This is a genomic window from Cohnella soli, assembly GCF_042655525.1.
Taxonomy (GTDB): Bacteria; Bacillota; Bacilli; order Paenibacillales; family Paenibacillaceae; genus Cohnella; species Cohnella soli.
Map to the genome: position 1 here is coordinate 1 of NZ_JBHSMI010000009.1, position 57,671 is coordinate 57,671.

The window sequence follows — 57,671 nt, forward strand, 5'->3', positions numbered from 1 at the left end:
CAGCTATGCCGAAGCGCTCTGGTGAGAGGCTTCGGCACCACTTAAAAAAGTGACATTTTCTCGGACGAGTTAGGGTGACATTTTCTCAGAAGTTTGACAGGGAGCTCGCGACACGAGCACGACACCCCCTTGCACACATCAATGCCGCAAGAGCCCGAGCACGCGAAAACCGAATCCTTTGCTGCAGCCATTTCGGCGAGAAGTACTGCGTGCCACAATGCGAATATTCGACTCGCCGCCAAAGGAGACAAGCGGTATCATGACCGGTCGATAGAACAACGGACACCATTCATCGAACGGATCGTATTCCCGGAAAGGTTCGCCGTTTACCGAATACTCAAATATCCCCGTGTCTGGACCGCATAAGAGCAACAGTCCCGCTCCGCGTCCTTTCGTTTCGAACGCAATTGTCCCACCTTCGCCATCTGCCGCCCAATGACCCGCGGAATAGCGCCAGTTCACGGTATCGGCCGGCCTTCCGCTCCAGTCCATCCCTACCGTCATGGATGCTTCGATGGCGCTTAGCATACTCGCTCTGTCGTAGTTGTCTTCCCGCAGAGGGGCGGGAAGGACACGAGACCGTCCACCCCACTTCACAGTCGTCTCCCCCTCCAAGGGCCGCTCCTCCACTGCTCCCAACGCCAGATCAAGAAATTCACACAGCAGCGCAGCATAGAAAGCGTAGCCCGAGTCATTCGGGTGGACGCCGTCCGGTGCGAGCGACTCCCATGCGCCACCCTTCTCCATCCATTCGCGAACGCCCCCGACGAAAGAAACGGACGGAAGTCCGTAGTGCGACGCCACCTTCTCATGCGCCGCGATGAAAAACGGTTCGCTTTCGGCCATATTGTCCGCATCCGCCGAATAAAGCAGGACGATATCCGCCGAAGGTGATAGTGTTCGACATTGCCGAACGATGCCTTCCATGCCGCGAATCGTCTCGGCTGCCCCTTCCGGCGAGCGAAGCCGCTTCTGCCCATCGTTAACGGCGAACTCGACAAACAACAAATCAACGGCGCCGTCAAGGAAAACGTGCCGACGCAGCCGGTGGGCGCCGAACGATGAATTCGTCCCTCCGACGCCCGCGTTGACAAAACTCCACAGCATGTCAGGGTGCTTTTCCATGAAATATCGTTCCGTCAGGGCGCGCCAGCTCGTCTTGTCCGGATCTGAAGCGCCATATCCTTCGGTAATCGAACCTCCGAGAAACGCAACGGTCACGAGTTCTTTTCGCATGAGCTTCTCCATCAGCCTTGGCAATCCCTCACGCGGATGTATGTGTTGTTTGCTTAAGCGTTTTTCCATTCGCTTTCCTCCGGAAAGAGTCAGGCCCTCCGTAGCGGAGAGCCTGACCCTTCGATTATGGCGTCACTCTAAGCGCGTCCAGTAAAATATACGTTCCCGTTTTTTTGACGACTTTGATCGTATGCGTTCCCGACGAAAGCCCCTGAGCCGCATATACGGTCTGCTGCGTTTGCCGCGTCGGACTGTACGTATTAACCGTTGCTTTGAGCACGTTATCTATAAAAATATTGATTTCTCCTTGAGAAGCTTCCTTCTCGGTGATCACTTCTATTCCCGTCCCGGTAAAAGAATATTGGAACATCGGCGGATTCAAGGAAATGCCCGTCTGGTAGTGCACGTCGTCCTGGAAGTCGCCGAGGCCTCTCCCTGAGCTAAGCTGCCAGCCGCTAGAATAAACAATGCCGGAATTCGTATCATTGACGGTCGTCCTTGCAGGAACGGTATATCGCGCTTTGTCCGCGAGCATTGCGCTGCCCGATTTTTTCACGGCTTTGAGCACATGAGCGGTGTTGCCGAGTCCGCCAATGCTATACAGCGTCTGATCGGTTAGACGGTTTGCCGCGTAAGCGTTCACCGTCGTTTTGAAGACGCCATCCACGTAAATGTCTACATTGCCCATATCGGGACTTTTCGGACCGATCAAGTCGACACCCGTTCCTTTGAATTTGAATTCGAAGCTGTCTCCGTTTGTTGTCGTCGCATGAACGTCGTCCTTGTAATCGCCGCGGAGGTTAAAGGTCAAGTAAGTCGTACCGAGCGGTTTTGCCGCCAAATAGGCTTTCTTGATCGTCACCGTGTTGCCGGATAACGTATAGTCCGTTCCTGCCGTCAGAGTTGCAGCCCCGTCGCGAATACCGATCAGGTTGCTTGCGTCAACCGTCAGCGCAATAGAGATATCCGCTCGAGCCGACTTGTCGAAGCTCGCGCTATCCGGTACAATCGCGTCGGCGATCCGCACGTTCAGCCGGTCGAGCAGCATGTACGAGCCCGATTTTTTGACGACTTTGAGCGTATGAGCGCCCGAAGTCAATCCGGCAGCCTTGTACACGAGCTGTTGGGTCTGCCGTCCATTGCGGTACGTGCCGATTGTTTGCTTCAAGACGCCGTCGACATAAACGTCGATATCGCCCTGCGAATCGTCCTTTTCCGTAATCAGCTCGATTCCGGTGCCATTGAAGGCGTACTCGAAATACGCATTATTATTTTCGGTATAGTGGACATCGTCCTTATAATCCCCGAGTCCTCTGCCCGTCGAATGCCCCCAGACACCCGAATAAACAATCCCGACGTCGCTATCGTTCAACGAAAGGTAACGGCCGCGGTTCGAATCCGTCACAGCGACGACAAGCGTCTGCGTGGCACCTTCCGAGAAGGAAACGGTCAAACCCGCCGTCCCTTCCGGCAAGCCGGCCAGATATTCTTTCTTCACGCTCAGCGTATTGCCGGAAATCGTGTAGTCGTCGCCCTCGACAAGCGGCGTTCCTCCGTTCGTGATGCCGGCAATTGTGTTGCCGTTTAACGTCAAACTTGTTTGAACGTCGACTTGCGACGACTTATCAAAGCTGGCCGACATCGGAGTGATTACGCTGTTCCCAGTTGCCGTAGCGACCGTCGCTTTCAGCACATCGAGCAGCATATACGAGCCCGATTTTTTGACCGCTTTCAGCGTATGCGCCGCGTCGGGCAGTCCCGATACGCTGAACACGCTTTGCTGGACGAGACGTGACGCGTTGTACGTGCTTACCGTCTGTTGGAACACGCCGTCGATGTAAATATCCACGTCGCCTTGCGAAGAATCTTTTTCCGTAATGAGCTCGACTCCCGTTCCGGTGAACGCGTACTCGAAATAATCGTTGTTATTTTGCGTGTAGTGTACATCGTCTCCGTAGTCTCCCAGCCCTCTGTTCCAGCTGTAGCCCCAAGAGCCGGTATACACGATGCCCGCATCGGCGTCGTTAACCGACAGCGTCCGAACGGACGTGTCCGCGACATCGATGACGAGCGTTTGCGTCGCGCCGCCGGAGAAAGCGAACGTCAGACGCGTCGTTCCGACCGGTTGAGCGGCCAAGTAAGTTTTCTTAATCGCGACCGTATCTCCCGTTAACGTGTAGTCGTTGCCTGACACTAGCGCCGTACCGCCGTTCGAGATACCGACGAAGCTCGGACTTCCAGGCGTAATCGTCGTCTTGACGTCGGTTTGCGCCGATGTTTTCTTATCGAAGCTCGCGCGTGCAGGAATGATGAGGTCTGGAACCGTGTACATCAAACGGTCAAGCAGCATAAATGTCCCCGATTTTTTGACCGCCTTGAGCGTATGCACGCCTTCCGCGAGTCCGGAAACGTTGAACACGCTTTGTTGAACGAGACGAGACGAGTTGTATGTGCTTACCGTTTGCTTGAATACACCGTCGATGTAGACGTCAATGTCGCCTTGCGAGGTGTCTTTTTCTGTAATCAACTCAATACCCGTTCCTGTAAAAGAAAATTCGAAGCTGTCGTTATTGTTCTCGGTATAATGCACGTCGTCGCCGTAATCCCCGAGTCCGCGGCTCCAGCTTCGCTGCCAAGCTCCGGTATAGGCAATGCCGAAATCATCGTCGTTCGCCGAATAGAAGACACCGTTCGTCGTATCGATGATCGCGACCGATAAAGTCCGAGTCGTTCCCCCGCTGAAAGAGAAGACGAGATTCGTCGTGCCGACAGGCTGCGCGGCCAAATACGCTTTCTTGATCGTTGCAACGCTGCCGGATATCGTATAATCGGTGCCGGAAACAAGCGCCGTGCCGCCGTTCGAGATACCAACAAGCGTATTCCCGTTTAGCGTCAGTGTCGTAGCAACATCCGTCTGAGCGGACGTCTTCTTGTTGAATGAAGCTTGCTTCGGCTCGATCGAGCTGTTATGCGTGCTCGAGTCCCCGACTGCGACAACCAGATTTTGCGATGCTGCCGCCAGCTCGCGTCCGCCGTTGCGCGTCCAATCGCCGGTGTATTTGAAGCTTTGGTCGTCGTCGTTGGCGGTTACCGTTCCGCCTTGAGAGACGACTTTCAGCAATCTGGAACCGTGTGACGGCAAATTCGTCGAAGTATAGCCGGAGCTAAACGTGCCGAGATCGGTATGCGTCCACAGATCGCGCACCGTCGCGGAACCGCTCAGTCCGATGTCGCTCCAGTTAACCGTCACGTCGGCCGCGGTGCTTCCGAGATTAAACAATCCGACCGTGAACGAGCCGTCTCCGTTGTTCGTATACCAGACTTGCCGGTTCGTATCGGTCGATACCGGATGAGCCGGCCTTCCCGCCTGGTTAACGGCGATGACTTCGTCGTTCGTCAGCAGCCCGATGCCGAAGCTGTCCAAATTCGTCATGTCATTGCCGATGTAGAGCTGTGCGGACGACATCGCCCACAACGTCATCGCTGTCCGGCGTTCTTCCTGCGTCAAGCCGTCCATCGCGCCGTTGCCGACGTTTAGCGAATCGAAGTCGTTCCAGCCGCCGGGACCCGCGTCGCGCCACCAGAGGGCGGCGTCGGGGAACAGGCGGGCGATGTTGTTCCATTCGGTCAGCTTAACGCCGGGCTGGTAAGCTTCGACGTCCCAATCTACGCGCCAGCCGTTCGCATACTTCTTCCACGTGTCGGCATAGTTGTGGTCAAGAGCCCAGCTCAGCTCGAACCAGATGCCGTGAGGGGCAAGCGCCTGCGACCACGCGGCTACGTCGCCTCTGGCGTCGATTGTCGTGTCGTTGTGCCCGGAGCCCGGCGTTACGCTATCGAACTTCAAGAAGTCGATGCCCCATGAACCGAACAGATCGGCAATCGAATTAATATATTTCTGTGCGCACGAATTGGAGAAGTCGATTTTGTAGCCGAGATTCCAGTAGTCCGCCGTTGTGAGCGGCTGTACGGCGATATCCTGCATCGAACAGCCTGGCGCGCCGTATATCGGGAGATCCGCGTTGTACGCTTGAGGAGCCAAGCCGGGAATCATGTACAAGCCGATTTTCTGGCCGTTGGCATGAACGTAATTGATCACTTCCTGCAAACCGTTCGGATAAAGCGTCGTGCTCGGCACTGGCCGACCGTAACCGTCGATGCCGCCGTTCCAGCCGGCGTCGATATTGATGTACTCGTAACCGTGCGATTGCAACGTAGCGTGCATTGCGTCAGACTGCGCTTTGATCTGCGCGGCGTTGATCCAGGCCGAGTTGTTCGAGTACACTTGCATGCTGTAGCTGCTCCAGCCCATGTAAGGCTTCGCTCCGAGGCCGTTATTCGCCGCGTTCGCAACGTTCGTCGCAGGCGCCCAGCCCCCGAATTGCGTCAGAAGCAACGCGATAGCCGCCAGCAAAAGCTTCCCTTTACCGAACATGCTTCTCCGAACCGTGAACACATCATTCAGCTCCTTTGGCAGTGAAATGGAAAACAGGCGCCTTATGCATCGATAAAGCGCCCGCTTCTTCAATCTGAGCTTATTTCTTGAACGTGGATCCGTCGTACGCTTTTTGCAGAATTTCGAGGTAACGGTCGAGCTTCAAATCTTTCAAACCTTTCACATAGCCGTCCCAATCCTTGTCGAGGCTCTTGTTTCCAGTGATGAATTGCAGCGCGTTCTCGTCAATGTAAGTGCGGATGTTCGTTTGCAGCATACTCGCTTCATCCGTTTCTGCCGGATCGAGCCAGATTGCCCATAGCGGGAACAGCTCTTTCGGCTCATGGCCTTGGTACAGCAGCGTCGCTTGGTACAAGCGGCGCTCATAGTTCGCCGAATCGTAAATGTCGGTACCTTGAACGAAGCTGTCGCGGTATTCCTTCGGCATGTAGAAGTGACCCATGCCGCTCCATCCGGCATTGCGCGGCGCCTCGCCTTCGACCGCCGGAATCGTCGCCACTTGCGGCGTTACGCCTTCTCCGAGGGCAACTTCGCCGTCCTTCGGCTTTCTCCAATCGATGCCTTCCATTCCGGATGCGGCATTCGTCTGACCTTCCGACGTGAACATGTAGTCTACAAGCTTAATAAGAGCAATTTGCGCTTCTTTGCTTGCTTTGTTCGTTATCGCGAATTTCGCGCCCGGAGATACGCCGCCGCCGTCGTGCGTCGCGAGGGATACGCCGTTAGGTCCCGTCAATGGCGTTACCGGATTGTAGTCTTTGGAGTTTTTGTTGCCGACGTCGATGTTGACAAAGATAGCCGGGTGCATACCTGCGCCTGCTCCAAGAATTTGCGCGTCGCCGTTTTCGCCGATTTTCTTGAACGCTTCCGCGTTCTGCGTGAACGCGCCCGGGTCGATGAGACCTTCGTCATACAGCGATTTAATGTAAGTTAATCCTTGTTTCCACTCATCCGTGACCGCGGCGGAGCCTACTTTGCCATCTTTCAGCAGCAGATGGTTGCGATCGTCATCATAGACAAATGCGTTCATGAAGAACGGAACGATCCGTACGCCGAAATCTTCCGTCGAGCCGCTGAGCGGAACTTCGTCTTTCGCGCCGTTCCCGTTCGGATCGCCGTTTTTAAACGCTTCCAAAACTTTTTTGAAATCTTCCGTCGTCTTCGGCATATCGAGCTTCAGCTTCTCAAGCCACTTCGTGTTGATCCACATTTTGTTCGGATACGAGCAATGGAAACATTGAGTGTACGCAGGCAAACCGTAAATGTTGCCGTCCGGCGCGACGCTGAACGCTTTGAAGTCCGCGTTTTTCTCGAGTGCGGCCTTGATATTCGGCGCATATTGGTCGATGAGGTCATTTAGAGGGATGAGAACGCCTTGTTTGCCATACTTCAGCAAGTCTGCCTGAGAGAATTGGTCGATATAGGCCGTTAGCATATAAGCGTCCGGGTAGTCGCCGCTTGCCAGGGAAATTTGGCGTTTCTCCTTCGCACCGTCCGAAGGAACGGTTTCGAAATTGAACTTGATATTGAATTTCTCTTCCGCGAATAACGTGAATTTGTTCGTCTTCAAGTCGATGTTCGGCTCTTGCACCGCGAACAATTTGACGTTAACCGGCGCGGCAGGCGTCTCGGACGCCGACGCGGTTGACGAGCCGGATGACGCGGGCGCGGACGAGGAGGCGTTGCTACCGTTGTTGTTTTTGGAACAGGCAGTCATCACCATGCTTACCGCCAAAACGATAGCTAACAGGCTTGCGATTCTCTTTTTCGACACTTGCATTCGCTCCCTTTTCTCCATGTCATTTGGTTGATGCTCGTTCATTAAGCGCTTGCATTTCGTGCGTTCCGCTCGAGACGTGCCGACGGCGCGCTACATGCGCATCCCCCCTTTCAATGGAAGTCGGACAACCCTGGCCGAATCAGCCTTTAACAGAACCGACGAGCATCCCTTGAACGAAATGGCGTTGCACGAACGGATAAATAATAAGCACGGGCAGCGTGGCGACGACGATGAGCGAATACTTGAGCAACTCGGCAAGCTGCTGGCGCTCGACCTGCTTCATCGCGTCCATGACGGAGTTGCCGCTGTTGTTCTGGATGATGATGCTGCGCAGAATGAGCTGCAACGGATACTTGTCCGCGCTCTTCAAGTAGATCAAAGCGTCGAAGTAGGCGTTCCATTGGCCGACTGCATACATGAGAACGAGTACGGCAAGAATCGGCTTGGATAACGGCAGAACGACGCTTCTCATGAAGCGAAGGTCGCTGCATCCGTCCATCTCGCTCGCCTCGACGAGTTCGTCCGGAATCGACGATTGGAAGAACGACCGGGCGATAATCGCCTGCCATACCCAAACCGCGTTCGGAATGAGCAGCGCCCAGCGCGTGTCGATCATGCCGAGCGACTTGACAACCATGTACGTCGGGATCAAGCCGCCGCTGAACAGCATCGTGAACGTGACGATCATCATAATGGCGTTGCGTCCGTAAAACGTCTTGCGAGACAGCGGATAAGCGAGCATGACGGTCAAGGTGACGCTGATGAGCGTTCCGGCCCCTGTATAGAATAGCGAGTTGCCGTAACCGGTAAGCACTTGCGGATTTTTGAACAGCGTCTCGTAGCCTCTGAGCGAAACGTCTACGGGCCAAAGCCATACTTGGCCGGACGACACAGCGGTCGGGCTGCTAAACGAGCTGCTGACGATGTAGACGAGCGGATACAGCACGACGACGAGAACAATGCACAGGACAGCGTAGATCGCTAAGAGAAACGCCCGATCGGCATTGGATTCTTTAATTCTGGATACTGCAGATGCCATAAAATCACCCTCTCGATTACCAGATGCTTGTATTGGAAAAACGTTTGGCCAGCGCGTTCACCGTGAACAGCAGAACGAGGTTAATGAGCGAGTTGAACAAGCCGACCGCGGTCGCGAAGCTGTAATTGGCATTGAGCAAACCGATCCGGTACACGTACGTGGCGATAATTTCCGAATTTGCGATGTTCAGGTTGTTCTGGAGCAAATAAACTTTTTCGAATCCAATAGCCATGACGCTGCCCACGTTCAGGATCAAAATAATCGTGATCGTCGGCAGGATGCCCGGCAGATCAACGTTCCATATTTTCTGAAAGCGAGACGCTCCGTCCACTTTCGCCGCCTCGTACAGCGTCGGGTCTACCGCAGACAATGCTGCGAGGTAGATGACTGCGGAGTAGCCCGCAGTCTGCCAAATGTCCGACCAGACGTAGATGGACGAGAACATACCTGGGTTACCGAGAAAGTTGATCGAATCCAATCCGAGATGATTCAGGAACACGTTCGCGAAGCCAAGACGCGGTGCGAGAAACAGCATTATGATCGATACCATGACGACGGTCGAAATGAAATATGGCGCGAAGGTGACCATTTGTACAAGACGTTTGAACTTGCGGCTGCGTATTTCGTTCAGCATGAGCGCAAGCAGAATCGGAATCGGAAAACCCGCGAGCAGCAAATAGAAGCTGATGAACAGCGTGTTCTTGACGAGCTTCCAAAACACTGGGTTCTCAAAAAAGAGCTCGAAGTTTTTGAAGCCGACCCACGGACTTCCCCAGATCCCTTTCGTGACGTAATAGTCTTTGAAAGCGAGAACCGCGTTGAGCATCGGATAATATTTGAAAATCAAAAAGAATAATAGCGGCGGCGCGACGACGAGATACAATTGCCAATGTCTTGCAATACTTTTTACCGGGCCGAGTCGTTTGCCGACGGCTTCCATGTGGATCCCTCCCCTAGACGAGACGTGATGTGCTTTGATTCGAAGCGACTTTGACAGCGCTTTCTATAAGACCGATCATAGGGGAAATTCAGGGGCTCGAGGTAGGTACAATTGCGTCTTTCGACGTACAGATCTCCTGTTTTCGGGGGGACATTTCCTCGTTCTACGGCCATTTTGGGGTTTTCGGGCGCGGATTGGCGCTTCCGGGGTTGTCAACCATGTTGCCAAAGTTAGCCTGGAGGTCCGGTAGCTTTCGCTTGCACACAAGTTGCTGGAGAACGCAGCGACAGACTGGAAGCAAAAAGCCGTCCTCAGTAATTTATGGCTTGTGGATTAGCCTCAGCTCGGGTGAGGTTTCGTACGAGGAGTTGCTCGAAAATATCGAACATCTCGCTTTCGGACGGGCTCGCAGAGGGCAATTACTCGAAAAAATCGAACATCTCGTTCTCGGGCGGGGCTCGCAGAGGGCAATTACTCGAAAAAATCGAACATCTCGTTTTCGGGCGGGGCTCGCAGAGGGCAGTTACTCGAAAAATTCGAACATCTCGATCTCGGGCGGGGCTCGCAGGGGGCAATTACTCGAAAAAATCGAACATCTCGTTCTCGGGCGGGGCTCGCAGAGGGCAATTACTCGAAAAAATCGAACATCTCGTTCGCGGACAGGGCTCGCAGGGGACAGGTACTCGAAAAAACTGAACATCTCGTTCTCGGGCAGGGCTCGCAGGGGGCAATTACTCGAAAAAATCGAACATCTCGTTTTCGGGCGGGGCTCGCAGAGGGCAATTACTCGAAAAAATCGAGCATCTCGTTCTCGGGCAGGGCTCGCAGGGGACAGTTACTCGAAAAAATCGAACATCTCGTTCTCGGGCGGGGCTCGCAGAGGGCAATTACTCGAAAAAATCGAACACCTCGTTCGCGGACAGGGCTCGCAGGGGACAGGTACTCGAAAAAACTGAACATCTCGTTCTCGGGCGGGGCTCGCAGGGGGCAATTACTCGAAAAAATCGAACATCTCGTTCTCGGGCGGGGCTCGCAGAGGGCAATTACTCGAAAAAATCGAACATCTCGTTCCCGAGCGGTGCTCGCTGGGGACAGTTACTCGAAAAAATCGAACATCTCGTTCTCGGGCAGGGCTCGCAGGGGACAGTTACTCGAAAATATCGAACATCTCGTTCTCGGGCGGGGCTCGCAGGGGACAGGTACTCGAAAAAATCGACCTAATATTCCAAAGCGTATTTACAAATACTTGGAATTACATTAACCTTATTACAAATAATAGCTTTGTATTGAGCGTGAAGCACACGCCGCTGATCCCTTATGGGCTTGGCGGCGTTTTTTATTTTCCAAGGAGGCGATAATTACATGTTCGAAGCAGAATTTGATGCAATGTTAAAGAAACAAACGAAAGAAGCGCGAGGTCAACGCACGGAAATGCTCGAGCGCGATTTGGCAGGCACAAAATTAATGCTGGAGGTGCTCTATCCAGTACTGGGGACGCTAGAAGGAATCATACTTGAATATGAGATGACAGCATTATCCGGAGTGAAAATGTATAGCGACGTATACATAAAACGACTAAGAACTGTACTCGAAGAAGAACATTTTATAACGCATGCCGAGACGATTACCAGAAAGAGATTTTCTTTTGAGCGGGCTCGAGCTAGAACTATTGCCGTACATGGATATTCCTATTTCCCATACGGAAGGGATGAACTCGAAAAACAACCCGATCAATGTCGAAAAGATTTTCAAAGCTTAATTGACGCAAAGGCAAACACAGACAGATTGGGGGTCATGACTTTGCCAGTCTACGAGAGAGAAATATTGAGATCTGCATTATGGAGAGCGAATGAGTTTCAACTATCGGATGTCAGTTCGTGGCTGGGGCTTAAAAAAGAAACGGCACGAAAAGTTCTACGATCGCTCGAAGAGAAACAATTGATCCGCTTAATAGGCGGTGGGGATAGTAGATGTCACAAATTCTGTATTACGGAAAAAGCCGTAGCTCTTTTCCGTTAATACTTTGCTATTTCGAAAAAATCGAGCAATTAGCACTCGGGCAGGGCTCGCAGGGGGCAGTTGCTCGAGAAAATCGAACATCTCGCTCTCGAGTAAGGCTCGCAGGGGGCAGTTGCTCGAAAAAATCGGGCAATTAGCACTCGGGCAGGGCTCGCAGGGGGCAGTTGCTCGAAAAAATCGAACATCTCGCTCTCGAGTAGGGCTCGCAGGGGACACTTACTCGAAAAAATCGAACATCTCGCTCTCGAGTAGGGCTCGCAGGGGACACTTGCTCGAAAAAATCGAACACCTCGTTCGCGGACAGGGCTCGCAGGGGACAGGTACTCGAAAAAACTGAACATCTCGTTCTCGGGCGGGGCTCGCAGGGGACAGGTACTCGAAAAAACTGAACATCTCGTTCTCGGGCGGGGCTCGCAGGGGGCAATTACTCAAAAAAATCGAACATCTCGCTTAGATGGAGCTTTACGGAAGAAAGGCTGTCTCACAAGTCAATTCATGAATGATGAGACAGCCGCTTATTCATTTCGAAGCTTTGTTTTCTTTCGCCCATACATCGTAAGCTTGCTGCATAATTTCCACGTAACGTTCGGAGCCGAGCGCACGGAGGCTTTGGACGTAACCCGCCCAGCCTTCATCCAGATCTTTTTCCCCGGTGATGAATTGAATGGCATTTTGCTCGATTTCGTTTTTGACGTTCGCTTGGAGCATGCTGACTTCGTCGGCAACCGCGGGATCCAGCCAGACGGACCAGGCAGGATACGTCTCCGAAGGCTGATGGCCTTGGTAAAGCTTCGTTGCCTCATACAATCTCCTTTCGTAGCCGTCCGGATTGTATATGTTTATGTCCGCAACCCAGCTGTCCCGGTAAGCTTTCGGCATGTAGAAGTGCCCCATGCCGGCCCAGCCGGAGTTGCGGGGAGCCTCGCCTTCCTTCACCGGAATGCGCGCGTATTCCGCCTCGCTATCCGGGCCGAGCGCACGTTCGCCTGGCAACGGCTTGCGCCAATCGATGCCTTCTTTGCCGACTTCCGCGTTTGCTTGCCCGATCGGCGTGTACAAGTAATCCGCGATCCGAATGAGAGCGATGCGCGCTTCCTGGCTGGCCTTGTCCGTAATAACGAACTTCGCGCCTGGGGAAATGCCGGACTGGTAATAGACAGAATACGAGGCATGCGGGCCTCGTAGCGGAGGCACGGGATCGTAGTCGCTGCCTCTATCGTTGCCTGGCCCCGTATCCACGAAAATCGCCGGATGCATCGCGGCCCCCGCGCCAAGAATTTCCGCTTCCGCGTTCTCTCCGAGCCGTTTGAAAGCTTCCGCATTTTGCGTAAACGCGCCAGGGTCGATCAAGCCTTCGTCATACAACGATTTGACGTAAGCAAGTCCTTCCTTCCATTGAGGCGTATCCGCCGCGAGACCGACTTTGCCGTTAGTCATCGTCAAGTATGTCCTGTCGTCATCATAGACGAACCCGTTCATCAAATATGGCAGCACCCGCACGCCGAAATCTTCGGTCGAGCCGCTCAGCGGCACTTCGTCAGCAAGTCCGTTGCCGTTCGGGTCCCCGTTCTTGAAGGCGCGAAGTACGTTCCTCAGTTGCTCGGTCGTTGTCGGCATGTCCAGCCCCAGCTTTTTCAACCACGAGGAATTCATCCACAGCTTGTTTGGATACGAACAATGAAAACAATCGCTGAAAGCCGCTAGTCCGTAAATGTTGCCATCCGGTGCCGTACTTAGCGTTTTCAACCCCGGTTCCTTCGCGAGTGCCTCCTTAATATGGGGAGCATACTGGTCAATCAGATCGTTGAGCGGATAAAACACCCCTTGTTTGCCGTACCGAAGCAGATCAGCCTGCGAAAACTGGTCGATATACGCGGTAAGGATATAGGCATCCGGATAATTGCCGCTCGAGAGCGAAATTTGCCTTTTCTCCTTGGCGCCCTCGAACGGAACCGTTCGCCAATCGAACGAAACGTTAAACTTCTCCTCCAACAGCCTGGAAAATTCATTCGTTTTCAGGTCAAACGTCGCATCTTGCTGCGCGTAGACGCTGATCGCGATCGGACTTCCGCGTTGTTCCCGCTGCTCCGAATCGCTCGAGCCCGCGCAGGCGGGGAGCGCCGCGGCCATCGCGAGCAGCGAAATGGCCGTCGCAATCAATCTGATCCATCTATTCATAGCGCCCCTCCTTTCATTCGGCGGACTGCCGGTATGAGCTTGGCGATACGCCCGTTACGCGCTTGAACGCGCGTCGGAACGAATGTGAGCTGTTATAGCCGACACGGGAAGAGATTTCATCCACGGTGTAGCGCCCTTCCAACAGCAGCTTAACCGCGTGGTCCATTCGCACGGTTTCCAAGTAATCGGACAAGTTCGAACCCGTTACTTCTTTGAACAATTGAGAAATATATTTCTCCGGTCTTTCCACTTGTTCGGCAATTCGGTACAACGTCAGCTCCGCATCGGAATAACGTTCGCCGACGAACGCTTTAATCTGCTCGACCGTCCGCGTGTGGCTATCGTTCTTGCGACCGACGACGACGGCGCACATCGAGGCGGCGATGTCTTCGATCTCCGCTTGAAGCGTCCGCTTGTCCGAAGCTTGAACAGCGATAATACGGTCTTTCAACACATCGAACCTGCCGGATTCCAGAAACGTTTTCTGGTCGAGCAGCTTCAGCAGCGTGCCCTTCAGCTCACCTACGAGTTGATGCCACATCTCGACGGACAGTTCGCGCTGCTCCGTGTTCATCGTTGCGACATGCGCCAGGATGCGGCGCGCCTCCTCCTCCTCGCCTGCACGAATTGTGCCGATGAGACGAAGCTCCAGCTCTAGCGGATAATAATACGTCGCACTTTCCATGCGGGTCTCGTCGTACCAGACAATGCCGCTGCGATCCGAATGATGCGCATGCTCAAGCGTTTGCTTAGCTTGTTCATAGGACGCGTTCACACCCGTCTCTGATTCGAATCGATCCCCGACCGCCGCCGTGAACGTAATTCGATATTCTTCGAACGCACGACGAGCCAATTGCTCAAGGAGCCCTGCGATGGCTTCCCGGCCGAGCTCCGACCCAGTTTCCGCTTCGCGGGACGCGAACACAATAACAATACGGTCGGATCCCCAATCGGTCGTCAACGTGAAGCCCGCGAGATCTGTCAACGTTTGCTTCAATATTAACCTTGCCGCGTTGAGTTCGTTCAGGATTTCAACGCTGTCCATACCGGAATACCCCTGAATTTGTATGATGCACACATAACCCGCGTGTCCGTAGATGCCAGTGTTCGCTTGCGAAGCTGCGGCGAAAATTTCTTCGCGAGACTGCAGTTCCCCTGAGATCAACCGCTTCAGGAAGGCGTCGCGAATAAGCGGAACTTGCCTGTGCAGTTCGGATTCCAGACGATTGCTGTTGCGGATCATCTCCGCGATGTTCCCATGCAGGAAGTCGTATTCGTTGCGTCCGGACGTTCCCTCCGCCGTACCGAAGACGGATACGAGACGGTGGATCGGCGCGCTGTTGCGGTAAGCGAGCGCGAGCCCAACGACTAGGCCGACCGCCAGGGCAATTCCGGTCACCGTCCATGTCATGAATTTGATCTGATTGGCGTTCTCGAGCAGGCGCTCTCTCGGAATACCCGCGCGGTACACCCAGCCGTTCGTCGCGGACACCGTCGTGATGACGAGATCGTCGGCTACGTATTGGCTGACTTCGGAAGGGTCCAACCCGCCCTGCCCCCCGAGCTTCGCCAAGTCCGGCATGCCAACACCTTGCGAAGCGATGGTCTGGCCGGCAGCATCGCTGATTAAGGTCCAACCGCCATATCGGTCGGTAATGCCTGCGAGCAAGTTGGCAATCGTCTTCTCGTCGATGATGACGACGGCCATCGCCGGCGATGATCCGCTGAAGCTGTCTAGCGGGAACGACTGCATATAAGTGACAACGGTCGTTTTCGTTCCTTTGTTGATGAACGGCCTGAGAGGCAGAAATTCGCTCCGGTGCGTCTTGCCAAGAATCGACTGTTTCCATTCCGAGAATGTCTGATCTTCATAACGGAAATTTGCAAAATAATGTTCCGGGCGGAAATACGCTGAGCCCGGTGTCAGAATGACGTTATAATTGCTTAAATACACGTAAAACTGCTGCAGAAAATCGTTCGTTTGCCCGAACGTCATGACGTTACGAAGCATTTTCCATATGCCGTACACGTTAGCTTGATCGCCCGCGTTTCTTTCGTTCATGAGCACGTTCAAATCCGGGTTAATCGCGAGCTGCCTCGTGAACCCTTCGACCTCGGCCATTCGTCTCTCCAATAATTCCTTCGTTTTCTGCAACTGGGTGAAGCTGTTCTCGATCGACGCTTTGGTCGTGACAGAGATCGAAGTCCGGTAGGACATGTATCCCGCGATGCTCGGAATAATCAATATGATCACATAAGAAATCAAGAAATTTCTGAACACGTTGGAAAACTTCCTCATTCGTGTCCCCCTTCTCTTTAGATCGCGTCAACGTGACTGCGCCTGTTATTCCTATTATCATACATTCGGCGAGTCGCCGCACTTTATTCGAATAAAGCAAAGCAACCGCAAGGAATCCCCCGCAGTCGCTCGACAATACCCACGATCTATTTCAACGCATTTAACGCCCCATCGAAAGACCGGAATTCTCCCGGCGCCATGTCGATCTCAACGTCCGTCTCCCCGTAACGAAGCTTCGTCCTGAGCGAATCGCTCGCCTTGATCGTCGCCGAAATCAGCCGTCCTTCCTTCCACTCTGCTCCGATCTCCGCACCTCCCCTTGCCTTCAATCCGGAGTAGCTTCCTTCCGGCCAGCTTGAAGGAATGGCAGGCAGCAGATGAATTTCGCCCGCGTGGCTTTGCAGCAGCATCTCCGCAAAAGCGGCGGCGCCTCCGAAATTGCCGTCCGCAATGAAAATATACGTTTCCGCCCCCGCGATGCCGGGCTTGGAGAACGTGAGCAAATTCGGAAAACAAAGCTCCCCGATCAAATACGCGAGATGTTCTCGGGCTTTATCCCCGTCCCTCAACCTAGCTCTCCCCGCAGCGAACAGTGCAAGCGTGAACTCCACGTCTTCGAGCGTCGATTCGCGCTGTCGGTTATCGAGCGTCACTTTCGCGGCATTGGCAAGCGGCGGCGTGCCGTCCGGCGTAATCTCGTTGCCCGGGTAAACGCCGTATAGATGGGACAGGTGCCGATGATCCGGCTGCGCTTCTTCGTAATCCTCCAGCCATTCCTGGAGCTGGCCTGCCCTCCCGATCATCGGCGGCGCGAGCAACGGGAGCGCCCGCTCCAGCTTTTCTCGAAGTGCCTCGTCCTTGCCTAAACGGCGGGAAGCATCGATGCAGAAGGTGAAAAGCTCGCGGACGAGCATCGTATCCATGGTCGGCCCCATCGACATCGACCGCGAGCCTTCAGAAGCGCCTTCCGGATAAAAGCTGTTTTCCGGGGAATTCGACGGTCCCGTGACGAGATAACCGTTCGCCGGATGAACCGTCATATAATCGAGGTAAAACTCGGCCGCGCTTTTCGATACCGGGTAGCCCACTTCCGCCAAAAATACGTCTCCTCCGCCGAAAGCGTCGTGTTCCTGCAATTGCGCCGCCAGCCAAAGTCCGCCGGTGACGTTCATTCCCCAGGAGTAATGCCAGCCAGGCGCAGTGAATCCCCAAGCGTTCGTAAACACGTGCGCGACCCAGCCTTCGCAACCGTAGAAATCGCGGGCAGCGTCTTTGCCTGCTTCCGACAGTCTTTCTGTGAAATGAAGCAAAGGCAAATGGCACTCTGCGAGATTGCCCGTCTCGGCGGGATAATAATTCATTTGCGTATTAACGTCGAGATGATAGTCGCAGCTCCACGCCATGCGACTAGCTTCACCATCGTTCCAAATGCCTTGCAGATGCATCGGCAATTTGGAATCTTCCCGCGAGCCGGAAATCATCAAGTACCGTCCGTACTGGTAAAACAAAGCGAACAATCCAGGATCGTCTGCGCGGCCTTCGCGAAGCGCCGTCGTTCTTTCATCCGTCGGCAGCATCTCTTCGGCTTCCGCCGCTTCCATGCCCGCCTCATCTCCGCCGAGCTTAATCGTTACTCTCGCGTACAACGCGCGATAGTCGGCAACATGATCCTGCCTGAGCCGGTCGAAGCCTTTGGCTGCCGCCAGCTCGACCCGGTGTTCCGGCTCGTGCTTCCAATCTTCGTCGCGTGTTCCGTAATCCGTTGAGGCGGCGAAGATAACGACCGCCTCATCCGCGCCTTCGATCATAAGCTTATCTCGTTCGTGACGGACAGTTCCTCCGCTCAGAATGACTTTCGCCGCTCCCGCGCCGCGAACTCCGCATCGGCCATCGCTATGTACGCTTTCGGTCGCCTGGCACCGGAAAAGAAGCCTATCGCTGTCTCCACTTTGTACCGCTTCCAAATCGTCCGTACGGCCTGAGATTTCAAGTGAGAAAGTAACTCTGCCCGGCGTATGGCTCCTTATACGGCTCGCCACAATACCGTCGGCATGCGAGGCGAACGTCTCGCGTTCGAAGCGGATACGATTGAATTCGTAAGCGATTCGGACGATCGCAGTCTCCAAATCCAATTCCCTGACGAAACGCGCTTCCGAATGCCCATACCGGAACTGGACGTCGCACATCGCCACGTTCGTGCCGAAATTCCCCTTCTCCGGCATGAGCAGCTCTTCCACAAGCTTCTCTCCGCCCTCGTAGTCTCCGGCGAAAAACCGTTCCCGAACGCGCGCCAAGTCCGCTTTGCCGTTCGAGCGGCTCGGCGTCCGCTCAGGCTTACCCGACCAAAACGTCGATTCCGTCACATACCATGTCTCGGCGTCGCCGCCTCCGGCGATGACCGCGCCGATAGCGCCGTTGCCGATCGGCAATCCTTCCGTCCAGCCTGCCGCCGGACCGTTATAACGCATTTTCATCCAATTCCCTCTCCCATTTTAATTGCATAATCATCCGTAATTCAACAATCAGCTATTTCACAATCCATGCATTTATCGTATCATTTATCATAATTTCCGTATTTGTTACCGCATCCATAAAGTTGACGATTCATCCGCTAATCGAAATGTTTTCGATGCTGCCGACGGAGGGGAACGATGAAAAGATTATCCGAAATGACGCCGTTCGTCGGCGATTATATGCCCTACACTTACGACGGCAGTTCGAACGAAGGGCTGCGCACATCCAACGTATACGCCATTCATCTGTTTCCCGAAGGACCAGGCGAGATGGAAATCGACGGCAAACGATATCCGATAGGGAGAAGAACGCTAGTATTTCTTAGGCCCGGTCAACCGCACGCGTTCCATATTTCGCCCAACCGACCTTTGTCGTCGTACAACTTGTATTTCGACCTGTGGGAGAACAATCAGCCCCGGTCGCTGAACCGGATCTTCTTCCGCTATCCCGAAAGCTACGATCCGAGCACGGGTACGCCCGCTCCGTCTTGCGACGAATTGGACGGACTGCCCGGCGTCTTCTCCCTGCAGGCGCATGCGCCGCTGTTCGACTTGTTCCACACGCTCGCAAAGCTGTTCGAAAACTTAAATCACTACCGAATCGAAACGGTGAACGCCCTGTTCTATTCTTGGATGCTCGCTTGGTTCAACGCTGTCCATACTCGACAACCGAGTGACTACAGGATTGTTCGCCTGCTTACAGAGCTCGACAATCATCCGGAAAGGCGGCAACCGGTAGCGGACTGGTGGAGGTCATGTGGATTGAAACGCACGTATTTTCACGAGCTATTCCTGCGGGAAACGGGGATGACGCCTAAGGCGTACCAGCACAAGCAATTGATGAGGAGGGCTTCTCAATTGCTTCAGGAAAGCGATCTAAGCGTTACGGCAATCGCGGAAAAACTCGGTTATACGTCGATACATCCGTTCACCCGCCATTTCGGCGCTTTTTATGGCAACAGTCCGAGGCAATACCGGGCGAACCCGAGAGCGATGCGTTAAAAAAGAAAATAACCTGCCGGAAGCCGGCAGGCTCAGTGGTTATATTGAAAAAGGGGGTCGTTATTAGAGTAGTCGAAATGTTTTAAGCAAGTATGAAGATCAGATTACAGTTTGTTTACAAAAAAGAAAGCGCTAACGAAATAACGTCCCCTCTCTTCCAGCAATTCGTATTCCAATCCCGCGAAATAAAACTAATTATTTTGACAATAAGTGTCGAAATAATTCGTAGTATGTTAGAAAGAATCCGGTCGGAAGAAGGGGTCGTCCATGAAAATTCGCAGCAAACTGTTTCTGTCCTTCGCGTTATTGATCGTCATTCTTTTTTCGCTCGGGCTCTATGCCTTCAATCAAGCTAAGCATATGCGTTCCGCCAATGAAGAGATGCGTCAAGACGGCGAACTCCGGTACACGCTTAAGTCCGTCCAATACGTGCTCGCAGGAATGTCGAACGACGAGCGTGCCTACCTGCTTAACGGGGATACCGAATTCTCGGCTGGACTGGAGCAGAAACAGAAGCAATTCACCGATCTGATCGCAGCGTTAAAAACCAACCCTTCGACCGATGAAGCCGATCTGAAAGCGATCGCGCAGATCGAGGATCGTTACGCTGCCTACGAACAAGCCAGCAAACAAGTGATTGCTCTTATGGGACAAGGAAAAGCCAAGCAAGCCGAACAGATTCATTTCGATGAAGAACGCTCGACGCGCAAGGAATTGAACGTCAAGGTCGACGCTATGGTCGACAAACTGATGAAAGAATTGAGCCAGGACGTCATCGATCGCAAGCAGGAAAACGACCGCCAAAGCGTCATTATGCTCGTCATCGTCGCCGCAAGTATTCTCGTGGCCGTGGCGATCGGTTTCTTCTTAAGCCGATCGATCACCAAACCCTTGCAGCAGATGGATACGCAAATGAAAGGCATCGCCGATGGAGACGGAGATTTGAGCAAAGAAATCGTTCTTCGATCCAAAGACGAACTTGCAGCGCTAGCCGATACGTTTAACCGGATGGTCCGCAATTTGCGCAACATCTTGTCCCGGGCGCAGGAAACCGCCATCATGGTCGCCGCGTCCTCCGAGCAGCTGACGGCAAGCGCGGAACAGACGACACGCGCCACCGAGCAGATCGTCGAGGCGACGACCGCAATCGCAGCTTCCGCGGAGAAAGAACAAACGTATGTCTCCGAGACGGTGGAAGCGATGCAGCAAATGTCGAACGGCATCCAGGAAGTGGCGGCCGCAAATGGGGAAATCGCCCGACTGGCCAGCGTCGCGTCCGAAGCATCCGGTGAAGGCAAAAGAGCCGTAGCGGACGTATGGTCCGAGATGAAAGAGCTTGACGGCTCCGTAAGCGCGGCGGAGCGCGCCATTCAGGCGCTTGGCGGCCGCTCCCAACAAATTAACGGCATCTCGAGCCTCATTACCGATCTCGCGAACCGGACGAACTTGCTTTCCTTAAACGCCGGCATCGAGGCCGCCCGTGCAGGGGAACACGGCAAAGGTTTCGCCGTCGTCGCGGTCGAAATCCGCAAGCTGGCGGAACAGTCCAAATCTTCCGCAGAGCAAATTACCGAACTGATCGGAGAAATCGTCGCCGATACGACCCGCGCGGTGGAAGCGATGACTTACGGCGCCGAGAAAGTCGCGATCGGGCTCACGAAAGCCGAATCGGTAAACCGGGTCTTCGCGGAGATCGAGTCCAACGTAACTTCAGTCGGTTCCCAAGTCGAACGTACATCCGGTACTTCGCTACAGCTCGCGGCTTCCAGCCGGCAAATCGTTACGATGGTCGAAGGTGTCTCCGAAGCCAGCCACGAAGTCGTCTCTTCCTGCCAGAACAATGCCGCTTCTACGGAAGAGCAGCTCGCCACAATGGAGGAAATCTCGTCCTCGTCCCAGTCGCTGTCCAAGCTCGCCGAAGAATTGAATGGCATGCTTGTCCGGTTTAAACTAAGGTAAGCCTCTCCGCTTACTGCCGCCAAGCAGCCAATACGCGAAAAAAGCTCCCAAGGCGACATCTTAGTCGTCCTCGGGAGCTTTTTGCATAACCGAATCTGATGCTAGCCGCGCCCACCCGGAGGCTGTTTCCTGCCGTGAGCACCGCCGACCGGCGCCGCTCCCATTCCGAGGTCGGCGCCGAATTCCTCTCGCATCTGCGCCGAGTAGGCCATCGCTTCTCTGCGCTCAGGCATTAACCCTTCCCGCAGCATTCCTTGCAAATTCGTTTCCTTGCGCGATTGTCTCATGCCGCCGTCCTCCGTAACAAGAAGAGTTTGACATGTAGTGTTGCCGATTCGCGCCGGAATTAACCGTTTTTGCTGTCGACGATCAGGGTAACCGGACCGTCATTGACGAGGGAAACGTCCATCATCGCGCCGAACTTGCCCGTCTCAACTTGCAAGCCCCGTGAACGAAGCAAGCCGTTGAACTTATCGTACATTTCCTCCGCGATTTCCGGCCGGGCCGCGCCCATGAAGTTCGGGCGTTTGCCTTTGCGGCAATCGCCGAATAGCGTAAACTGCGACACCGACAAAATCGCACCATGCCTATCTTCTACCGACAGATTCATTTTGCCCGAGTCGTCTTCGAAAATGCGCAATCCCGCCAGCTTGTCCGCCATCCAGACCAAATCCTGTTCCTCGTCCTCCTGCCCGATGCCGACCAACAGCAGAAGCCCGTGGCCAATTTCGCCAACGACTTGATCATCCACTTCGACTTTCGCTTGTTTGACGCGTTGCAATACGACTTTCATTCGTGTATCCTCCGACGACAATTTCTATAATGTTCTTTATTGCATCATCCGCTGCACGGAAAAAATATCTTTAACTCTCTTGATCTTGTCGACGACCGATTGCAGATGTTCCTTATTGCGAATCAATATCGTCATGTGCATGATCGCCATCTTGTTCTTATCGGAACGGCCGGACACCGCAGATATGTTTGTTTTGCTCTCGGATACCGCCTGAAGCACTTCGTTAAGCAATCCCCGCCGATCGTGTCCGAGAATCTCGATCTCGACGCTGTAATTGGATTCCACCGCGTCTTCCCAATCGACTTCGATTACGCGAGCCGCTTCTTCCCCGTCATCGCCGGCGGGAATGTTCGGGCAATCCGTCCGGTGGACGGAGACGCCGCGCCCTCTCGTAATATAGCCGATGATTTCGTCTCCCGGCACGGGATTGCAGCAACGGGCGAACCGAACGAGCAAATTGTCGACGCCTTTGACGCTGACGCCCTGGTTTGCTCTCTTCCGCTGGGAACCGGCTGCGGAAGCAGACGCCTTCATTTCCTTCACTTCCGAGGTGAGCTGGATTTGCTGCGCTTCTTCCGCTTCCTTGCGCATCTTCTCCGTCAGCTTCGTGCACACTTGCGGCGCCGTGATGCCGCCAAAGCCGATCGCCGACATCATATCCTCGACATCGTTAAACGTGAACTTCCTCGCCGCTTCTTGGAGCTTCTCTTCGGTCATGAACTCATGCGGCTCGAGGCCAAGTCTTCTCAGCTCTCGATCGAGAAGCTCGCGCCCTTTCTCGACGCTTTCCTCACGTTGCTCCTTCTTGAACCATTGACGGATTTTGCTTCTTGCGTGGGAAGACTGTGCGATTTTTAGCCAGTCCTGGCTTGGTCCGTACGAATGTTTGGATGTCAAAATCTCGACGATATCGCCCGTCTTCAGCTTATGATCGAGCGGCACAATGCGGCCATTTACTTTCGCGCCGATCGTCCGGTTGCCAACTTCCGTATGGATGCGGTAAGCGAAGTCGAGCGGTACGGCGCCAGCCGGCAGCTCGAACACTTCCCCTTTCGGCGTAAAAACAAATACAAGGTCGGTAAAAAAGTCCATTTTGAGCGATTCCATGAACTCCGCCGCGTCGCGAGTCTCACTCTGCAGCTCGATGATCTCGCGGAACCAGTTCATTTTCTCGCCGAAACTGTTCTGGACGACACCGGACGTATTGCCGTCCTTGTAGGCCCAGTGGGCCGCGATCCCGATCTCGCTCGTACGATGCATATCCCATGTGCGAATCTGGACTTCGGTCGGCTCCCCCGTCGAACCGACAATCGTCGTATGAAGCGACTGATACATATTCGCCTTCGGCATGGCAATGTAATCTTTGAATCTTCCCGGCATCGGCTTCCACAATGTATGAATGATGCCAAGCGTCGCATAGCAGTCTTTCACGTTCTCGACGAGAATACGAATGGCGAGCAAATCGTAAATTTCGTTGAATTGCTTGTTACGGCTCGACATTTTCTTATACACGCTATAGATATGTTTCGGACGTCCGGAAATATCGCCCTGGATGCCCATCTCGTCGAGTTTCTCGCGAATGCGCTCGATCACTTCCTCAATGTGTTGCTCCCGCTCCGTCCGCTTCATCTTCATCAGATGGGCAATTCGGTAATATTGCTGGGGATTCAGGAACCGCAGAGCGATGTCCTCCATCTCCCACTTGATGGAGCTAATCCCGAGCCGATGCGCGATCGGGCAGAAAATATCAAGCGTCTCCTGCGCGATTCTCCGCTGGCTTTCCTCCGATTGATACTTAAGCGTCCTCATATTATGAAGACGGTCGGCCAATTTGATTAGAATAACGCGGATATCGTTAGCCATAGCCACGAACATTTTGCGATAGTTCTCGTTCTGCTGCTCTTCCTTCGACTGGAACTGGATGCGCTCCAGCTTCGTCAGACCGTCGACAAGCCCCGCGATGACGTCTCCGAACTTCTCGCGAATATCGTCAATCGTCACGTTTGTGTCTTCGACGACATCATGAAGCAAAGCCGCCATCACTGTCGTGACGTCCATCTGCATGTTCATGCAAATTTCCGCGACAGCGATCGGATGCAAAATGTAAGGTTCCCCGGATTTACGGACTTGCCCCCGATGCGCTTCTTCGGCGAAATCGTAGGCTTCGCGGATTTTGCGCAAGTCCTGATCTTTCATATATGTGGCCGCTTTCTCGAGAAGCGTGTCCATGCCTGTGCCCATGCCTATGCCGCGTTCCTTTCCGCCGGCGCCAGGCGCCGATAAGTTTCCCCTGAAAGTGATTGCTACCATTATGCCTCTTCGCCGCGTAAAACGTCAACCTTAGCGCACACGGAGCAAAGATGATAAAAAGACATCCGACCACCGTCTCCGGCGCGGATGTCTTCGGTTCATACTCTTATTCGTAGGTGATGAGCGAGGAAACGTCGATGCCTTGCAGCTTGTCGCGTCCTGCCAAGTAACCGAGCTCGATCAGGAAAGTCGCGCCGATCACTTCGCCCCCAAGCTGTTCGATCAGCTTGATCGAAGTGGCGATCGTGCCTCCCGTCGCGAGCAAGTCGTCCGCGATAAGCACCTTCTGTCCTGGCGAGATCGAGTCGCTGTGAATAGCCAGCTTGTCTTTGCCATATTCGAGGTCGTAATTCGCTTCGACGGTGTTACCCGGTAGCTTGCCGCTTTTGCGTATCGGCACGAACCCGACGCCAAGCGCGAGGGCTAGCGGGGCGCCGATAACAAACCCTCGTGCCTCCGGACCTGCGATCAGATCGATTTGCTTGTCCTTCACAAGCTCTTTTAACGCGTCGATGGCGGCACGGTAAGCGGCGCCGTCTTTGAGCAGCGTCGTAATGTCTTTAAACCGAATGCCCGGTTGCGGAAAATCGGGAATAACCCGGATATAGTCCTTGAAATTCATTTGTATCAAACTCCTTTATAGAGGTCGTTCAACCATCCGCTAATGAACGCAATCGCATGAAGTTTCGCAATCGAACGTTTGCTTTTCTGCGTAATTCGCGCTTATGCGCACGAACTGCATTATACACTTTTTCACCCAGCCTTGGCTAGGGAGCCCCTTTAAATAAAAGTAAAGAAGGTTCGACGAGGAACCTTCTTTACCTTATTATTCACTATTTTGTCAGCTTCGCATCCGCCCAATCCGCATGGTCCGAATTGATTCCGTCTCCGGCGTCCGTCACGATCAGCTTAAGCTCGTTTTTGCCGGATACGTCGACGTCCACCGACTTACTCGGCGTGCTTGAGCTCATTGTGCCGATGCGCTTGTTACGAACATTCACTTGTTCGAGTTCATTCGAGCGCCAGCGCGTGGCAGCTCTCTAGCCAACGCTTCAATTCATCCGGCGACATCGCTGACAATCCCCGAAACTCGGAAATTCCTGCGGCCGCGTCGCGGAACTTGCGATACTTGGCCGACTGATCGAGTTCACGCTTAGGGGCGTTCGAGACCATATTGCGAGAAACTCCATCCGTTGCGATAAACCCGAGCTCGATGAACACATCGTGCATCATGCGCACAGTCGCGAGCGGCCAGCCTGTCTTTAGCGCGGATTCTCTCAGGAATCCGTCCGGACTGTCGAGCCAGGCGCTTTTCGCCCGACACAGCGCATACACTTCAGCGAAATGTTTGCGATCGGGAAACTCGGCTGCAGGAGGTGCTGCCTTCTTAGCCACTCTTTGTGTCTCGCCGTAAGCGAGCACTGTCACACTCTCCAACTCGGAGCTCGAGAGAAGCCAGCGTTTTAAGATTGCCATACCTCCCTCATCATCAGGCAAACCGATGAGCGCAACGTGGCAGCATCGATGTACGCCGGACGACCCGCTTTCCTTCGCTGCTGCGATTTCACCCGTAAATGCAGGAGATTCGTCGATGTTCGCACATAAGCTGACACGAATGCCATTCGTACCGTACTTATCCAGCGCTTCTCTGTAAGCCTCATGTGTAGCGCATAACAACACAACTTCTGTTCCTTCTACGCGCGACAATAGCTTGTCTACGGCCGATGACCAACGTTCACCGTCCGATCTTCGGTCGCGAACGAACAAATGATCCGACCGATAGTCCTTCAACATGATTTGGACTTTTCGATTGCCGTTCCATTCATTCACGCTCAGCTCTCCAAGGACGTCGTACCTGGCGCCTTCGACGATTCGCTCGCGCTCTTCGCCAATACCGAATGCAACAGCTTCGATTACTCGTCCGTCCTGCTCGAAAGTGGCGCGAAGATGTTTGCCTTCCTTGCCAATCGTCCGGCTTTCCTTGGCGATTACGCCAAGGAAAGCGACGCGCGGGGTCGGATTGCCGTTGCCGAACGGCTCAAGCTTCGCCATCCCGTCGACGGCAGCAAGCGTGGCTTCCCGGATCGTCGCCTGCAAGTCGACGCGACGCTTAGGCTGCCAATCTTCCTCGCTCACTCGCTCTTCGGCCAGGCCGTGCAGGCGTTCCGCCAGCTCGTCGACCTTAGCCACATCCAATGTCATACCGGCAGCCGCCTGATGGCCTCCGAAGTGGTCCATCAAATCTGCGCATGTCGATAACGCTTCATATAGATCAAACCCGTCGATCGACCGCGCCGATCCTTTGCATTTGCCCGTCGCTTCATCAATCGCCAGCACGACTGCAGGCAAATAATAACGTTCGACGAGCTTGGAGGCAACCAGTCCGGCGATTCCCGCGTTCCACCCTACCTTGGCGAGAACAATCGCTTTTCTCCCCCTGCCGTCCGGTAACGCCGGGGAAGCCCTCCACATCGCATCAGCCTCGATTGTCGTCCGTTCAACAAGCTCTTGTCGCTCGACATTTAGACGGTCCAATTCAATGGCGATGCGCTCCGCCTCATCCGCCTTAGCAGCAAGCAGCAATTCAACGGCGATTCCTGCGTGCTCCAGCCTGCCTCCGGCGTTTAGTCGAGGCGCCAAGGAAAAGGCGATCCTTCCGCTCGAGAGCTCCTCCGTCTTCACGCCCGACACTTTTGCTAACGCTGCGATGCCGGGCAACGGTGCGCGTCGCATTTGCTCAAGTCCGAGCTTAGCGATTATCCGATTCTCGCCCTCGAGCGGCATTAAATCCGCGATCGTGCCTATTGCCGCCAAGTCGGCGAAAGAAAGTTCGGGACCGCCCAGCATCGCGTGTGCCAGCTTAAAGACGACGCCCGCTCCGCAAAGTCCTTTGAACGGATACGGACAATCTTTCTGTTTCGGATTAACGAGCGCAACTGCCTCCGGCAGCGTCTCCGGGGGCTCATGGTGATCCGTCACGACGACGTCAATGCCAAGCGACGATGCATAAGCGATTTGTTGCACGGCGCTAATGCCGTTGTCGACCGTGACGATTAACTGAACGCCGGCTTCCGCCGCCAAGTCTATCGCGCCGACGTTAAGGCCGTAACCTTCCCGGCTTCGATGAGGAATGTATGTATCGTAACGAGCGCCGAGCTTCGCCAGCAATCGCGTCATCAGCGCCGTCGATGTCACGCCATCCGCATCATAGTCACCGTACACCCGAATGAACTCTCCGCCCGACACCGCCCGATTGATTCTGTCGACAGCTGCCTGCATATCCTTCATTCTGAACGGGTCCAACAACCCGCTTTCGTCCGCTACGAGAAATACCTCGGCCTGCTCCTTGCTCGCCCAGCCCCGCTCTGCCAGAATGGCAGCCGTCAACCGATCTATGCCCATCTCTTCGGCCAGTCTCGTAGATTCGCTTTCCGCTATTCTCGGCATATCCCATCTATACTTGGATTTGATCAATTAGGCCGCTCCTCTCTACACCCGTAACCAAAACGAATCCGCCGTCAATTGAGGCGGCGGATTCGAGAAGGGGCGGGACTGCAATTCGCGTCCCCTTTTATTGCAATAACGACATTTCTTCTTCTTGAAGGTTTGTTTTGTAAGGGAAACCCGGATCGTAAGGCTGCACGTTCACATTCACATCCATGACGTGAAGGAATCTTTTCGTAAGCTGCCTTCGCACTCTCATCGCGACGTCATGACCTTCAAATACGCTCATTCGCGGATTAACCCGCACAACAACGTCGACGACAAGGTAGTGACCGTGTTCTTCCGCTTTCACTTCATCGACCGTCATGACGCCGTCGACGCGTTGAACGGCTTCTACGATCGTCTGGGCATCGGATTGCTCCAGCACGCTTCGTTCCGCCGCTCGTAAAGCGTTGGCCGTCAGCCGATAACCCATCCGAACGACAAATGCCGAGATCACGATGCCTGCCGCCGGATCGAGCACGTACAAGTAAGGTTTGTCATATAGATCTCCGACGACGGCTCCCGATACGCCAACAAGAGCGATCAACGAAACAAATTTGTCCGACCGGTCATCGGCAAGCGGATCGCCTCTCATGCCGCAACTGGAATTCCGACGACGCTTATAACGCACAAGTCCTTCCCGAATGCCAATGCCTGCGGCTATGACAACGACCGCCTCAACGCCGGGCGCTTTATCTGGACCATTAGAGAGCGATCGGATCGATGAGACGCCGATCTCAATGCCCGCTACAAGCAATACGGCGGACAGTAAGATAGCTGCGATAGCTTCCGGATGTTGCTTTGATCGCTCGGAAGCTTTCGGATTTTTGCGTGCGTGACGTATGCCAATATACGACGTCATCGTGCCCGCGCAATCGGCTGCGGACTGGCAAGCGTCGGCGAGAAGCGCCTTGCTTCCCGTCACCCAGCCCGCTGCGCCTTTCAGGACGCATAATCCGAGCAATCCCCACAACGAGACTAGAGATCCTCTTTCCGCCGAGACGGAACGTTGTTCCATCGCCATTAGAGCTCCCCCTTTTCGGTTGCGCCGTTGTGTCCCTTATCCGTCATTCTATCGATCAGGCGATTATGGCGTGCTTTGGGGTTTTGTAGCGACCGCTTTTTTGATCGGTTGTCTTTTCTTCAAGAACAACCAGAGCTGACTTGCGATAAAGATGGAAGAATAAGCGCCGCTGACGAGACCAATGATCATCGCAAGCGAGAACAGCTTGATCGATTCTCCGCCGAACACGAACAAGCAGATAGCCGCGATCAATACGGTAATAACGGTGTTGATGGAACGTGCCATCGTTTGCCAGATACTATCATTCACTAGCCTGTCAAGATCCGCATGGGACTTGATTTTCGCGAACCGCAAGTTCTCCCTGATGCGGTCGAAAATAACGATCGTATCGTTGATGGAATAACCTATGATAGTCAATACCGCCAATATGAAAGGCAAGTTTACTTCCAATCGGAAAATCGAGAACATACAGATAACGAACAACGCATCGTATAGGAGAGCCACAACCGCGGATATCGCAAATCGCCATTCAAAGCGAATGCTCACATAGATGACGATGCCAAGGCTGGCTACGAGAAGGCCGATGATGGCATTCCGCTGTTGCTCCTTCGCAATCTCGACGTCAACGATAAACACTTCGAACGAGGAGTTCGGATCGATCTGTGCCTGGAACTCTGATTTTAATTTCTTCTCTTCCGCCTCGTTCAGCGCATGTTTGAAGCGGATCGATTCCCGCAACTCCGCGGACGTCAATGTAAACTCGCCCAAGTTCTGCCCTTCTAGGAACGACCGGACTTTGCCCTCTTCGATCTTCTTGGAAACCGTAATATCGACAGATGTACCTGAGCTGAAGTCAATACCGTAATTCAATCCTTTAATTCCGAGCATGATCAGTCCGATCAGCAAGATCAAAGCGGATATAGTCAGAAATCGCGGGCTTGTATGAACGAAATCGAACGATCTTTTAGAGCGCACTGATGTCACTCTCCTTCACGCTATAATACGACGGCTTGTTAATATATCCGCTCTTGATCAGCAAGGAGAGCAAGTAACGCGGCAAGAATACGTTCGTCGCGATGTTGACGATAATGCTGGCAATCATAACGATCGCGAAGCTCTTAACGATACCGTGACCCATGAAATAGAGCACGGTCATGGCGATAATCGTCGTAATATGAGCGTCGATGATCGTCCGGAAGCTGTTTTTCGCGCCTGCGCGCAGCGAAGAAGCGATTGTCTTGCCATGGCGAAGCTCGTCCTTGATCCGTTCGGCCGTAATGATATTCGAGTCAACCGCGATGCCGATGCCAAGGACAAATGCCGCGATGCCAGGTAGCGTAAGCGTAGCCCCCATTAAGTAGAAGACGCCAAGCAGCAGCCAAGTGAACGTAATCAAGCAAATGCTGGCGACAATGCCCGGTACGCGATACAGTACGAGCATAAATAACAAAATCAGTACGGAGGCCAGACCGCCGGCGAACAACGTGTCATGCAGCGATTGCTTGCCGAGCGTCGCGCCTACGCTTTGCGTATATTTCTCGGTCAACTTAAGCGGCAGCGCGCCCAAGTTGATAATATCCGCCAAGTTTTGCGCTTCTTCGCGCGTGCCTTGGCCGGTAATGACAGCTGTTCCTTGATCGAGCACGCCTTGAACGACTGGAGCCGATATTTCTTTGTCGTCCAAGTAAATCGCGAGATTTTTGTTGACGAGTCTCGTGGATACTTCCGTCAGCTTGCTCTTTTCTTTTACTTCGATTCGTACGATCGGCTCGTTCAAGCTGCCGTATTCGACTTTAGCGGCGCCTTCCTTGAACTCATTGCCGTACATTTCGACTTTGCAATAAGAGCCGTCTTTGCATCCGTCCGCACTGCGGAACTGCAGTTCTGCCGGACGTTTCATCAAGTCGCGGATTTTTTGAACCGCTTCGTCCCGTTCTTTGTCGGTTTTGCCTGTCGATACGGCGATTTTGAGACGGATGCGGTTTTTACCTTCCGTTGTCACTTCGGGTTCCGCGACTTTGCTTTTGTTCGCGCGATCTTCGAGGCTCATCGCCGTTTTGTTCAACGATTCCTTTGTTACTGTGCCGCCTGCCGTAATCGGATGCGCCTCATAAAGAATTTCCACTCCGCCCTTGAGGTCCAGGCCGAGCTTCGTGCCATCGAGCAGCTTCGGCGTAAACACGCCCATTACAGCGAAGCCAATAACCACGATAAGCACGAAAGCCAATAGTCGTTTCATCTCTGTTTGCGGTCCCCTTTCGAATCTCAATGTTCCTATTATACCTACGCCGCCAAAAAGAAGTCAAAAAGAAAGCCTTCTCGCGAAGAGAAGACTTCGTTTGGCGAATTAACGTTTGCTCATGTCGCCCCGATACATGTTAAGCGTAATGTGATTCATGAACTGCGTCACTTTCAGCGACAAAATGTCGTTGACGATCACGTGCAGCTGCGGCATGCCTTTCTTATGGTACTTGTCGCTTACACACTCCCATACGTCCGCGCCGCTTACTTGATCGTAACCGATCAGATGGAATTCTTCCGCCTTGCTTCGACATAGACGCTCGATCGTTTCGTTCAGTTCGGCCTCGTTCAGTTCGTCGGACGGCTGAAGCTCGTCGTTCCCTTCCACTGCTGCGATCCCTCCCGCACTGATGGTTGTCAGATTAATTATTCGATATGGCACACGAAAATCCTGCCTCATGCATGAAGCTGGACAACCGTCGCATACATATGGACTAACCCCGGTCGGGGCAGGCCTGATAGAAGGAAAGAGGGATTTCATGTCTTCGCGCAAACAATCGTTCATCCGAGGAGCGATGATTTTGCTGGCCGCCGGGCTGCTGAACCGCATTCTCGGCTTCATCCCGCGAATCGCTCTTCCGCGCTTGATCGGTGCCGAAGGCGTTGGCCTGATCCAGCTCGTATTTCCGTTCACCGTCGTCATGCTGACGCTCATCGCCGGCGGAATCCCGCTAGCCGTCGCCAAACTCGTGGCGGAAGCGGACGGTCGCGGCGACTCGCGCGAATCCGGCGGCATCCTGCGAACTGCGCTCGGTATTTCCCTGAGCTTCAGCCTTGTCTTGGCGGGTGTCTGCTTCTTCTTATCGGACTTCATCGCAACGCGAATAATGACCGATCCGCGTGTTCATACCGCCTTTCTGACCATGATTCCCGTGTTGCCTCTCGTCGCCGTCTCCTCCGTCTGGCGCGGTTACTTCCAGGGCAAGCAGAATATGATTCCTTCAGCATTATCTGCGACTGCCGAGACGGTATTTCGCATTGTACTGACGATCGCTTTCTCTTGGGCTTTTCTTCCCCATGGTCTCGAATACGCCGCTGCTGGCGCCGTACTCGGTATGGTCGTCGGCGAATTGGCGGGACTCGCCGTACTGGGTGTTCAATTAATTGGCGATCGCAAGCAAACAAAGACGAACCCGGCGGCAAGCGATGATAAAGCCTCTTCAGCGAACCCGCGCCCGGTAAGCAGGACGAGGGCGATTATGCAAACCGCGCTCCCTGTAACGGGAAGCAAAATTATCGGCTCGCTCTCCTATTTGCTGGAATCGATATTAACGGTGCGCTGTCTAACGATTGCGGGCGTTACGGCAGCTGGAGCGACAGCGCAATACGGCGCATTGCAAGGGATGGTCATCCCGCTCCTTCTGCTGCCCGGAGCACTCACCTACTCCCTTGCCGTCTCCCTCGTCCCCTCTTTGTCGGAAGCCGCTTCGCGTGGAGATTGGGCGACAATCCATGCCCGCTTGCATCAATCGATGAGACTCGCTGTCGTAACCGGCGCTCCGTTTGTCGTACTCATGGGGTTGCTGGCCGACCCTCTCTGTACGCTTCTTTACGGCAGCGACTCGATGGCAGACATGCTGAGGTGGCTCGCACCGCTTGCGATCTTCCTCTATATGCAAGCCCCTCTGCAAGCCGCGCTTCAAGCGCTTGATCGTCCGGGCACCGCCCTATTTAATACGTTCGCCGGGGCAGCCGTAAAGCTTCTCCTCATCATGCAACTGGCCACCAAACCCGAATTCGGTATCACCGGTGCCGTTATCGCCATTGGCGTTAATATGCTGCTTGTTACGCTCCTTCATTGGATCAGCGTCGCAAGGTTTACCGGATTCCGGATGAATCCGTTCGACTTCCTGAAAGTAACGTCGGCAATGATCGTCATGAGCGCCGTCGCAATGTGGTGCTGGAACAACAGTCCTTTGAAAGCTCAGATTGCCAACTTGTTCGCCGCCGGCATACTCGCCACATTGACTTACTTGGCGTTGCTTATCCTCTTGAAAATCGTTGATCGCCGCGATGCGGAACGGCTGCCGCTGCTCGGTCGGTTTTTCCGTCCTCGAAAGCCGGCTTAATCGCTTGCCGCCCATCGGGTCCTTCGATCACTTTTTGTCGACGTATAGCTTGCCCCGGTGGTCGATGCTGCAGAAGAATACCGTTTTGAAGTTATCGACTTCGTAACGGCCCAGTTCGCTTTTGAGCCAAAACCTGGTTTTTCCAATTTTCTCTAAATTGTCATCCTGCACTTGCCCGTCCAAAATTAACGGCATCGGCAGCAACTCGTAACGGAATTTCGGCCGGATCGACGTATCGGCGTATTCCGCTTCCGTCGTGCTTTGGGTCGGACTATTTTCCTGCTTCTTCACGATAACCGATAACTTGCCCGTCGATTCAAGTACGGCGAGCTCGACTTCTCTAATGTCCGCCACTTGATTTTCGCGAAGCTGCTGCATCAGATCGTCAAGATTGTACCGCTGTTTGAACATTTCTTTACGATTCAAGCGCCCATTTCGAATCATAACGCTTGGCTTGCCGTCGATTAGCGTCCTGATCTTTCTGCTCTTCAAGGAAGCAAAAGCGATTCCGAGCTGAACAATCGCAAGCAATGCGATCGGAGCTATCGCCAAATATAACGATTTATCCGACGACTCGATAACGATAACGGCGATTTCTGCGATCATTATCGAGATGACGAGGTCAAATACGGAAAGTTTCCCAATTTCGCGTTTCCCCATCATGCGCATGATTAGGAAAATGAAGAGATACATGAACAACGTTCGAAGCAAAATGCCCGCCAGCTCCATGTTTTTCCCTCCGCCGAATCGCATTTTGAAGCAGGATTTCTATTGTCACCGCCAACCCCCAGCATCATTCCCAAACGATCAGCGGAAAAAATGGGAATCACGCTCTCTCCTCTATCAAGCCTGTACTACGCAAGGGACAACCGCCATAAGCTTTAAAATAACGAGAACGATTTTGTTTAAGGAGTGATTCTATTGCGTACATTTTCGCGATTTTTAAGCTTGCGCAACGCTTCTCCCGTCGTGTCCGGGCTGTATTGGTCAGGCATCTGGCTTGCGCTTGGCGCACTTCTGCTTTCGGCCCTGCTGACAAACTCCTCATTCAGCGAATCTGGCATGTTGCCGTGGGTATTCGGGGTGCATGGATGCTCCGCACTTGCGGGTGGTTTCGTCTCTGCTAAACGATCGGGACGCCGGGGCTGGTATTTCGGCATGGCAAATGGATTGCTGTACACATTGCTGCTTATGACAATCAGTTTCCTTGCGACGGATGCAAGCTGGACGACTGCGGTTCCACTGCTGTTGCTCATCACTTGCTTGTCGGGCGCATTCGGCGGGATGCTCGGCGTCAATACGGGGTCGAGTTCCCGGTAAGGAGAGTAACATTTGTTATTTGTGCTATAATAGAGCGATGAATTGGAAAGACATTCAGGAGGCACAAAATGGTTCTGTTCGACAGCATGGCAACTGTATCGATATGCACGGCCATAGCGGTCGCTGTGTTGATCGGCTTTGGTACGGGCAAACAACCGCTCGCGACCGCATGGATATTTGTGAAATCGCTCGTGCTCTCGCGCAAATATTTGTTTTTTTTCGGTGCGGTGCTGGCCATCATTCTCCTGAACAAAAACGAGTTAAAACTTGAGCAATGGATTAATGTCAAATATGACTTAACCCCCATCTTAAGCGGCTGGGAAGGCGATTGGCCCGCATGGCTGCAATCGAAGCTTCGCTCCGATTGGCTAACAGCTATCTGTTCCGTCTTCTACCTCGTCATGTTCCAAGCCGTCATGATTGCGTCAGTCGGCATCTATACTCACCAAAAAAATCTTAAGCTTTACTACGCCTTCTGCGTCGCCATGCTGATGAATTACTTCATCGCTGTTCCGTTCTACTTGTTCGTCCCCGTAAATGAAGTGTGGTATGTGCATCCGCAAGTGCATTTCCTGATTCCAGAAGTTTTCCCACGGTTCGAGCAAGAATATCGCAGCCTCTCGGGTATTAACAACTGCTTCCCGAGCTTGCATACATCGATTTCCATGACACTCGCCTTTATCGCCAGCAAGTCCGGTATTCGCCGATGGGCGACTTTCGCTTGGATTAATGCTATCGTCATTGTGTTTTCTATTTTCTATCTCGGTATTCACTGGTTTACCGACATGGTTGCGGGCATTGCGCTTGCTGCATGCGCCTCGGCAATCGGCTTGAAATTCGGCTCGTGGGCCGTCAGCGATAACCCACGCAAGCTTGCAGATCGTATTAAATCGAAAATCAGGCCTTCCAGATCGCTCGACTCCTCGTTTAACAAATAAAACACCTTTCCCGTTGACCAAAGTCATGCGGGAAAGGTGTTTTGCTTGATGCTCGTAATATTTATTCTTTGCTTCCGGATTCTTTCTCCGTGGAGCGGGCAGTTACATTGTTGATGGAAGAACGTTCGAACGTCAGCTTGGTGACGTCGTTTACTTTCAGCACGATCGTGTCGTCCGTGATTTCGGCAATCGTGCCGTGAAGACCGCCAGCCGTTACGACTTTATCGCCCTTCTTCAAAGCATTCAGCATCGAGCCGCGTTGCTTCTGTTTCTTTTGCTGCGGACGAATCAGCAGGAAATAGAAAATGGCAAACATCAGAATGAACGGTGCAATTGTAATCCAAATACTACCTTCGGAACCCTTTTCCGCTAACCACATAAATCGTTAACTCCCCTCGTTTTTAGAAGCCGCTTTCGTTGCCAGCCATTCCATATTTCTCGAAAAACTCATCTCGGAACGTGCCCAACCGATCGTTCCGAATGGCATCACGCACTTGCGCCATCAGTTGCACAAGGAAATGCAAGTTGTGAATCGTCGTCAGCCTCAGACCGAACATCTCGTCCGCTTTAATCAGATGTCTTACGTAAGCGCGCGAATAGTTCCGGCATGCGTAACAGGAGCATTCCGGGTCCATCGGACCGAAATCGTTCGTGTATTTGGCGTTTTTGACGACCAAGCGTCCTTGACTTGTCATCAGCGTACCGTTGCGCGCAATTCGCGTCGGCAGCACGCAATCGAACATGTCGATACCGCGAATGCTTCCGTCCAGTAAGGCGTCCGGGGAGCCGACTCCCATTAAATACCGGGGCTTATGGGAAGGGAGCAGATGAACTGTCTCTTCCAGCATCTCATACATGAGATGCTTAGGCTCGCCAACGCTCAAACCTCCCATAGCATACCCCGGAAAATCAAGGGAAGTCAAATCCAGCGCGCTTTGTTTACGCAAGTCCTTATGCATGCCGCCCTGCACGATGCCGAACAACGCCTGGTCGTTCGGACGCCCGTGCGCTTTTAAGCACCGCTCCGCCCAGCGGCTTGTCCGTTCCGTCGATTCCTTGACGTATTTGTATTCCGCCGGGTAAGGCGGGCATTCGTCGAACGCCATGATGATATCCGCGCCTAGAGCGTTCTGCACATGCGTGGCGCTTTCCGGCGTCAGACTCAGTTTGTCCCCGTTTAAATGGGAACGGAACACGACGCCTTCTTCTGTAATTTTGCGCATTTCGCTTAGAGAGAACACTTGGAAGCCGCCGCTGTCGGTCAGAATCGGCCGGTCCCAGTTCATGAACTTGTGCAAGCCGCCCGCCGCTTGGACGAGCTCATGTCCGGGACGAAGGAACAGATGATAAGTATTGCTGAGGATGATTTCGGCTCCAAGCGCCTTTAATTCTTCCGGACTCATTCCTTTTACGGATGCTTGCGTGCCTACTGGCATAAAGGTCGGCGTCTCGATGACGCCATGCGGCGTATGAACCCTTCCGAGCCGCGCGCCGGTTTGGGCGCAAGTTTTAATCAATTCGTATCGGACTGCCATATTTGGATTCCTCTCTGTCGATGAGTCGATCATAAGGGACTGACAAGGGATAGACGAACGGTTATTTCGCATCCGTCCCTAGGATGAGCATTGCGTCTCCGAAGCTGAAGAAGCGGTATCCCCTGTCGATCGCTTCGCGATAAGCGTTCATCACGTTGTCTTTGCCGGCAAGCCCGCTGACCAGCATCACAAGCGTCGACTTGGGCAAGTGGAAGTTCGTGATCAAAGCGTCAACCAGTTGAAACCGATAACCCGGATAGATGAAAATGTCGGTCCACCCGTCGCATGCTTGGACAGGCCCTCCTCCGAATCTTCCGCCTAACGTTTCCAGCGTGCGCGCCGATGTCGTACCGACCGCGACGATCCGGCCTCCGCCGGCTTTCGCTTCGTTCAACAACTTCGCGCTTTGCTCGCTTACGGAGTACCATTCCGCATGCATCTCATGCGCCTCGATCGTCTCCGCGCTTACGGGCCGGAACGTGCCAAGCCCAACGTGCAGAGTTATCGGACACAGGTTGACACCCATCGCCTTCAGTCGGTCCAAATAGCCTTCCGTGAAATGCAAGCCCGCCGTCGGAGCCGCCGCCGATCCCTCGTGGCGGGAGTAGACCGTCTGGTAACGCTCCCGGTCGGATAGTCTTTCCTTGATATATGGAGGAAGCGGCATCTGGCCGAGTCTGTCGAGCAATTCGTTAAAAATACCTTCGTACTCAAACCGGATGACGCGAGCGCCCATATCTCCTTCTTCTTCTACGACCGCGGTCAATAATGGTTTCGCGGCATCTCCCGACTCTTCATTCGTCGACCCGAAAGAAAGCCTCGCCCCCGCATGGACTCTTTTGCCAGGCTTGACGAGCGTCTCCCAACGATCGCCTTCTATTCTTCTGAGGAGCAGAAGCTCGACTTTGGCCCCCGTATCTGATTTGGTCCCGAACAGACGGGCCGGGAGAACTCTCGTATCGTTTAATACGAGCGTATCTCCCGGCTTCAGGAATTCGGCCAGATCGGTAAAAGTCCGATGCTCCGTCCTCCCGTCTTCCCGATGAAGCACGAGAAGGCGGGAGGAAGTTCTATCAAGCAGAGGAGTCTGGGCGATCAGCTCCTCCGGCAAATCAAAATCATAATCGCTGACATTCATCATGAGGCACCTTTTTCGATCGTTACGTTCTTATAATAGTATAGCAGGATGGATTGATAGTCATACCCTTGCTCCGCAAGCCCTCGCGCACCCCATTGGGACATCCCGAGTCCGTGGCCGAAACCTTTTCCCGTAAAAACAAATTGCGGAGTCGTCGTCGCAGCTCTGAGCGAGCCGCTGCCGTCCATAATAAACAAGTTCGGTCCTTGCAGCTGCTTTACGGAACCGTCAGCGCCGATCACTTGAATCGAACCTTGCTGACGAGGCACTTCTATCGTTGCGCCATCTTTGCCCACAATGGTGTAACGCCCTGTTTCCTCAAGTGTAAAAAGCGTGCTTTTTAAGCTTGTGCCGTTTCCACCGAGCGCGCCGCGAAGATTATCGCCGACTCCGACGTTAACCGGAACGCCGTTCGCCGACACTTCGGTCGCCCGACCTGACGGACCTCGCTTTGTCACTTCAAGCGTCAGAAGCGGTCCTGAGATCGGCGACTTTGCCCTCTTGTTCAGGGCGGTGAGCAATTGCTCGGGCGTCATCGGCGCTTCGATCCAACTGTATTCAGTATATTCGGGCACAACGCCGAGCTGCACAAGCACGGTGCCGGAACCGACGCGGGCGATCGGTTCAGCTGTCGAGGCCTGTGGCTTATTGCGGACGGCAACGCCGTCCCCTTTGACATTCAGCAAGTTCGCCCCGCTGATGTGTTTCTGTCCGCTCGCAGCAACGAGATCGGAACGGACGAACCCGGTCTGTCCCGTCGGCAAAGCTACGTAATACCAGTTGAGCAGCCCCTTCTGCGGGCCTTCGTCCGGACTCGGGGCGGCGACGGCGAAATTCGTGCTGTCATTGCCCCAAATCTCCGTCAAGTTATCAGCCGTAATGCCGCCCGAATTCGAAGAAAACACCGCGCTGATCGCTCTTCCGCCTGACGACAAGATCTCGCCTTTCGTCTGATCGACCCCTGCGGTTGAGTTCGCGTTCTCGGAGCCGATACCACTGTACACTTGACTGAGCGTCGTATCGACAACACTTGCGATCTGGAAGCCGACACCCGACGATAACGCATACGTGCGAGCCGCGACCGCTTGGGCCTTCTGCGCCTCGAGCGGCCATGACGAGCCGATTTCCGCCCCGACGACGGAATATAAATATTGCTCGAATGGAACGTCGTTCACGACGGCAAGCGATTGGTTCAGCACGCTCATTTCCATGCTTCCCCTGTACGTTCTTTTGCTGCGCTCGACGAGCTGAATGCCTCCCGCGCCTGCGGGATCCGCCCGCAGTACAGCTCCGGCTCCAGACGAAATGGCATATAACGGGATCGCTTTGTTCGCGCTGCCATTGTAAGTGACATCCATGCGGATCGCGGCGTAAGGCTCGGTTGCTGCCGGTATGCGTGCTCCTGTAGCGCCCGTAGCAGACACTGATTGCTGTATCGACTGAAGCTGGGCGGAACTTGCTTCTTGCCCGACTCTAACCACATACGTCATAGCGCCGTTCTGCGGCTTAAGCGCCGCGAAAGCGTCCAGACCTGCCGCTCCTATTGTTGCTGCTGCCGCCTTCGCATCAGCTAAGCTTGCGTAAGGCCCCGCTTCGACAGCCCAAGGCCCGACGACCCGCGCGCTGAGAAGCGTCTGGACGCCCGAAGCGACGCCGGCGTTCGTCCATTTCGTGAGCGCCGACGAAGCCGTCGCCGCCGTCGCGTATACGCCCTCTTGCACTTGGTATACCGTCTTGCCCGATTTCTGCAACTGAGTTATGAAAGCGGCCGAAGAACTGGCCTGTACTTTTTTCAAGACGGCAAGAGCAGCGGTTACATCCGTTGTCTCAAGCAGAAGCGCCCGATAACCGTCCATCGAGAAACGAGCCGCTTGTCCTGCTGCGACGGAATCCGCAGCAACGGAAAACTGAGGGTCTCTCCAAACGATATTCATCCCCCCTGCGGCCTGGAGCGTCGCGACGGACGTTAACGCTTGATATTTCGAGGTGAGGTTAAGAAACAGCGCAACGCGAATCGTGTCCGGTACTTTTACGGCTGCATGCACGACGGCACGGGTAGATCCAGTCGCGACCGCCGCGACCAGAAGAAGCAGAAAGGCAAGCCGGTAATAGCGGCGATTGTTATGAACGATCAATAAGTTCCCCTCCAAACTTTGCATACTGTCGAAAACAGTTGCGGCATCGCTTCGGCAAGCTCAGTTAGCACCGTCCGGCACCGGCAATCCAAGGTGTCTGTATGCTGCTGCCATTGCCACGCGTCCACGAGGTGTTCGTTGCAGGAAACCGATTTGCATGAGATACGGCTCGTACACGTCTTCGATCGTCTGGCTTTCCTCTCCAATGGACGCCGCGAGCGTATCCAGTCCTACAGGCCTGCCCCCGTAGTTCACGATCATCGCCCTCAGCATCTTATGATCGATACTGTCGAGTCCCATCGGATCGACCTGGATGCGCTCTAACGCGTCGCTAGCAATGCTATCGGTAATGATGCCGTCCCCGCGCACTTGCGCGTGGTCTCGGACTCTCTTGAGCAGCCGGTTGGCGATACGCGGCGTTCCCCGAGAACGTCTTGCAATTTCTCGAGATGCTTCGCCGACGATACCGACGCCGAAAATATCGGCGGTGCGGCTGACAATGTAAGACAATTCATCCTCCGTGTAATACTCCAGACGGCTGACAACGCCGAATCGATCTCGCAGCGGTGCGGACAGCATGCCAGCACGCGTCGTCGCGCCGATTAACGTAAACTTCGGCAAGTCAAGCCGGACCGACCTGGCGCTTGGTCCTTTCCCGATAATGAAATCGAGCGCGAAATCTTCCATCGCCGGATACAGCACTTCTTCGACTGTGCGATGAATGCGATGAATTTCGTCGATGAACAGCACGTCGTTCTCCTGCAAATTCGTCAATATTGCAGCGAGGTCCCCCGGTCTCTCGATCGCCGGTCCGCTTGTCGTGCGAATGTTGACGCCGAGTTCGTTAGCAATAATGTTCGAAAGCGTCGTCTTGCCAAGACCCGGAGGCCCGTACAGCAGCACGTGATCTAGCGGCTCCCTTCGCATCTTCGCGGCTTCTATGTATACTTTCAAATTTTCCTTCGCTTGGGCCTGACCGATATATTCGGACAAGTACCGGGGACGAAGGCTGTATTCGACCGTCTGGTCCTCCATCATGAGATGGGCGGCGACGATGCGATCTTCCTCTTCCACCGCGATGCCTCCTTCCACTTACGCGCCCACTTAGCCCTGGAACAGCTTCTGGAGCGCTTTCTTAATCAATACGTCGGCCGATTCAAATCCGGACACTTCATCCTTCATCGCGAGCCACGCCCGATCGAGCTCGGCATCTCGATAACCGAGTCCGCCAAGCGCTTCGCGCGCTTCCGACCAGGCCGATCCGCCGGCGTCCTTAACCGTTACTGGTAGTGGGGCGGTCAATATATCGCCCGTACTTGACCAGGCACTATCGAAGCCGCCGAGCTTGTCTTTCAAATCGAGAATCATCCGCTGAGCTGTTTTCCGCCCGATGCCGGGCAGTTTGGTCAGGAAATTGACATCCTCCTGCTGGATAGCCGCTACAACTCTCTCAGGCTTGCCTCCAGCGAGAACGCCGAGGGCAACCTTCGGTCCGATGCCCGACACTTCCAGCAGTTTGCGGAACAACGCCTGCTCGTCGCGCGTTGCAAATCCGAACAGCAGAATCGCGTCCTCGCGAACGTGATGATAGATGTAGAGCTCGATCGCGGTTTCCGATTTCGCGAGCGCATAAGGATTCGGCGTGAACACGCGGTAGCCGACGTCACGGACGTCCAGTACAACGTACTCGCTCTCCAAATGTGCAACTTTCCCTCTTAGAAAATCGATCATATTCTTTTCGCTCCGTTCATGCGTTCGTTCATGCCTAAGGAATGCGCGTGACAGATCGCGACCGCCAAAGCATCGGCTACGTCATCCGGTTTCGGGATCGCGGTCAGCTTCAGCAGCATTTTCACCATTTCCTGCACCTGCTTCTTCTCCGCCCCGCCGTAACCGACGACAGCCTGCTTCACTTGCATTGGCGTATATTCCGAGATCGGCAGCCCTCGCTGCGCCGCCGCGAGCATGAATACACCTCTTGCTTGGCCGACACTGAACGCGTTCGTCACATTTTTGTTGAAAAACAGCTTCTCGACCGCAACCGTGTCCGGCTTATACCGATCGAGCAACTCGCAAGAAGATTCATAGATTTGCTTTAAACGGATTTCCTGCGGCGTACCCGCCTCCGTCTGAATGCAGCCGTACTGCACGGGTGCGAGCTTATGCCCCGACTTATCAATAAATCCAAAACCCATAATGGCGATGCCAGGGTCGATGCCCAACACTCTCACGGTTCGTCCCCTCTCAGTCGCTTGTCGCGCATTCCTCTCATTATAGCAAATGTTCGCCTCTATGAGAACAGAAGGAGAACAACGCGTGGGAAAAGGTGGGGAACTAATAGTAGCAATCATCGCGATGAAGATTACCGGTGAGGCATCGCCATACCTACTAGCACGCGGACAGTGTACTGCATGAATCATCCCGCCCGCATCCGCTCGTTTAGCACGCTGCCTCGAAACGATTGCGTCCCTAAAGTACTTTATTGGCAAACGGTAGCGGTCAACGCGTACTGTTAGCGTCTCTGGGTACTCTATTGGCAGACTGCGGCGATCAATCGAACTGATAGCGTCTCTGAGTACTCTACTGACAGACAGAGGCGATCAATCGAACTGATAGCGTCTCTGAGTACTCTACTGACAGACAGAGGCGATCAACTCGAACTGATAGCGTCTCTGTGTACTCTAACGTAAAACGACGGCGACTAACGCGAACTGATAGCGTCTCTCAGTGCTCTACTTGGCACTCCCTCCGACCCATTACAGCAAAAAAATGCGCCAGCCCCGGGTCAATGTACCAAGGCTAACGCATCTAAATGCACTTCGTTAACTCACTTCAACCGCGCCGCCCGACCCGCTCGGCGTAGCTGCCTTCCTTATAGGCTCGCATCGGATCGAGCGGCAAACCCATCTCTTCCCTGATCGACTCGAGCAGCGGCGAGACATCGAATTCGAACGCCTTGCGGACAGCGTCCTCGGCGCCGAGAACGTCCTGTTCGCTCTGCGCGGCTCTCACTTCCTCGCGATCGATCAGCAACGCTTTCGCGTATTGCGTCTGCACGTTAAGCACGGAGCGGATCGCGGCTTCGATTTTCGGTTCTATGTTGTGAGACTGGTCGATCATATACGCAATCGCGTCAACCGTGCCTCTAACCGCTGGATCGGCGTCCGCAGACGCATCGAGAATTTGATAGAAAATCAAAAACAGTTCATAAGGATTAATCGCCCCGACGATCAGATCGTCGTCGGCATATTTGCGGCTGTTGAAGTGGAACCCACCCAACCGGCACTCATCGAGCAAATAAGCGACGATGTGTTCCACGTTCGTGCAGGGCGCATGGTGACCGGTATCGACCAGCACTTGCGCTTGCGGCCCGAGTTTGTTCGCCAGTTGGAACGCCATGCCCCAATCAACGAGATCGGTATGGTAGAACGCCGGCTCGAAAAATTTGTACTCGATGAGCACGCGCATGTCCGGCGTCAACGCCGCGTACACTTCCTTCAGCGCTTCCAGCATCCACACTTTGCGGGCGCGAATGTCTCCTTGCCCCGGGTAGTTCGTGCCGTCCGGGAACCACAGGCTCAAATCTTTCGATCCCGTCTCTTTCGCAATGGCGACGCATTCCAACAAATGATCCGTCGCTTTACGGCGAATGGCCGCGTTCGCGTTCGTCACGCTGCCGAGCATATACTCCTCTTCCTGAAACAGATTCGGATTAACGGCGCCGATCTTCACGCCTAAGCTTTCCGCATGGCTTCGCAGCTTCCCATAGCTGTCCGTCTTGTCCCACGGAATGTGGATGGCGACAGATGGGCAGCATCCCGTCAGCCGATGCACCTCGGCGGCGTCTTCCAATTTCTCATAAGGTGTCCGGGCAGCTTTGCCGTTCCTGAACACTTTAAAGCGAGTTCCGGAGTCTCCGAAACCCCAGGAAGGCGTCTCGATCGCAAGTGACTTCAGCTTCTCTCTTACAACATTCAAATCTATTCCTCTAGCACGCTGCCGCTCTTCAAATAACGCATACGCTTTGTCTGTCATACGCCAGCTTCCTTTCCGGAAAATATCATCCGATGCACGTCCTGAATTTTGTGATCAATGGCTCGATGTCTTCGCCTTTACGGAACACGCTGGAAGTGCCAGCGACGAAAATATCCGCTCCGGCCTGACGCATCTTAACTGCATTCTCCCAACTAACGTTGCCGTCCACCTCGATCTCGACGTCCGCATAGCCGCCCGCAAGCAACCTCTCCTTTAATCCGGAGATTTTGCGGATCGTCGAAGGTACGAGCTTCTGCCCGGCGAAGCCGGGGTTGACCGTCATAACAAGCACGAGATCGATGTCGTCCATCACCTCGTCGATCGCATAGATCGGCGTCGCCGGATTAAGCGCCACGGAAGGCTTGGCCCCCAGCTCGCGTATTTGCTGAAGTGTTCGTTGCAAATGCACCGAAGCTTCCTGATGCACCGAAACGATATCCCCCTCCCGAATATCGAAGACGGGAAGCAGCATTTCCGGCCGTTCCACCATCAGATGATAATCGAACGGAATGTCCGTCATCTCTCGCACGCTGCGGATAAAATCGGGGCCGAGCGTAAAGTTCGGAACGAAATGACCGTCCATAATATCGAAATGCAAATATTCCACGCCTGCCCGCTCCAACGCGCGCACGCTCTCTTCCAGCCTCCGAAAATCAACGCACATCATCGAAGGACTGATTTTACCGCCCATCGTCTCTCACCTCGCTTCTTATGGATGAACGATTACGCGCAAGCCGGCATGGCTTTCCGCCGTCCGAATCGCTTCTTCGATCTGCTCCAGAGGAAAACGGTGAGTAATAAATTTCTTCATATCGATGATGCCATTGTTAATCAACTCGACCGCTTGTTGGTGGTGACGCGGCAAAGAGCCGTGCGCGCCGTGCACGAACAATTCCTTGTAATGAATAATGTTCGTATCAAGAGTGACCAACGATTTATCTTTAGGCAGCCCGCCGAAAAAGTTGACTCTGGCGCGATTTTTCGCCATGTGAATCGCATCGACTTGAGATTCCGGAGACGGGTTACACGTTATGACGACATCCGCACCGAGCCCGCCCGTTTCCTCCAGCACACGTTCGACCGCGTTCTCTTCGCCGGAACAAATGTATGCGTCTGCGCCCAAATGCTTCGCCATTTCCAGCCGCGGCCGGGAGCGGTTGACGAGAAACACACGCGCGCCCATCTTCATCGCCACTTGCACAAGCATCATACCGATCGGCCCGGCGCCGATGACAACAACTGTGTCTCCCAATTTGACCTGAGACAACTCCAGTCCGTTTAACACACAGGCGAGAGGTTCCGCAAGCGCCGCTTCATCGTAACTGACGTGGTCTCCAATTTTATGGATCGGGCCGTAGTTAACGACCATTTTGTTCAACAACACGTAGTCCGCGAAACTGCCGGCAAACTGGTATCCCATTGCATAGTTGATCTGGCAGTTGTTCCCGATCCCCGCCTCGCAGAACACGCACTCCCCGCACGGCACGTCGGCTCCCAAGCAGATGCGGTCTCCGACGCTGAATTTCGTTACGTTGGCACCTACGGCGACGACCCGTCCCGATGCTTCATGCCCTAATATTTGCGGAAGCTGCACGCGGCTGTTGCCATGATGATAAATGCGAATATCGCTCCCGCAAATGCCGACCGCTTCCACCTTCATCAAAATGCTGTCGTTGTCGATTTCCGGCGTTGGCACTTCTTTCAGCGCGATTTGCTCCAACTTTTCCAATACTGCCGCTTTCATGACGAATCACACTCCCTTTGAGATGGTCCACATTACTTTGTTGCAAAATTCCGAACGGTCCCTCATCACGGCAATCGCATCCCTTAGATCGTCCAGAGACACGGGGTGAGTAATGAGCGGGCGCACCTGGATTTTCCCTTCCGCCATTGCTCCGACCGCAAGTTTCCATTCGTTTTTTGGCATTTCCGCGTAGTCCGAATTCCATGTGCCGACGACGGTCAACTGTTTGCGCAACATCTCCCAGTACCCGTTCTGGGAAAGGCCCATCGGGCCCGCCGGATTGCCCATCAGCACGACCCGCCCGCCGGGACGCGCCGCGCGCAAGCAATTTTCCCAAGAGGATGGATGCCCGGCTCCCTCTACCGCCAGATCGACGCCTGCTCCCGTAAGCTCCGAGACCCACGCTTTTACGTCACTACTGGCCGGATTGATCACATCGGTGAAGCCATTCGCTTTGGCAAAATCCAGCTTCCGGTCGTCCACGTCCGCCAGCAGCACCCGCGACGCTCCGCCTGCCCGAGCCCATTGGGCCAGCATAAGGCCGATCGGGCCGGCACCGCTAATCAGCACGCGATCGCCGATTTCCAACCTGCCTCGACGCAGCGCATGAAACGCGACCGCAGCCGGTTCCGCCATCGCCAGCTCTTCGCCGCTAATGCCGTCCGGAGCAACGATCAAGTTCCATGCCGGCACGCAAACGTACTCCGCGAATGCTCCGTCCGAACGCGAGCCTTTGTAGTCGTAACTCGTGCAAGTCGCGTAGTCGCCGATCTCGCAGCTTGAGCAGCACCGGCAAGGAATAAGCGGGAATACCGCAGCCATGCGGCCAAGCAGTCCGGGGTCGACATTCGCGCCGATCTCTTCCACGATGCCGGCGAACTCGTGTCCGGGAATCGTCGGAAACCGATACGTCCCTTTCTCGTAAATGCGTGGAATGTCAGAGCCGCATACGCCGCAGGCGATTACCCGAAGCAGCACCTCGTCTTTGCCGGGAATCGGCTTCGGCACACGCCGCAAATTCAAGTCGCCGATACCGTCCAGCACATACGCTTTCATCGTGTCCATGCGCCGCAAGCCTCCTAGTCTTTTACAAATTGCCGCCAGTAGTCGACCGATTCCTTATGGTCCTGAATAATTCGGAACTCGGTGGACCACGCTTCGCGATGCGACAGTTCGAACACGAGCTCGGCTTCCTCCGCCCCCGACTTTTCGATCGCCTCCAGCAGCTTTTCTCCGTGGATGATGCCCAGCTTGTTATATTCCTCCGTAAAAGGCCAATGGCGGCTATGGTTCAGTTCCGTCTGCTGAATGTGGATGATCGGAGACACCGCGCCCAATTCCCGCACCCACTTGTACGGATCGCGATCGTCGGGGTGCGGCGCGTGACCGACGTCCAGGCACACTTTGAATGGCAACCCCGCCCCATCATTCAGCCGCTCCAGTAACTCTTTCGTATCCGCCACCGTGTTCGCCATTTCCCGCGGGATGGACATCGGTTCGAACGTCATGTAGGACATCCCCAAGTCCCGGCAATACCAGCTAAGCTCTTTCCACAGCTTCAACGCCTCGTCTACGATGAACGCCCGGCGTTCTTTGTTGTCGTAATCGGCGAATGTCAAAATACCGAAATGACTGCCCGTCGACGACGCCCCAAGCTCTGCGGACGCTTTGGCAAATTTCTTGAACCACTCCAGCCATATGCGGCGCGCGTCGGCATCAGGGTGCATGAAATGGTTAACCCGCGTAAAAGCGCTCGTAAATGTAGACGTAATGTTTAAGCCGTACCGCTGCGTGCTCGTTTGGATCCGCTCGATTTGCGATTGAATGTAGTCGTCCGGCAGAAAGACGTTCAACAAGTCCGCCACAAGCTGCACGTTCTTCACGCCCATCTCCTCGGCAACGAGCCGCGCCCACACTTCGGGCTCCACATACTTGTTGATGGCGAACCCCAGATTCATTCCAAGCTTTAATTTCGCAGCCATTTTGTTGCGTCCACCTCGATTACGTATTATTGATTCGTTTTAATACTATTTTGTATCAGTAATACATTCAATATTTTTTTTCGGAAACATCAAATAGAAAAAAACGTCAGGCTTCGTAACTCGCCTAGACGCTGAGCGGCCCGCTCCCCGACCCCGGTCCAGTCAAAATTTAGTCGAGAGACTGTCGGAGTGCATGCTGACCGTCTCCATAATGGGAGAAAGAAAGAATAGGAGGCTGAAATATGAGAAAGAAAAGAAATAGTGCGAGGCTGTTCGCGATTCTCGTTATGGCGACGGCGTTGACTGCGTGCGGAAATTTGGCGAACTCGGTAACGGGAGAGGTTCAACAAACGGTTATGGGGGAAGGCTCAGGCTCGGGCAGGCTTGTCTCTGTGGAGAATCGTTCCTACACGCAAGACGAGATAGAAGAGCTGGAAGTAAACGCGCATGCGATGGAAATTCAGATCGAACGCTCGAAGGATGAGCGAGCGGAAGTGGAGCTGCTTGCGGACGATAATTTGCGCGATCGGTTCGAGTTCGAGGCGAAGGTTAATTCCGGTTTGTTGACAGTGACAATCAAGGAAAAGTCGAAACATGCTTTGAAGGATCGGACAGGAGCCCGCAAGCTGCGAATCGCCTTGCCGGACAAAATGTATCGGAAACTCAAGGTAAACAGCGATTTTGGCTCCGTGCATGCTTCCGACGTGGAGACGAAGGCTGCAGACTTTCGGATTGATGTAGGGGACATTCGGGTGAAATCTGTTACCGGAAAATTGGACTTGAAAGCGAACGCAGGAGAAATCGTCGTGGAAGACATTTCTCTGGCCAACGATTTGAAAGCGAGAACGGACGTTGGCAAAATCGCTATTCATTTGAACATGTCTCCGGAGAACGTCGGCTTTCAGCTGGAAAGCAAGGTCGGGGAAGTCAAGGTTGATCTCGACAAAGTTGAATTCAGTAAGCAGATGTTCAACAAAAAAGTCGGAACAATCGGGACGCCAAACGTCCAAGTCGATGCCTATGCTGCGATGGGTGAAATTGTCGTCGATGCGCTAAGCTGAAAGGGCGGAGCGTTACGCGATCCGCTTACCGCTCCTCTCGTGAAAGCGAAAAAATCGAATAAGGGCGCAATTCCAGCGCAGCCTCCGTCTCCGGAATAACGCTTCAGCGGCATGCGCAACAGCTGATGCTGCGTACCTTCCCCGCAGTCAAACATCCAAAGCGCCTGTCCCCCTCCTACACCAAGGACTTCACACTCTCCCTCTCCTTCAGGCGGGTCGGTATAACGACCGGCGAGCGACGGGCTGCCGGGTCGGCGACGAGCTCGCACACCATCGCGGCTGCGGCGACGCCGAGCTCTGTTGCCGTTTTCTCTACCGTCGTCAACGGGACGGGCAGTAGCTCGGCAAAAGAAAAATCCGTGAACCCGACGACCGACAGCTTGTCAGGCACCGCGATGCCAAGACGATATGCGGCCTGCATGACCGCCAGCGCAACGTAGTCGTTGGAACATACGACGGCCGTCATGTCGCCGTTGCCGGCGATGAAGTCGTCCAGCCCGGCGCCCTCCGCAAGCGCAGATGCATCCTTGCCACCGGTGCGGCCAATCTTATGCACAAGACTTAAATCGAGGTTCATCGATGCGTCCAGATAAGCTTGCGTATACCCGTTGAACCGATCCTCCCTGCTCATCAGACCGCGATACTCCTCGGTGACGAAACCGATTCTGTGGTGCCCGCGCGAAATTAAATAAGCCGTCAGCTCGAGCGAACCGTGCAGGTGGTCGTGGAACACGCTCGGGATGCTAATTTCGCGAAACGCCCGGTCGACGATGACAACCGGGAATTGGCGAGTATGCAGTTGAATCAAATAGTCGCCAAGCGTATCATGCCTCCCCGGATAAACGACAAGTCCTGATACGGAATACCGCTCGACCAATTCCCGCGCCGTCTCTTCCTCCTGTCCCAACGTCCCCGACGTAAATCGCACGAGCGGCTCCAGCCCACGACGGACAAGCTCGGCCGTCAGTGCCTGAAGCACACTTGCGACATACTCATCCGTATACGGCAACAGGACGCCGACTGCCTGCCTCGACCTGATCCGAAGCTCGCTTATGCCAGAACTCGCTCCTTCTTCATCCTCCGGCTGCTTGGCGAGAAACGTACCTCGTCTCGGCATACGATACACGACGCCTTCGCGTGCCAACTGCAGCAGTGCTTCCTTACTCGTTCTGCTGCTGACGCCGTACATTTTGGCCAACTCCGTCTCAGATGGAACCGGATCGTGTGGACGGAGCCCCCGCTCGCGAATCAGTTCCATAATTTTGACTCTCATTTGCTCATAGAGCACGACAGGCCCTTTGGTCAGCTTCTCTTTCACTTCCACACCGCCTCAGTAGTACATTTATGTATGAGTTGTATTATAACGGATTCCGCGCAAAGTTGACGATCGAATTTACGGCCTATACGCTCAACCGCCCAACAACTGCTTCAGCTTCGCTTCCGTAGAAGAGTCTTGCACCGGCGTGTAAATGCTGCACCGCAGATCGGCGCTCCCGTGCGCTTGCAACGAAGTCAGCTCGAACAGCATTTTTCCCGCTTTGGAATGGCGGAATTCGATCGTCACCTCCGGGGCGGAGCTAACTTTGCTATGCTCCCACAGCTGACTAAAGTCAGGATGCCGTTCCTTCATCTCCTCAACAAAGCCTTCATACCATTCATCTTCCACGTATTGCCCATAGTAAGCGCGAAAAATCGCCAGAAATCCGCTTGCAAAATGCTCCCAATTCACCGCCAGCCGCCTGAACTCCTTCCTTGTAAAAAGCAAAAGAATCAAGTTCCGCTCTGCCGCCGGAATAACGTCAAAATTGATGAAAACATGCGAAGCCGCTTCGTTCCAGCCAACGATCCGACAGCGCCGGTCGGAGATGATCGTCGGACAATAGCGCAGTTCCTGCAAAATGCGTGACAAAGAAGCGCTGATTTGCGGCTGCTCCTCTTGCAGCAAACTTCCGCTCAGCATCCCCGAGTTTGACTCCAAGGCGAGCGAAAACAAATATTTGCGTTCATCAACAGTGAGCCTTAGCGCCGCGGCTACGCAGTCTAGCACCGAGGAAGAGACTTGGATGTCTCTGCCTTGTTCCAACCACGTGTACCAGGTCGAGCTGACGCCGGCGAGCTGGGCGACTTCCTCCCGGCGCAGCCCCGGCGTCCTTCTCCGCGAGCCTTGCGGGAAGCCCGCGGATTCCGGGGAAATTTTGGCCCGTTGCGCCTTCAGAAATGCGGATAACGCTTGTAATCTCGTTTGGCGATTCATGATTATCACTCCCCAGACATGATCTTATCGTAGCACATCTTATACTAGAATAAATAACAACTTGTAATAGGATAACCAAAATGGCACGATAGGATCTACATCTGATGTGCCAAGGAGGCTATACACTAATGGAACGTGTTGTCATAACGGGAACGGGTCTTATCTCGCCGCTTGGGAATAATGTCGAAAACTTTTGGAACCGTCTCATTCGGGGCGAATCCGGTATTTCTGAAATCGATATGTGGGACGTATCGAGATACAAAACGAAAATTGCGGGCATCGTGCGCGATTTTGATGGGGAGGCGGTGTTCGGTCGCAAGGAGGCCCGGCGAATGGATCGGTTTTGTCAATTTGCCGTCGCAGCGGCGGAGCAGGCTGTGTCCGACGCGGGCCTGGGGTTGGAAGCGATCGACCGCGAACGCATGGGCGTCTACGTCGGCTCGGGTATTGGCGGCATTCAAACGTTGCTCGAGCAGAAGGATATATTGAACAACCGCGGCCCCGAACGAGTCAGTCCGACGCTCGTACCGATGATGATTTCGAATATGGCTGCTGCGTTTATTTCCATCCGCTTCGGGGCGATGGGGCCAACGCTGTCCCCGGTCACCGCGTGCTCCATCGGCAACACGGCGATCGGAGAAGCGATGCGGCTCATTCGTACCGGTCTCGCGGATGTAATCATCGCCGGCGGCACGGAAGCGGCGGTGAACGACATTTCGCTCGCAAGCTTCAACAATGCCACGGCGCTATCTACGCGCAATGATGAGCCCGAGAGGGCGAGCCGACCTTTTGATAGGGGACGGGACGGTTTTGTCATGGCGGAGGGTGCGGGCATTCTCGTGCTGGAATCTCTGTCCCATGCATTGCGTCGGAAAGCCCGTATCTATGCGGAAGTGATCGGCTACGGCAGCAGTTCGGACGCTTATCACATGGTCGCCACACATCCCGAGGGAACGGGGGCGTATCTAGCGATGAAACAAGCGCTTGCTGATGCAAACCTTCGGCCTGAGCAGGTCGATGTCATCTCCGCTCATGCGACCAGCACGGAACTCGGCGACAAGTCCGAGACGAAGGCGATTAAACGGCTATTCGGCGAACAGGCATATCGCATCCCAGTTACGGCCAACAAGTCGATGACCGGCCATATGCTTGGCGCAGCCGGCGGCGTGGAGGCTATAGCGCTCGTACGGATGCTGCAGACAGGCATCATCCCGCCGACGATCAACTTGGCGCAACCGGGTCCGGAGTGCGACTTGGATTACGTGCCGAACGAGGCTCGGCACATGGCGACACCGCTAACGATCGGCTTGTCCAATTCTTTCGGTTTCGGCGGACATAACGCTGTAATTGCGCTGAAAGCCTACAACGACTAGGATGCAGAGTGTCTGGAGAGCACTTCTCCGTTCTTATCCGGCGCCTGGCCGAGCCCGTATTCATCGGTTGAACTGTTTGCGGAACTCGCTCGGCGACATCCGTTCGAGCTTGCGGAACGTGCGGGAGAAAAACGTTTGATGGCGAAAACCGACTTCCCAGGCGATCTCTTCGATCGAAAGCGTCGTGCCGAGCATCAGCAGCTTGGCTTGCTCGATTCTGTACCGAGTCAAATATTCGAGCGGCGAACATCCGAGCGCCTTCTTCATACATCTGGCGATATAGACTGGATGAAAATTGAATTCGCGCTGCAGCAGCTCATGCGTCACAGATGAACGATAATGCGTGCGCAGATGGACGGCAACGCGTTCGGCAAGCCGGACGGCGGGCGATTGCCCGAATTCGTCCTGCCCTTCGGCGAGCGCCTTAAGAAGACTTTGCAATTGAATCTGTTGCTGCCACCGCGCCCACGAGAGCGGCTGCTTTTCCAGTTCGATCAACTCGCGAAGGCGGCTGTAAGTGTCGGTCGGATCGCGCAGCGTAAAATATTGCGGAATCGAGAAGCCGAAAGCACGCGGAGTGAGCCCCTGCTCGTCCCGGTATTGACGGCTATCGTCCGTAACCTCTTCAACAGCTTCCGTATGCCATGGCTGATCGCTCCACAACGCATTCGTCTGAAAATGCAGCCAGAAAAACTGCGTTTCCGAATCCACTGGCCGGAGCGGATAATGATGCCGGTCGGGTTGCAACAGCAGCGCCTGCCCTTCGCTAACCGTCCACCCACGTTCTTCTTCTCCCATAAATAACGCCCCTTGATGGACGACGAGCAGGTCGAACAGCCCGATATGGCTGCGGGAGGGATGGCTTTCTCCGGGCTTGAACCGAGATTCCCCCGAATTGATGTAATACGGCAAAGGCGGAGCGGAGAAATAGAGGACGGACAAGGGGTTCACCTCTCGCATACAAGTTTGTATATGTACATTTTAATATTGCATTTTTGCCGTAGCAACAGAGATCCACTTTCCATAAGAGGTTTAAATCGTTCATCTTTCAGTTCATATTATGGCTTGGCGCATATACGTCGAAATCTATAATTAAACCTGAGCGGCGATATTGACGAACAGGAGAGATTTACGATGAACAGCGGAGAAAAATATATTTTGACACCGGCAGCCAAACGATTATTCGGTGCGGCGATCCACTCGATATCCGGCGGTGTGGAGAATGCAGAACATCTGCTGAAGTCGGATGGCCAAACGGCAAAACTCGATTATTCGGATGGAGGCGCAAAGCCTTCCGTGCTGATCGATCTCGGGCCTTCCGCGCCCGGAGGTTATCCGATTTTCCGCGTAGCGAGTCAGACGGGACGGCCAACACTGCGAATCGCATATTCGGATTGGTATGAATGGATCGTCGATCCGGTTCACGGCGCGAACGGTGATTTCAGTAGAGGCTCATGCACCTACCTCGGCGTAGAGTTGCCCGTCCCTCCCGCCAACCCTTACCGGTACGAGTTGTATACGATTGAAGCGGACGGCGTGTACATCGCGCCGATGATTCAAGGGCAGCAGCGTTGGGTGCGCATCGAACTCGATACTCCGGGCAGCGTTGAACTCGACTATTTCGCCTTCGAAAATGTTGCGGATATGTCGCCGTATAAAGGCAGTTTCCTGTCAAGCGACGACAGCTTGAATCGGTTGTGGTATGCCAGCACCTACACCGCCCAAACCGCATCGTTCCCGCATTCTGATGCCTGGACGATCGTCGATGGCTGGCTCCTTCCGCGCAAATTGGCGAGGAGCAACGAGGTCGGGCTTTCGGTCGATGGTGCCGCGTGGCAAGATTATCGCTTTAGCTTCCAATTCATCATTCGCAGAAATCCGGGTCCCGTCTCCGCCATCGGCTGGATCGTCCGGGCTCCCGACGAGAACAATGGCTATGTCGGACAGATTGATCTGGACGGAAGATTTCATCTGTTCAAGCGCGTGGACGGCGTATACGTGCGGTTGAAACCTTCCGTGCAGCTTGCCGAGACCATCGTCGACGGCCGCGTGTACCGGCTGAAAGTACGGTTGAACGGTTCTCTGATCGAGACGCTGCTCGACGGGGCGCTGATCGATGCGACGATCGATGAGACGTTTCGTGAGGGGAAAGTCGGATTTTGCCAGCCGCTGGACAAGTGGGCGCTTGTGCGCGATGTTCGCGTGGAAAATGCAAACGGTACGCTTCTGTTCGTCGACGATTTCCAGGGAGACTTGAGCCACTGGTCGTTCGCACGTACAGCTCCGTATATTGCCGACGGCGCTAAGCGGGATCGGCTGCCGTGGCTCGGCGATCTGGACTGGGCGGGTCGCAACCTCTACTACGCCTTCGATAATTACACGTACATGAAAGAAACGATTCGGATGTTCGCTTTCCACCAGACACCGGAAGGTTATATATGGGCGGCATGTTATCCGGAAAATCAAGTAAAACCGGCCACCGGCGAATACGGCTATTATCAGTCCGACGAATTTTCCGCCTGGTTCGCGCCGGTGCTGGCCGATTACGTCTTGTTCACCGGCGATCTGGCGTTTGCCCGGGAGATGTATCCCACCGTCGTGAAAGGGTTCGAATACTTGTGGAACTACGTGGAAGGCGATGGCTTATTCTTTCAGCGGTACGAGACGTCCAAAGGCATATGGGGCCACATACTGGAGCGCACAGGCAAAGGGACTTACGTTAACCTGCTCCTGTACGATGCGTTTAAGGAAGGGGCATTTCTCGCAGGGAAGCTTGGATTCGAGGCGGATGCAGCCGAATTCGAGGAGAAAGCGGAGATCATTCGTCAAGGCATTCAGTCGCATTTGTGGGATGAGGAGCAGCGATATTTCGTCGAGTTGAAAGGCAGCCGCGAGTTTAACTTTTACGCGAACGCGCTGGCGCTTGCGATCGGTTTTCCGGACGACGAACAGGCGGCTGCAGTGAGCGCGAAGCTGAAAGAGACGGATATGGGCAAATATCAAAGTCTCGCAATTCGCGGGAAGTTCCGTTACGGCCGCGACGAAGATGCGATCGGCACGCTGCGCAATCCGGGCGGCGGGGTCGATTGGCTCGGCGCACTCACGGACTGGCGCGGCCCGCATGCGACGTGGGAATGTATGACTTATCCGCCTATTGCGCTTCCTGCGGGGAAAAACTGGGGGGACTCCTCCCACCCGGACACCGCTGTCGCTCATTTACTATCCGGTTATGTGCTCGGCGTTCAGCCGACGGAACCCGGTTTCCGTACGTTCGAAGCCATACCGCATCCATGCGATCTTCAGTGGGCGGAAGGCACCGTACCCACGCCCTATGGCGAAATCCGCGTAAAATGGGAAACGATCGAAGATCGTTTCCGCATGTCGCTCGAAGCGCCTGTTGGAACGATCGCCTCTGTCGGTATCCCCAAAACTCAGGACCAATCTTACGCAATTCGCTTGAACGGGGATCTCGTATTCCACTCCGACTCGGCAACTATGTCTCCGGCGAGAAGTCCGCTGATCGATGAAGATCGTCTGTACGTGTACATCCGCGGGCTTGGACCAGGTCGCTGCGATATCGAACGCCTGCCCTTATAAGCACACTGACTGCCGACCCGATTTCGATGCCAAGAGCCGCCAAAGAGGAAACACTCCTTGGCGGCTCTTCGTAAACAATCGCGATTTCCGTTACTCACCTTTCACCGTTCTCCGTTGCCACACCCCGATCAAGGTCCCTGCTGCGGAGCTGCCTGCGACCGAAGAGCAGCGAATTCGCCCAGCGATGACAGCACGCTATTGTACGCGTCCTTGTCCGATATGCGAATGCCCCGGGACAACTCGCGTATGCTCTCTTCGTTCATACGCGACTCCATCATATCCACGTCAAGTTGGAAAAAGGTCCGAACGACTTTCTCCTGCCATGGCGGCCCGTCGAACAGAGAGAGGTTGCCGTCTTTGTCAATGCCCATGTACGAAGTTTGGCGGCATGCCGGCGATAAGTCATCGATCGTTTCTTCTACAGTCAGCTTGCCTGCCGCTTCTAAGGACGCCCCCCATTCTCGGTGGGCTTTTAACAATTCACCCGCTTCGGCAGCCGTCATCCGCCCGAGCTGTCTAGTCTCTTCCCCGCACAAGTAGGTGCGATGAAGCACGAGCTTGACGTTCCCTTTTCGCTTGCTCAGCTCGGCGAGCACGGCAGCTCTTGGGGAACTCCCCGAGTCCGTAATCGACGGTTCGATCGTTCCCGCGACGATTGTCGCCGAATCAATAGGAACCGTCGAAGTTCCCAAAGCATGTCCGACAAACGCCCGAGCCATCCAGACACCCGTCAACACCGAAAGAAGGAACACCGCCGCGCCCGCTCCGAGGGCCCAGACGTGACGGCGTTTCCTTTTCAGCGACTTCTTCAGTTCTTTCCATAATCGCAAACGAGACACCGGAATCCCCTTCTCTGCTGTTTTCCCTATTGTTCCCGGGAATTCCGGTACTATTCGCAACGATTACCAATTAATCCATGGTAAACTTTCCTTCCGTTTCGGACTGATATGGCGCGGCGCGATTTTCACTTTCGGTTTCGGCTGTCTTTTCTTTGCTGGTGCAGATTGTGTCTGGACGGCTTGCTGGATGTCATCTCCGGTTTCCGGTCTCAAGTCCTCGCCATCGTCCCGATATGGGGGCATAGGAGGAAGAGGTCCCATCGGAGGCATTGGCGGTATCGGCGGAATGAGTCCGCCATAGCCGTAAGGTACCGGT

At 54.3% G+C, this 57,671-nt stretch carries 45 protein-coding genes (1 of these 45 running past the window's edge); 9 read left to right on the forward strand and 36 right to left on the reverse strand.

The genetic code is table 11. The features are described 5' to 3' along the window. Nucleotides 1–138: 138 nt before the first annotated feature. From ACFPOF_RS04690 to ACFPOF_RS04710, 5 genes are all read right to left on the reverse strand, one after another. Entirely contained in the window at nucleotides 139–1,305 is a 1,167-nt protein-coding gene (locus ACFPOF_RS04690) for an SGNH/GDSL hydrolase family protein (protein ID WP_378130093.1), read from the reverse strand. Between the two features lie 55 nt (nucleotides 1,306–1,360). After that, nucleotides 1,361–5,692, reverse strand: coding sequence for a X2-like carbohydrate binding domain-containing protein (locus tag ACFPOF_RS04695; protein ID WP_378130095.1), 4,332 nt, complete (start codon nucleotides 5,690–5,692; stop codon nucleotides 1,361–1,363). A 79-nt stretch (nucleotides 5,693–5,771) separates the two neighbouring features. Further along, nucleotides 5,772–7,415 carry an extracellular solute-binding protein gene (locus ACFPOF_RS04700; RefSeq protein ID WP_378130439.1) on the reverse strand — a complete coding sequence of 548 codons (1,644 nt, stop codon included), beginning with the start codon at nucleotides 7,413–7,415 and terminating at the stop codon, nucleotides 5,772–5,774. 196 nt (nucleotides 7,416–7,611) lie between these two features. After that, nucleotides 7,612–8,511 (reverse strand): carbohydrate ABC transporter permease, encoded by a 900-nt coding sequence (locus tag ACFPOF_RS04705; RefSeq protein ID WP_378130097.1) that lies wholly within the window; start codon nucleotides 8,509–8,511, stop codon nucleotides 7,612–7,614. Between the two features lie 16 nt (nucleotides 8,512–8,527). Further along, the gene (locus tag ACFPOF_RS04710) at nucleotides 8,528–9,451 is read right to left on the reverse strand and encodes an ABC transporter permease (RefSeq protein WP_378130099.1); all 924 of its coding nucleotides are present in this window, start codon (nucleotides 9,449–9,451) and stop codon (nucleotides 8,528–8,530) included. A 1,362-nt stretch (nucleotides 9,452–10,813) separates the two neighbouring features. Here ACFPOF_RS04710 and ACFPOF_RS04715 point away from each other — a divergent pair. Continuing rightward, on the forward strand, nucleotides 10,814–11,470 hold the full coding sequence (locus ACFPOF_RS04715; RefSeq protein ID WP_378130101.1) for a hypothetical protein: 657 nt from the start codon (nucleotides 10,814–10,816) through the stop codon (nucleotides 11,468–11,470). Nucleotides 11,471–11,989: 519 nt separating this feature from the next. Here the strand turns inward: ACFPOF_RS04715 and ACFPOF_RS04720 are convergent. From ACFPOF_RS04720 to ACFPOF_RS04730, 3 genes are all read right to left on the reverse strand, one after another. Then, nucleotides 11,990–13,648: an extracellular solute-binding protein gene (locus ACFPOF_RS04720; protein ID WP_378130103.1), complete on the reverse strand. Its 1,659-nt coding sequence runs from the start codon at nucleotides 13,646–13,648 to the stop codon at nucleotides 11,990–11,992. 13 nt (nucleotides 13,649–13,661) lie between these two features. Then, on the reverse strand, nucleotides 13,662–15,947 hold the full coding sequence (locus tag ACFPOF_RS04725; protein ID WP_378130105.1) for a helix-turn-helix domain-containing protein: 2,286 nt from the start codon (nucleotides 15,945–15,947) through the stop codon (nucleotides 13,662–13,664). A gap of 146 nt (nucleotides 15,948–16,093) precedes the next feature. Beyond that, nucleotides 16,094–18,421, reverse strand: a complete 2,328-nt coding sequence (locus ACFPOF_RS04730; protein ID WP_378130106.1) for a glycoside hydrolase family 95 protein — start codon at nucleotides 18,419–18,421, stop codon at nucleotides 16,094–16,096. 177 nt (nucleotides 18,422–18,598) lie between these two features. On the opposite strand from ACFPOF_RS04730, the gene ACFPOF_RS04735 reads away from it, so the two are divergent. Beyond that, nucleotides 18,599–19,462, forward strand: coding sequence for a helix-turn-helix domain-containing protein (locus tag ACFPOF_RS04735; RefSeq protein WP_378130107.1), 864 nt, complete (start codon nucleotides 18,599–18,601; stop codon nucleotides 19,460–19,462). 267 nt (nucleotides 19,463–19,729) lie between these two features. Then, a complete protein-coding gene (locus ACFPOF_RS04740) occupies nucleotides 19,730–21,421 on the forward strand; it encodes a methyl-accepting chemotaxis protein (RefSeq protein WP_378130108.1) in 1,692 nt (563 codons plus the stop codon). 101 nt (nucleotides 21,422–21,522) lie between these two features. Here the strand turns inward: ACFPOF_RS04740 and ACFPOF_RS04745 are convergent, their stop codons facing one another. The 10 genes from ACFPOF_RS04745 to ACFPOF_RS04790 form a co-directional block, all read right to left on the reverse strand. Then, entirely contained in the window at nucleotides 21,523–21,708 is a 186-nt protein-coding gene (locus ACFPOF_RS04745) for a hypothetical protein (protein WP_378130110.1), read from the reverse strand. 59 nt (nucleotides 21,709–21,767) lie between these two features. Further along, nucleotides 21,768–22,214, reverse strand: a complete 447-nt coding sequence (gene dtd, locus ACFPOF_RS04750; RefSeq protein ID WP_378130112.1) for a D-aminoacyl-tRNA deacylase — start codon at nucleotides 22,212–22,214, stop codon at nucleotides 21,768–21,770. Nucleotides 22,215–22,250: 36 nt separating this feature from the next. Beyond that, complete coding sequence (locus tag ACFPOF_RS04755; protein ID WP_378130441.1) at nucleotides 22,251–24,455, reverse strand: RelA/SpoT family protein; 2,205 nt, start codon at nucleotides 24,453–24,455, stop codon at nucleotides 22,251–22,253. A 175-nt stretch (nucleotides 24,456–24,630) separates the two neighbouring features. Further along, on the reverse strand, nucleotides 24,631–25,146 hold the full coding sequence (locus ACFPOF_RS04760; RefSeq protein WP_378130114.1) for an adenine phosphoribosyltransferase: 516 nt from the start codon (nucleotides 25,144–25,146) through the stop codon (nucleotides 24,631–24,633). A 211-nt stretch (nucleotides 25,147–25,357) separates the two neighbouring features. Beyond that, complete coding sequence (locus ACFPOF_RS04765) at nucleotides 25,358–25,525, reverse strand: NPCBM/NEW2 domain-containing protein (RefSeq protein ID WP_378130116.1); 168 nt, start codon at nucleotides 25,523–25,525, stop codon at nucleotides 25,358–25,360. A gap of 10 nt (nucleotides 25,526–25,535) precedes the next feature. After that, a complete protein-coding gene (gene recJ / locus ACFPOF_RS04770; RefSeq protein WP_378130118.1) occupies nucleotides 25,536–27,998 on the reverse strand; it encodes a single-stranded-DNA-specific exonuclease RecJ in 2,463 nt (820 codons plus the stop codon). 97 nt (nucleotides 27,999–28,095) lie between these two features. Then, nucleotides 28,096–29,034 carry a cation diffusion facilitator family transporter gene (locus tag ACFPOF_RS04775; protein WP_378130120.1) on the reverse strand — a complete coding sequence of 313 codons (939 nt, stop codon included), beginning with the start codon at nucleotides 29,032–29,034 and terminating at the stop codon, nucleotides 28,096–28,098. Nucleotides 29,035–29,097: 63 nt separating this feature from the next. Beyond that, nucleotides 29,098–30,009 (reverse strand): protein translocase subunit SecF, encoded by a 912-nt coding sequence (gene secF, locus ACFPOF_RS04780; RefSeq protein WP_378130122.1) that lies wholly within the window; start codon nucleotides 30,007–30,009, stop codon nucleotides 29,098–29,100. Then, nucleotides 29,999–31,273 carry a protein translocase subunit SecD gene (gene secD / locus ACFPOF_RS04785; RefSeq protein ID WP_378130124.1) on the reverse strand — a complete coding sequence of 425 codons (1,275 nt, stop codon included), beginning with the start codon at nucleotides 31,271–31,273 and terminating at the stop codon, nucleotides 29,999–30,001. The genes secF and secD overlap by 11 nt, the downstream gene beginning before the upstream one ends. A 108-nt stretch (nucleotides 31,274–31,381) precedes the next feature. After that, nucleotides 31,382–31,663: a post-transcriptional regulator gene (locus ACFPOF_RS04790; protein ID WP_378130126.1), complete on the reverse strand. Its 282-nt coding sequence runs from the start codon at nucleotides 31,661–31,663 to the stop codon at nucleotides 31,382–31,384. A gap of 151 nt (nucleotides 31,664–31,814) precedes the next feature. Here ACFPOF_RS04790 and spoVB point away from each other — a divergent pair, with 151 nt between their 5' ends. Next, nucleotides 31,815–33,404: a stage V sporulation protein B gene (spoVB, locus tag ACFPOF_RS04795; protein WP_378130128.1), complete on the forward strand. Its 1,590-nt coding sequence runs from the start codon at nucleotides 31,815–31,817 to the stop codon at nucleotides 33,402–33,404. Nucleotides 33,405–33,431: 27 nt separating this feature from the next. Here spoVB and ACFPOF_RS04800 read toward each other — a convergent pair whose 3' ends face one another. After that, nucleotides 33,432–34,133, reverse strand: coding sequence for a DUF421 domain-containing protein (locus ACFPOF_RS04800; protein WP_378130130.1), 702 nt, complete (start codon nucleotides 34,131–34,133; stop codon nucleotides 33,432–33,434). 192 nt (nucleotides 34,134–34,325) lie between these two features. Here ACFPOF_RS04800 and ACFPOF_RS04805 point away from each other — a divergent pair, with 192 nt between their 5' ends. Then, the gene (locus ACFPOF_RS04805) at nucleotides 34,326–34,724 is read left to right on the forward strand and encodes a TIGR04086 family membrane protein (RefSeq protein WP_378130132.1); all 399 of its coding nucleotides are present in this window, start codon (nucleotides 34,326–34,328) and stop codon (nucleotides 34,722–34,724) included. Between the two features lie 68 nt (nucleotides 34,725–34,792). Further along, on the forward strand, nucleotides 34,793–35,662 hold the full coding sequence (locus ACFPOF_RS04810; RefSeq protein ID WP_378130134.1) for a phosphatase PAP2 family protein: 870 nt from the start codon (nucleotides 34,793–34,795) through the stop codon (nucleotides 35,660–35,662). Nucleotides 35,663–35,723: 61 nt separating this feature from the next. Here the strand turns inward: ACFPOF_RS04810 and yajC are convergent, their stop codons facing one another. The 12 genes from yajC to ACFPOF_RS04870 form a co-directional block, all read right to left on the reverse strand. After that, a complete protein-coding gene (yajC, locus tag ACFPOF_RS04815) occupies nucleotides 35,724–36,041 on the reverse strand; it encodes a preprotein translocase subunit YajC (protein WP_378130136.1) in 318 nt (105 codons plus the stop codon). A gap of 22 nt (nucleotides 36,042–36,063) precedes the next feature. Continuing rightward, nucleotides 36,064–37,197 carry a tRNA guanosine(34) transglycosylase Tgt gene (gene tgt / locus ACFPOF_RS04820; protein ID WP_378130138.1) on the reverse strand — a complete coding sequence of 378 codons (1,134 nt, stop codon included), beginning with the start codon at nucleotides 37,195–37,197 and terminating at the stop codon, nucleotides 36,064–36,066. Nucleotides 37,198–37,258: 61 nt separating this feature from the next. Then, nucleotides 37,259–38,335: a tRNA preQ1(34) S-adenosylmethionine ribosyltransferase-isomerase QueA gene (gene queA, locus ACFPOF_RS04825; RefSeq protein ID WP_378130443.1), complete on the reverse strand. Its 1,077-nt coding sequence runs from the start codon at nucleotides 38,333–38,335 to the stop codon at nucleotides 37,259–37,261. Continuing rightward, nucleotides 38,335–40,470 carry a SpoIID/LytB domain-containing protein gene (locus ACFPOF_RS04830; RefSeq protein WP_378130140.1) on the reverse strand — a complete coding sequence of 712 codons (2,136 nt, stop codon included), beginning with the start codon at nucleotides 40,468–40,470 and terminating at the stop codon, nucleotides 38,335–38,337. Before ACFPOF_RS04830 ends, queA begins: the two co-directional genes overlap by 1 nt. Nucleotides 40,471–40,530: 60 nt before the next feature. Further along, a complete protein-coding gene (gene ruvB / locus ACFPOF_RS04835) occupies nucleotides 40,531–41,508 on the reverse strand; it encodes a Holliday junction branch migration DNA helicase RuvB (protein ID WP_378130445.1) in 978 nt (325 codons plus the stop codon). Nucleotides 41,509–41,574: 66 nt separating this feature from the next. Further along, nucleotides 41,575–42,201 (reverse strand): Holliday junction branch migration protein RuvA, encoded by a 627-nt coding sequence (gene ruvA / locus ACFPOF_RS04840; protein ID WP_378130142.1) that lies wholly within the window; start codon nucleotides 42,199–42,201, stop codon nucleotides 41,575–41,577. After that, a complete protein-coding gene (gene ruvC, locus ACFPOF_RS04845; RefSeq protein WP_378130144.1) occupies nucleotides 42,198–42,701 on the reverse strand; it encodes a crossover junction endodeoxyribonuclease RuvC in 504 nt (167 codons plus the stop codon). Before ruvC ends, ruvA begins: the two co-directional genes overlap by 4 nt. A gap of 601 nt (nucleotides 42,702–43,302) precedes the next feature. Next, a complete protein-coding gene (gene rhaI / locus ACFPOF_RS04850) occupies nucleotides 43,303–44,505 on the reverse strand; it encodes an L-rhamnose isomerase (protein ID WP_378130146.1) in 1,203 nt (400 codons plus the stop codon). Nucleotides 44,506–44,530: 25 nt separating this feature from the next. Beyond that, nucleotides 44,531–45,196: a ribulose-phosphate 3-epimerase gene (gene rpe / locus ACFPOF_RS04855; RefSeq protein WP_378130148.1), complete on the reverse strand. Its 666-nt coding sequence runs from the start codon at nucleotides 45,194–45,196 to the stop codon at nucleotides 44,531–44,533. Nucleotides 45,197–45,214: 18 nt separating this feature from the next. Then, nucleotides 45,215–46,249 (reverse strand): alcohol dehydrogenase catalytic domain-containing protein, encoded by a 1,035-nt coding sequence (locus ACFPOF_RS04860; RefSeq protein ID WP_378130150.1) that lies wholly within the window; start codon nucleotides 46,247–46,249, stop codon nucleotides 45,215–45,217. 6 nt (nucleotides 46,250–46,255) lie between these two features. Then, nucleotides 46,256–47,314, reverse strand: coding sequence for a galactitol-1-phosphate 5-dehydrogenase (locus ACFPOF_RS04865; RefSeq protein WP_378130152.1), 1,059 nt, complete (start codon nucleotides 47,312–47,314; stop codon nucleotides 46,256–46,258). Between the two features lie 14 nt (nucleotides 47,315–47,328). Continuing rightward, complete coding sequence (locus ACFPOF_RS04870; protein WP_378130154.1) at nucleotides 47,329–48,231, reverse strand: sugar phosphate isomerase/epimerase family protein; 903 nt, start codon at nucleotides 48,229–48,231, stop codon at nucleotides 47,329–47,331. Nucleotides 48,232–48,473: 242 nt separating this feature from the next. On the opposite strand from ACFPOF_RS04870, the gene ACFPOF_RS04875 reads away from it, so the two are divergent. After that, nucleotides 48,474–49,292, forward strand: a complete 819-nt coding sequence (locus tag ACFPOF_RS04875; protein ID WP_378130156.1) for a DUF4097 family beta strand repeat-containing protein — start codon at nucleotides 48,474–48,476, stop codon at nucleotides 49,290–49,292. A 175-nt stretch (nucleotides 49,293–49,467) separates the two neighbouring features. Here ACFPOF_RS04875 and ACFPOF_RS04880 read toward each other — a convergent pair whose 3' ends face one another. Both ACFPOF_RS04880 and ACFPOF_RS04885 read right to left on the reverse strand, forming a co-directional pair. Further along, nucleotides 49,468–50,610 (reverse strand): GntR family transcriptional regulator, encoded by a 1,143-nt coding sequence (locus tag ACFPOF_RS04880; RefSeq protein ID WP_378130158.1) that lies wholly within the window; start codon nucleotides 50,608–50,610, stop codon nucleotides 49,468–49,470. A 90-nt stretch (nucleotides 50,611–50,700) separates the two neighbouring features. Continuing rightward, complete coding sequence (locus ACFPOF_RS04885; RefSeq protein ID WP_378130160.1) at nucleotides 50,701–51,546, reverse strand: helix-turn-helix transcriptional regulator; 846 nt, start codon at nucleotides 51,544–51,546, stop codon at nucleotides 50,701–50,703. Nucleotides 51,547–51,674: 128 nt separating this feature from the next. Between ACFPOF_RS04885 and fabF the strand changes: the two genes are divergently transcribed. Beyond that, the gene (fabF, locus tag ACFPOF_RS04890; RefSeq protein ID WP_378130162.1) at nucleotides 51,675–52,919 is read left to right on the forward strand and encodes a beta-ketoacyl-ACP synthase II; all 1,245 of its coding nucleotides are present in this window, start codon (nucleotides 51,675–51,677) and stop codon (nucleotides 52,917–52,919) included. Nucleotides 52,920–52,979: 60 nt separating this feature from the next. Here fabF and ACFPOF_RS04895 read toward each other — a convergent pair whose 3' ends face one another. Continuing rightward, the gene (locus ACFPOF_RS04895) at nucleotides 52,980–53,861 is read right to left on the reverse strand and encodes a helix-turn-helix transcriptional regulator (protein WP_378130164.1); all 882 of its coding nucleotides are present in this window, start codon (nucleotides 53,859–53,861) and stop codon (nucleotides 52,980–52,982) included. 192 nt (nucleotides 53,862–54,053) lie between these two features. Between ACFPOF_RS04895 and ACFPOF_RS04900 the strand changes: the two genes are divergently transcribed. Continuing rightward, complete coding sequence (locus ACFPOF_RS04900) at nucleotides 54,054–56,516, forward strand: alpha-L-rhamnosidase C-terminal domain-containing protein (RefSeq protein ID WP_378130166.1); 2,463 nt, start codon at nucleotides 54,054–54,056, stop codon at nucleotides 56,514–56,516. A 128-nt stretch (nucleotides 56,517–56,644) separates the two neighbouring features. Here the strand turns inward: ACFPOF_RS04900 and ACFPOF_RS04905 are convergent, their stop codons facing one another. Next, nucleotides 56,645–57,355: a BofC C-terminal domain-containing protein gene (locus tag ACFPOF_RS04905; protein WP_378130168.1), complete on the reverse strand. Its 711-nt coding sequence runs from the start codon at nucleotides 57,353–57,355 to the stop codon at nucleotides 56,645–56,647. Between the two features lie 63 nt (nucleotides 57,356–57,418). Beyond that, nucleotides 57,419–57,671, reverse strand: the 3' end of a protein-coding gene (locus tag ACFPOF_RS04910) for a LysM peptidoglycan-binding domain-containing protein (RefSeq protein ID WP_378130170.1). 1,208 nt of this gene lie beyond the right edge of the window; only the last 253 of its 1,461 coding nucleotides appear in the window; its start codon lies beyond the right edge, outside the window; the stop codon is at nucleotides 57,419–57,421.

Coding starts and splice junctions, on each gene's coding strand:
- ACFPOF_RS04690 (WP_378130093.1), bottom strand. CDS start 1,305: ATGGAAAAACGCTTAAGCAAACAACACATACATCCGCGTGAGGGATTG.
- ACFPOF_RS04700 (WP_378130439.1), bottom strand. CDS start 7,415: ATGGTGATGACTGCCTGTTCCAAAAACAACAACGGTAGCAACGCCTCC.
- ACFPOF_RS04705 (WP_378130097.1), bottom strand. CDS start 8,511: ATGGCATCTGCAGTATCCAGAATTAAAGAATCCAATGCCGATCGGGCG.
- ACFPOF_RS04710 (WP_378130099.1), bottom strand. CDS start 9,451: ATGGAAGCCGTCGGCAAACGACTCGGCCCGGTAAAAAGTATTGCAAGA.
- ACFPOF_RS04715 (WP_378130101.1), top strand. CDS start 10,814: ATGTTCGAAGCAGAATTTGATGCAATGTTAAAGAAACAAACGAAAGAA.
- ACFPOF_RS04720 (WP_378130103.1), bottom strand. CDS start 13,648: ATGAATAGATGGATCAGATTGATTGCGACGGCCATTTCGCTGCTCGCG.
- ACFPOF_RS04725 (WP_378130105.1), bottom strand. CDS start 15,947: ATGAGGAAGTTTTCCAACGTGTTCAGAAATTTCTTGATTTCTTATGTG.
- ACFPOF_RS04730 (WP_378130106.1), bottom strand. CDS start 18,421: ATGAAAATGCGTTATAACGGTCCGGCGGCAGGCTGGACGGAAGGATTG.
- ACFPOF_RS04735 (WP_378130107.1), top strand. CDS start 18,599: ATGAAAAGATTATCCGAAATGACGCCGTTCGTCGGCGATTATATGCCC.
- ACFPOF_RS04740 (WP_378130108.1), top strand. CDS start 19,730: ATGAAAATTCGCAGCAAACTGTTTCTGTCCTTCGCGTTATTGATCGTC.
- ACFPOF_RS04745 (WP_378130110.1), bottom strand. CDS start 21,708: ATGAGACAATCGCGCAAGGAAACGAATTTGCAAGGAATGCTGCGGGAA.
- dtd (WP_378130112.1), bottom strand. CDS start 22,214: ATGAAAGTCGTATTGCAACGCGTCAAACAAGCGAAAGTCGAAGTGGAT.
- ACFPOF_RS04755 (WP_378130441.1), bottom strand. CDS start 24,455: ATGGGCACAGGCATGGACACGCTTCTCGAGAAAGCGGCCACATATATG.
- ACFPOF_RS04760 (WP_378130114.1), bottom strand. CDS start 25,146: ATGAATTTCAAGGACTATATCCGGGTTATTCCCGATTTTCCGCAACCG.
- ACFPOF_RS04775 (WP_378130120.1), bottom strand. CDS start 29,034: ATGGCGATGGAACAACGTTCCGTCTCGGCGGAAAGAGGATCTCTAGTC.
- secD (WP_378130124.1), bottom strand. CDS start 31,273: ATGAAACGACTATTGGCTTTCGTGCTTATCGTGGTTATTGGCTTCGCT.
- spoVB (WP_378130128.1), top strand. CDS start 31,815: ATGTCTTCGCGCAAACAATCGTTCATCCGAGGAGCGATGATTTTGCTG.
- ACFPOF_RS04800 (WP_378130130.1), bottom strand. CDS start 34,133: ATGGAGCTGGCGGGCATTTTGCTTCGAACGTTGTTCATGTATCTCTTC.
- ACFPOF_RS04810 (WP_378130134.1), top strand. CDS start 34,793: ATGGTTCTGTTCGACAGCATGGCAACTGTATCGATATGCACGGCCATA.
- yajC (WP_378130136.1), bottom strand. CDS start 36,041: ATGTGGTTAGCGGAAAAGGGTTCCGAAGGTAGTATTTGGATTACAATT.
- tgt (WP_378130138.1), bottom strand. CDS start 37,197: ATGGCAGTCCGATACGAATTGATTAAAACTTGCGCCCAAACCGGCGCG.
- queA (WP_378130443.1), bottom strand. CDS start 38,335: ATGAATGTCAGCGATTATGATTTTGATTTGCCGGAGGAGCTGATCGCC.
- ruvB (WP_378130445.1), bottom strand. CDS start 41,508: ATGATGGAGGACCAGACGGTCGAATACAGCCTTCGTCCCCGGTACTTG.
- ruvA (WP_378130142.1), bottom strand. CDS start 42,201: ATGATCGATTTTCTAAGAGGGAAAGTTGCACATTTGGAGAGCGAGTAC.
- rhaI (WP_378130146.1), bottom strand. CDS start 44,505: ATGACAGACAAAGCGTATGCGTTATTTGAAGAGCGGCAGCGTGCTAGA.
- rpe (WP_378130148.1), bottom strand. CDS start 45,196: ATGGGCGGTAAAATCAGTCCTTCGATGATGTGCGTTGATTTTCGGAGG.
- ACFPOF_RS04860 (WP_378130150.1), bottom strand. CDS start 46,249: ATGAAAGCGGCAGTATTGGAAAAGTTGGAGCAAATCGCGCTGAAAGAA.
- ACFPOF_RS04865 (WP_378130152.1), bottom strand. CDS start 47,314: ATGGACACGATGAAAGCGTATGTGCTGGACGGTATCGGCGACTTGAAT.
- ACFPOF_RS04870 (WP_378130154.1), bottom strand. CDS start 48,231: ATGGCTGCGAAATTAAAGCTTGGAATGAATCTGGGGTTCGCCATCAAC.
- ACFPOF_RS04875 (WP_378130156.1), top strand. CDS start 48,474: ATGAGAAAGAAAAGAAATAGTGCGAGGCTGTTCGCGATTCTCGTTATG.
- ACFPOF_RS04885 (WP_378130160.1), bottom strand. CDS start 51,546: ATGAATCGCCAAACGAGATTACAAGCGTTATCCGCATTTCTGAAGGCG.
- fabF (WP_378130162.1), top strand. CDS start 51,675: ATGGAACGTGTTGTCATAACGGGAACGGGTCTTATCTCGCCGCTTGGG.
- ACFPOF_RS04900 (WP_378130166.1), top strand. CDS start 54,054: ATGAACAGCGGAGAAAAATATATTTTGACACCGGCAGCCAAACGATTA.